This window comes from Saccharothrix espanaensis DSM 44229, assembly GCF_000328705.1.
GTDB lineage: Bacteria > Actinomycetota > Actinomycetes > Mycobacteriales > Pseudonocardiaceae > Actinosynnema > Actinosynnema espanaense.
The window spans coordinates 788521-844646 of the sequence record NC_019673.1; the positions used below are offsets into that span (position 1 = coordinate 788521).

At 72.5% G+C, this 56126-nt stretch carries 54 protein-coding genes and 1 pseudogene (1 of these 55 running past the window's edge); 26 read left to right on the top strand and 29 right to left on the bottom strand.

All coding sequences use genetic code 11. From position 1 onward, the window contains the following. Nucleotides 1–38 precede the first annotated feature (38 nt). Nucleotides 39–275: a hypothetical protein gene (locus tag BN6_RS03840; RefSeq protein WP_015098222.1), complete on the bottom strand. Its 237-nt coding sequence runs from the start codon at nt 273–275 to the stop codon at nt 39–41. Between the two features lie 145 nt (nt 276–420). Continuing rightward, nucleotides 421–1602: a 4-hydroxyphenylpyruvate dioxygenase gene (gene hppD / locus BN6_RS03845; RefSeq protein WP_015098223.1), complete on the bottom strand. Its 1182-nt coding sequence runs from the start codon at nt 1600–1602 to the stop codon at nt 421–423. A 74-nt stretch (nt 1603–1676) separates the two neighbouring features. Between hppD and BN6_RS03850 the strand changes: the two genes are divergently transcribed. Beyond that, nucleotides 1677–2171, top strand: a complete 495-nt coding sequence (locus tag BN6_RS03850) for an Lrp/AsnC family transcriptional regulator (protein ID WP_015098224.1) — start codon at nt 1677–1679, stop codon at nt 2169–2171. Nucleotides 2172–2248: 77 nt separating this feature from the next. On the opposite strand, the gene greA is transcribed toward BN6_RS03850, so the two are convergent. Then, the gene (gene greA / locus BN6_RS03855; RefSeq protein WP_085983579.1) at nt 2249–2746 is read right to left on the bottom strand and encodes a transcription elongation factor GreA; all 498 of its coding nucleotides are present in this window, start codon (nt 2744–2746) and stop codon (nt 2249–2251) included. 183 nt (nt 2747–2929) lie between these two features. After that, a complete protein-coding gene (locus BN6_RS03860; protein ID WP_015098226.1) occupies nt 2930–3340 on the bottom strand; it encodes a DUF4307 domain-containing protein in 411 nt (136 codons plus the stop codon). 110 nt (nt 3341–3450) lie between these two features. Here BN6_RS03860 and mca point away from each other — a divergent pair, with 110 nt between their 5' ends. Together mca and BN6_RS03870 are read left to right on the top strand one after the other, a co-directional pair. Further along, a complete protein-coding gene (mca, locus tag BN6_RS03865; protein WP_015098227.1) occupies nt 3451–4332 on the top strand; it encodes a mycothiol conjugate amidase Mca in 882 nt (293 codons plus the stop codon). Between the two features lie 29 nt (nt 4333–4361). Beyond that, nucleotides 4362–4625 (top strand): hypothetical protein, encoded by a 264-nt coding sequence (locus BN6_RS03870; protein ID WP_041315996.1) that lies wholly within the window; start codon nt 4362–4364, stop codon nt 4623–4625. Nucleotides 4626–4627: 2 nt separating this feature from the next. Here the strand turns inward: BN6_RS03870 and BN6_RS03875 are convergent. Further along, nucleotides 4628–5350: pseudogene (locus BN6_RS03875) on the bottom strand (metallophosphoesterase); the annotation flags it as partial. Between the two features lie 101 nt (nt 5351–5451). Here BN6_RS03875 and BN6_RS03880 point away from each other — a divergent pair. The 3 genes from BN6_RS03880 to BN6_RS03890 all read left to right on the top strand — a co-directional run bounded on the left by BN6_RS03880 (nt 5452) and on the right by BN6_RS03890 (nt 9286). Beyond that, entirely contained in the window at nt 5452–7419 is a 1968-nt protein-coding gene (locus BN6_RS03880; protein WP_015098230.1) for a thioredoxin domain-containing protein, read from the top strand. 226 nt (nt 7420–7645) lie between these two features. Further along, nucleotides 7646–8203 (top strand): hypothetical protein, encoded by a 558-nt coding sequence (locus BN6_RS03885; RefSeq protein WP_015098231.1) that lies wholly within the window; start codon nt 7646–7648, stop codon nt 8201–8203. A gap of 78 nt (nt 8204–8281) precedes the next feature. Beyond that, a complete protein-coding gene (locus BN6_RS03890; RefSeq protein WP_015098232.1) occupies nt 8282–9286 on the top strand; it encodes a M1 family aminopeptidase in 1005 nt (334 codons plus the stop codon). Nucleotides 9287–9466: 180 nt separating this feature from the next. Here BN6_RS03890 and trhA read toward each other — a convergent pair whose 3' ends face one another. Then, nucleotides 9467–10093 (bottom strand): PAQR family membrane homeostasis protein TrhA, encoded by a 627-nt coding sequence (trhA, locus tag BN6_RS03895; protein WP_051075431.1) that lies wholly within the window; start codon nt 10091–10093, stop codon nt 9467–9469. 133 nt (nt 10094–10226) lie between these two features. Between trhA and BN6_RS03900 the strand changes: the two genes are divergently transcribed. Next, nucleotides 10227–11006 carry an isoprenyl transferase gene (locus tag BN6_RS03900; protein ID WP_015098234.1) on the top strand — a complete coding sequence of 260 codons (780 nt, stop codon included), beginning with the start codon at nt 10227–10229 and terminating at the stop codon, nt 11004–11006. Between the two features lie 213 nt (nt 11007–11219). Here BN6_RS03900 and BN6_RS03905 read toward each other — a convergent pair whose 3' ends face one another. Together BN6_RS03905 and BN6_RS03910 are read right to left on the bottom strand one after the other, a co-directional pair. Then, nucleotides 11220–11546: a hypothetical protein gene (locus BN6_RS03905; RefSeq protein ID WP_015098235.1), complete on the bottom strand. Its 327-nt coding sequence runs from the start codon at nt 11544–11546 to the stop codon at nt 11220–11222. Between the two features lie 191 nt (nt 11547–11737). Continuing rightward, complete coding sequence (locus BN6_RS03910; protein WP_015098236.1) at nt 11738–12034, bottom strand: hypothetical protein; 297 nt, start codon at nt 12032–12034, stop codon at nt 11738–11740. Between the two features lie 242 nt (nt 12035–12276). On the opposite strand from BN6_RS03910, the gene BN6_RS03915 reads away from it, so the two are divergent. The 4 genes from BN6_RS03915 (at nt 12277) to BN6_RS03930 (ending at nt 17795) form a co-directional block, all read left to right on the top strand. Further along, nucleotides 12277–13515, top strand: a complete 1239-nt coding sequence (locus tag BN6_RS03915; RefSeq protein WP_015098237.1) for a DUF885 domain-containing protein — start codon at nt 12277–12279, stop codon at nt 13513–13515. A gap of 452 nt (nt 13516–13967) precedes the next feature. Continuing rightward, nucleotides 13968–15257, top strand: coding sequence for a PhoH family protein (locus tag BN6_RS03920; RefSeq protein WP_041311847.1), 1290 nt, complete (start codon nt 13968–13970; stop codon nt 15255–15257). 130 nt (nt 15258–15387) lie between these two features. After that, nucleotides 15388–16044: a TRADD-N-associated membrane domain-containing protein gene (locus BN6_RS46465; RefSeq protein WP_015098239.1), complete on the top strand. Its 657-nt coding sequence runs from the start codon at nt 15388–15390 to the stop codon at nt 16042–16044. Further along, a complete protein-coding gene (locus tag BN6_RS03930) occupies nt 16041–17795 on the top strand; it encodes a substrate-binding domain-containing protein (RefSeq protein ID WP_015098240.1) in 1755 nt (584 codons plus the stop codon). Before BN6_RS46465 ends, BN6_RS03930 begins: the two co-directional genes overlap by 4 nt. 19 nt (nt 17796–17814) lie before the next feature. On the opposite strand, the gene BN6_RS48380 is transcribed toward BN6_RS03930, so the two are convergent. The 5 genes from BN6_RS48380 to pdxR all read right to left on the bottom strand — a co-directional run bounded on the left by BN6_RS48380 (nt 17815) and on the right by pdxR (nt 23829). Then, complete coding sequence (locus BN6_RS48380; protein ID WP_015098241.1) at nt 17815–18150, bottom strand: hypothetical protein; 336 nt, start codon at nt 18148–18150, stop codon at nt 17815–17817. After that, a complete protein-coding gene (locus tag BN6_RS50105) occupies nt 18144–19025 on the bottom strand; it encodes an ATP-binding cassette domain-containing protein (protein ID WP_408005277.1) in 882 nt (293 codons plus the stop codon). The genes BN6_RS48380 and BN6_RS50105 overlap by 7 nt, the downstream gene beginning before the upstream one ends. Nucleotides 19026–19044: 19 nt before the next feature. Further along, a complete protein-coding gene (locus BN6_RS03945) occupies nt 19045–20484 on the bottom strand; it encodes a GuaB1 family IMP dehydrogenase-related protein (protein ID WP_015098243.1) in 1440 nt (479 codons plus the stop codon). 349 nt (nt 20485–20833) lie between these two features. After that, nucleotides 20834–22366: an ATP-dependent DNA ligase gene (locus BN6_RS03950; protein ID WP_041316002.1), complete on the bottom strand. Its 1533-nt coding sequence runs from the start codon at nt 22364–22366 to the stop codon at nt 20834–20836. 92 nt (nt 22367–22458) lie between these two features. After that, the gene (gene pdxR, locus BN6_RS03955; protein ID WP_015098245.1) at nt 22459–23829 is read right to left on the bottom strand and encodes a MocR-like pyridoxine biosynthesis transcription factor PdxR; all 1371 of its coding nucleotides are present in this window, start codon (nt 23827–23829) and stop codon (nt 22459–22461) included. Between the two features lie 47 nt (nt 23830–23876). Between pdxR and BN6_RS03960 the strand changes: the two genes are divergently transcribed. Next, complete coding sequence (locus BN6_RS03960; RefSeq protein WP_015098246.1) at nt 23877–24776, top strand: DMT family transporter; 900 nt, start codon at nt 23877–23879, stop codon at nt 24774–24776. Here the strand turns inward: BN6_RS03960 and BN6_RS03965 are convergent. Beyond that, nucleotides 24715–26109: a class II fumarate hydratase gene (locus BN6_RS03965; RefSeq protein ID WP_015098247.1), complete on the bottom strand. Its 1395-nt coding sequence runs from the start codon at nt 26107–26109 to the stop codon at nt 24715–24717. The two genes, BN6_RS03960 and BN6_RS03965, sit on opposite strands and share 62 nt — an antisense overlap. Nucleotides 26110–26188: 79 nt before the next feature. Between BN6_RS03965 and BN6_RS03970 the strand changes: the two genes are divergently transcribed. Beyond that, a complete protein-coding gene (locus BN6_RS03970; RefSeq protein WP_015098248.1) occupies nt 26189–27160 on the top strand; it encodes an NAD(P)/FAD-dependent oxidoreductase in 972 nt (323 codons plus the stop codon). Nucleotides 27161–27173: 13 nt separating this feature from the next. On the opposite strand, the gene BN6_RS03975 is transcribed toward BN6_RS03970, so the two are convergent. The 8 genes from BN6_RS03975 to BN6_RS04010 form a co-directional block, all read right to left on the bottom strand. Then, complete coding sequence (locus BN6_RS03975) at nt 27174–27599, bottom strand: L,D-transpeptidase (RefSeq protein ID WP_015098249.1); 426 nt, start codon at nt 27597–27599, stop codon at nt 27174–27176. Nucleotides 27600–27655: 56 nt separating this feature from the next. Beyond that, entirely contained in the window at nt 27656–28018 is a 363-nt protein-coding gene (locus tag BN6_RS48385; RefSeq protein WP_051075432.1) for a L,D-transpeptidase, read from the bottom strand. A 513-nt stretch (nt 28019–28531) separates the two neighbouring features. Continuing rightward, the gene (locus tag BN6_RS03985; protein WP_041311859.1) at nt 28532–29299 is read right to left on the bottom strand and encodes a S1 family peptidase; all 768 of its coding nucleotides are present in this window, start codon (nt 29297–29299) and stop codon (nt 28532–28534) included. A 119-nt stretch (nt 29300–29418) separates the two neighbouring features. After that, nucleotides 29419–30474 carry a class II fructose-bisphosphatase gene (gene glpX / locus BN6_RS03990; RefSeq protein ID WP_015098252.1) on the bottom strand — a complete coding sequence of 352 codons (1056 nt, stop codon included), beginning with the start codon at nt 30472–30474 and terminating at the stop codon, nt 29419–29421. Between the two features lie 48 nt (nt 30475–30522). Continuing rightward, nucleotides 30523–30732, bottom strand: coding sequence for an exodeoxyribonuclease VII small subunit (locus BN6_RS03995; protein ID WP_015098253.1), 210 nt, complete (start codon nt 30730–30732; stop codon nt 30523–30525). Then, nucleotides 30729–31136 carry a hypothetical protein gene (locus BN6_RS04000; protein WP_015098254.1) on the bottom strand — a complete coding sequence of 136 codons (408 nt, stop codon included), beginning with the start codon at nt 31134–31136 and terminating at the stop codon, nt 30729–30731. Before BN6_RS04000 ends, BN6_RS03995 begins: the two co-directional genes overlap by 4 nt. After that, on the bottom strand, nt 31117–32370 hold the full coding sequence (xseA, locus tag BN6_RS04005) for an exodeoxyribonuclease VII large subunit (protein WP_015098255.1): 1254 nt from the start codon (nt 32368–32370) through the stop codon (nt 31117–31119). Before xseA ends, BN6_RS04000 begins: the two co-directional genes overlap by 20 nt. A gap of 25 nt (nt 32371–32395) precedes the next feature. Next, nucleotides 32396–32905: a lipid droplet-associated protein gene (locus BN6_RS04010; RefSeq protein ID WP_015098256.1), complete on the bottom strand. Its 510-nt coding sequence runs from the start codon at nt 32903–32905 to the stop codon at nt 32396–32398. A 64-nt stretch (nt 32906–32969) separates the two neighbouring features. Between BN6_RS04010 and BN6_RS04015 the strand changes: the two genes are divergently transcribed. Beyond that, nucleotides 32970–33914, top strand: coding sequence for a 4-hydroxy-3-methylbut-2-enyl diphosphate reductase (locus BN6_RS04015; RefSeq protein ID WP_015098257.1), 945 nt, complete (start codon nt 32970–32972; stop codon nt 33912–33914). A gap of 288 nt (nt 33915–34202) precedes the next feature. Here BN6_RS04015 and BN6_RS04020 read toward each other — a convergent pair whose 3' ends face one another. Next, nucleotides 34203–34949, bottom strand: coding sequence for a DUF6542 domain-containing protein (locus tag BN6_RS04020; protein WP_015098258.1), 747 nt, complete (start codon nt 34947–34949; stop codon nt 34203–34205). A 41-nt stretch (nt 34950–34990) separates the two neighbouring features. Then, entirely contained in the window at nt 34991–35926 is a 936-nt protein-coding gene (locus BN6_RS04025) for a DNA recombination protein RmuC (protein ID WP_041311865.1), read from the bottom strand. 99 nt (nt 35927–36025) lie between these two features. On the opposite strand from BN6_RS04025, the gene BN6_RS04030 reads away from it, so the two are divergent. From BN6_RS04030 to BN6_RS04050, 5 genes are all read left to right on the top strand, one after another. Further along, nucleotides 36026–37165 carry an exonuclease SbcCD subunit D gene (locus BN6_RS04030; protein WP_015098260.1) on the top strand — a complete coding sequence of 380 codons (1140 nt, stop codon included), beginning with the start codon at nt 36026–36028 and terminating at the stop codon, nt 37163–37165. Beyond that, nucleotides 37162–40047 carry an AAA family ATPase gene (locus BN6_RS04035; RefSeq protein WP_015098261.1) on the top strand — a complete coding sequence of 962 codons (2886 nt, stop codon included), beginning with the start codon at nt 37162–37164 and terminating at the stop codon, nt 40045–40047. The genes BN6_RS04030 and BN6_RS04035 overlap by 4 nt, the downstream gene beginning before the upstream one ends. A 150-nt stretch (nt 40048–40197) precedes the next feature. Next, complete coding sequence (locus BN6_RS04040; RefSeq protein ID WP_015098262.1) at nt 40198–41712, top strand: alpha/beta fold hydrolase; 1515 nt, start codon at nt 40198–40200, stop codon at nt 41710–41712. A gap of 64 nt (nt 41713–41776) precedes the next feature. Beyond that, entirely contained in the window at nt 41777–42175 is a 399-nt protein-coding gene (locus BN6_RS04045) for a VOC family protein (RefSeq protein ID WP_041311867.1), read from the top strand. Between the two features lie 257 nt (nt 42176–42432). Further along, nucleotides 42433–43947, top strand: coding sequence for an alpha/beta hydrolase (locus BN6_RS04050; protein WP_015098264.1), 1515 nt, complete (start codon nt 42433–42435; stop codon nt 43945–43947). A gap of 37 nt (nt 43948–43984) precedes the next feature. On the opposite strand, the gene BN6_RS04055 is transcribed toward BN6_RS04050, so the two are convergent. From BN6_RS04055 to BN6_RS04065, 3 genes are all read right to left on the bottom strand, one after another. Continuing rightward, nucleotides 43985–45883: an ABC transporter ATP-binding protein gene (locus BN6_RS04055; protein ID WP_015098265.1), complete on the bottom strand. Its 1899-nt coding sequence runs from the start codon at nt 45881–45883 to the stop codon at nt 43985–43987. 163 nt (nt 45884–46046) lie between these two features. Further along, nucleotides 46047–46553, bottom strand: coding sequence for a methylated-DNA--[protein]-cysteine S-methyltransferase (locus BN6_RS04060; protein ID WP_041311870.1), 507 nt, complete (start codon nt 46551–46553; stop codon nt 46047–46049). Further along, a complete protein-coding gene (locus BN6_RS04065) occupies nt 46550–47818 on the bottom strand; it encodes a DNA-3-methyladenine glycosylase 2 family protein (RefSeq protein ID WP_051075929.1) in 1269 nt (422 codons plus the stop codon). Before BN6_RS04065 ends, BN6_RS04060 begins: the two co-directional genes overlap by 4 nt. A gap of 79 nt (nt 47819–47897) precedes the next feature. Here BN6_RS04065 and ychF point away from each other — a divergent pair, with 79 nt between their 5' ends. From ychF to BN6_RS04085, 4 genes are all read left to right on the top strand, one after another. Beyond that, nucleotides 47898–48977, top strand: coding sequence for a redox-regulated ATPase YchF (gene ychF / locus BN6_RS04070; RefSeq protein ID WP_041311872.1), 1080 nt, complete (start codon nt 47898–47900; stop codon nt 48975–48977). A 105-nt stretch (nt 48978–49082) separates the two neighbouring features. Then, nucleotides 49083–49364 carry a type II toxin-antitoxin system Phd/YefM family antitoxin gene (locus BN6_RS04075; protein WP_041311874.1) on the top strand — a complete coding sequence of 94 codons (282 nt, stop codon included), beginning with the start codon at nt 49083–49085 and terminating at the stop codon, nt 49362–49364. Continuing rightward, nucleotides 49361–49615 carry a Txe/YoeB family addiction module toxin gene (locus tag BN6_RS04080; RefSeq protein WP_015098270.1) on the top strand — a complete coding sequence of 85 codons (255 nt, stop codon included), beginning with the start codon at nt 49361–49363 and terminating at the stop codon, nt 49613–49615. The genes BN6_RS04075 and BN6_RS04080 overlap by 4 nt, the downstream gene beginning before the upstream one ends. A 323-nt stretch (nt 49616–49938) precedes the next feature. Continuing rightward, nucleotides 49939–51144 carry a mannosyltransferase gene (locus BN6_RS04085; RefSeq protein WP_015098272.1) on the top strand — a complete coding sequence of 402 codons (1206 nt, stop codon included), beginning with the start codon at nt 49939–49941 and terminating at the stop codon, nt 51142–51144. On the opposite strand, the gene BN6_RS04090 is transcribed toward BN6_RS04085, so the two are convergent. After that, entirely contained in the window at nt 51100–51393 is a 294-nt protein-coding gene (locus BN6_RS04090; RefSeq protein WP_015098273.1) for a 4a-hydroxytetrahydrobiopterin dehydratase, read from the bottom strand. The genes BN6_RS04085 and BN6_RS04090 overlap by 45 nt on opposite strands. Nucleotides 51394–51530: 137 nt before the next feature. Between BN6_RS04090 and BN6_RS04095 the strand changes: the two genes are divergently transcribed. The 3 genes from BN6_RS04095 (at nt 51531) to BN6_RS04105 (ending at nt 55411) form a co-directional block, all read left to right on the top strand. Further along, the gene (locus tag BN6_RS04095) at nt 51531–52565 is read left to right on the top strand and encodes a thiamine ABC transporter substrate-binding protein (protein ID WP_015098274.1); all 1035 of its coding nucleotides are present in this window, start codon (nt 51531–51533) and stop codon (nt 52563–52565) included. 278 nt (nt 52566–52843) lie between these two features. Beyond that, nucleotides 52844–54391 (top strand): ABC transporter permease, encoded by a 1548-nt coding sequence (locus tag BN6_RS04100; RefSeq protein WP_041311876.1) that lies wholly within the window; start codon nt 52844–52846, stop codon nt 54389–54391. After that, nucleotides 54392–55411, top strand: a complete 1020-nt coding sequence (locus BN6_RS04105; protein WP_015098276.1) for an ABC transporter ATP-binding protein — start codon at nt 54392–54394, stop codon at nt 55409–55411. A gap of 206 nt (nt 55412–55617) precedes the next feature. On the opposite strand, the gene BN6_RS04110 is transcribed toward BN6_RS04105, so the two are convergent. Beyond that, nucleotides 55618–56126 carry the 3' portion of a GNAT family N-acetyltransferase gene (locus tag BN6_RS04110; protein WP_015098277.1) on the bottom strand. The gene runs 31 nt beyond the window's last position, so 509 of the gene's 540 nt are visible here — the last part of the coding sequence; its start codon lies off the right edge, out of view — the gene reads right to left on this strand; its stop codon occupies nt 55618–55620.

The window sequence follows — 56126 nt, forward strand, 5'->3', positions numbered from 1 at the left end:
GTCCACTATCGCCGATGTCGGGCGGGCGTGCGGCCTGGTCAGGGCTGCACGGCGTAGCGGACGTTGTCCAGCTTCGGCACGGCGGGCAGGTCCTTGCCGTCGACGCAGCCGCCGACCAGCTCGAACGAGCCGTCGGTGTGCTGGACGAACCGGCCCGTGTCGGCGCAGTCGTCCGCGTGCGCCACGGTGAAGAAGGCCGCGCCGGTCAGCGCCACGGCCGTGGCCACCGCTGCGACGAGCGGGAACACCGTGGTGACCCGTCGTGCGAGCGCCATGCCACCTCCCCGGGTGAGTGCTGCGTGAAATGTCCCCCGGACCGAGCGTACCGGTAGCACCGGGTCCGGTGAGCGACATCGTCCGGGTTCGGAAAAAGGAGGAGGGCCGGCCCGGGGTACCGGACCGGCCCTCGTCGGCACCGCGTCAGAGGTTGCCCCGACGCTCCTGCTCGCGCTCGATCGCCTCGAACAGGGCCTTGAAGTTGCCCTTGCCGAAGCCCAGCGAGCCGTGGCGCTCGATGAGCTCGTAGAAGACCGTCGGCCGGTCGCCGATCGGCTTGGTGAAGATCTGCAGCAGGTACCCGTCCTCGTCGCGGTCGACCAGGATCTTGTGCTGCTTGAGCACCTCGATCGGCACCCGCACCTCGCCGATGCGGGCCCGGAGCTCGGGGTCGTCGTAGTACGAGTCCGGGGTCTCCAGGAACTCGACGCCGGCCGCGCGCATGGCGGTCAGCGTGGTGACGATGTCGTTGGTGGCGAGCGCGATGTGCTGCACGCCGGCACCCTCGTAGAACTCCAGGTACTCGTCGATCTGCGACTTGCGCTTGGCGACCGCGGGCTCGTTGAGCGGGAACTTCACCCGGTGGTTGCCGTTGGACACCACCTTGCTCATCAGCGCCGAGTAGTCGGTGGCGATGTCGTCGCCGATGAACTCCGCCATGTTCACGAAGCCCATGACGCGGTTGTACCACTCGACCCAGTAGTCCATCTTGCCGAGCTCGACGTTGCCCACGCAGTGGTCGACCGCCTGGAACAACCGCTTCGGCGCGCCCTCGGGGCGGACGACGGTGCTCTCCCGGGCCTCGTAGCCGGGGAGGTAGGGGCCCGTGTAGCGGGACCGGTCGACCAGGCTGTGGCGGGTCTCGCCGTAGGTGGCGATCGCGGCCCGGCGCACGACGCCGTGCTCGTCCTCGACGTCGTGCGGCTCTTCGAGCACGGTGGCGCCCTGGGCGCGGGCGTGCTCGACGCACTTGTCGACGTCGGCGACCTCCAGTGAGAGGTCCACCACGCCGTCGCCGTGCTTGCGGTGGTGGTCGAGCAGCGGGCTGTCGGGGGCGACGCCGCCGTTGATCACGAACCGCGCCGACCCGGACTTGAGCACGAAGGACTTGTGGCCCCGCTGCCCGGTCTCCGGCCCGGCGTACGCGACGAGCTGCATCCCGAAGGCGACCTGGTAGAACCACGCGGTCTGGGTCGCGTTGCCGACCACGAAGACCACGGCGTCCATGGAGCGGACGGGGAACGGGTCCCGCGTCCCGTCGTAGTCGACCAGACCCACGAGTTGGCGGAGCTGGTCGTAGCTCACGTCGTCAAGCTGCTGCGTCATGGCTCACAGCATGTGTCGAGTGGGCAGGATGAGCAACAGTCTGGTTTTCCACTGGTCAAGTTGTACAGTGTTTCATGGTCTTTGACGGACAAGCTGAACACTCTGACCAGGCCGTGGACGGGTTGGACGCCCGACTGCTCCTGCTGCTCACCGACGAACCCCGGCTCGGCGTGCTGGAGTGCTCGCGCCGGCTGGGCGTGGCGCGCGGGACGGTGCAGGCGCGGCTGGACCGGCTGGTGGCCCGGGGCGTGCTCACCGGGTTCCCGCCCGCGCTGGACCTGGCCGCGATGGGCTACGGGCTGACCGCGTTCGCCGTGCTGGAGATCGCGCAGGGGCGGCGGCAGGAGGTGTCCGACGGGCTCGCGGCGATCAACGAGGTGTGCGAGGTGCACGCGACCACCGGGCAGGGCGACCTGTTCGTCCGGGTGGTGGCGCGGTCCAACGCCGACCTCCAGCAGGTGATCGACTCGATCGTCGACGTGCCGGGCGTGCAGCGGCTCTCGACGTCCATCGCGCTGTCGACGCCGGTGCCGCCGCGGGTGCGCCCGCTGCTGGAGCGCATCCGGTGAGGGCCGGGACGTGAAGGTCGACACAGCGGAAGGGCGGCCACCTCGCGTCGGTGGCCGCCCCTCGCTGGGTCGGTGGGCTAGCCCGCGTAGGGCACGGCCTTGATGAGCGTCACCTTCTGGACGCTGCCGTTGGGCAGTTCGTACTCGCGGGTCTCGCCGTCCTTGGCGCCGTTGAGGGCCTTGCCCAGCGGGGAGGAGGGGGAGTAGACCTCCAGCGCGCCGTGCGCGCCCTCTTCCCGGGTCGCGAGCAGGAACTCCTCGGTCTCGTCGTCGCCTTCGTAACGGACGGTGAGCACCATGCCGGGGGCGGCCACACCGGCGACGGTGGGCGCCTCGCCGACCTTGGCGACCCGCAGCAGCTCCTGGAGCTGGCGGATCCGGGCTTCCTGCTTGCCCTGCTCCTCGCGGGCCGCGTGGTAGCCCCCGTTCTCGCGGAGGTCGCCCTCTTCGCGGCGCGCGTTGATCTCCGCAGCAATGACCGGGCGATTCTCGATCATCTCGTCCAGCTCTCCCTTGAGCCGGTCGTAGGCCTCCTGGGTCAGCCAGGTCACCTCAGTGTCGCTCACGGTCACCAACTCCTCGTCTTGCTCCAGGCCCACGCGGTGGGCTGGTAGTTCCCGGACGCACGCACCCGGAACGGAAAAACACGGCCCACGCCGGGGCCGTGCTGAAAGGCCAGAGTAACACGTCCACAACGTTCAGCTACGGCGTTTTGTTCCCGAACGGGACGGCAAACCCGCAGATCACCCGCTTGGCCGCTACCTCGTGGACAGGTAAGCCGGGACCTGGTAGGAGCAACCGAACACCTCTCCGGTGGTCGGTTCTTTCGACGTCCGGACAACCGTCGTCGCATAAGCGGTGGAAGGGCCGGGGGGAACGAGCACCTCGCGCCGGCCGGCCTCGTCGCCGTCGTCGGACCGGGCCCGCACGACGCACACGACGGGCTGCTCCGGCGTCTCGCGGACCACCTCGAAGGTGACCTCCACGGACCGCCCGTCCAGGATCTCGAACGCGGTCTGCTTGGCCTCGACCGGCTTGGTGCCCAGGTTCTTGAACCCGACCCACGCGACGACCGCCCCGACCAGCACGGCGACCACGGGCAGTGACCACCTGGCCCACTTCGGCAGGGTGCGACGCGGGGAGCCGTACCGACCCTCGGGCAGTGCCACTTGCCGACGCCTTCCTGCCCGTGGGGAACAATGTCCATCGAAAACCACGTTGAGTGTCGCAGGGGCCGTGGGGGCTCTGTCCGGCAGGGCCAAGGAGGAGCACCACCGTCATGGTTGAGACGCTGCGCCTGATGGCGGTTCACGCGCACCCCGACGACGAGTCGAGCAAGGGTGCCGCGACGATGGCGCGCTACGTGGCCGAGGGCCACGAGGTGATGGTCGTGACCTGCACCGGGGGTGAGGCGGGCAGCGTGCTCAACCCCGCCATGGACCGCCCCGAGGTGCTCGCCGACATGGCCGGGATCCGGCGCGGGGAGATGGCGCGGGCCGCCGAGATCCTCGGGGTCTCGCACCGGTGGCTGGGCTTCGTCGACTCGGGCCTGCCCGAGGGCGACCCGCTGCCGCCGCTGCCCGAGGGCTGCTTCGCGCTCGTGCCGCTGGAGGAGTCCGTGCCGCCGCTGGTCGAGGTGATCCGCGAGTTCCGCCCGCACGTGATCGTCACCTACGACGAGAACGGCGGCTACCCGCACCCGGACCACATCCGGTGCCACGAGGTGTCCGTGGCGGCGTTCGACGCGGCCGGCGACCCCGAGCGGTACCCGGAGGCCGGCGAGCCGTGGCAGCCGCTGAAGCTGTACTACTCGCACGGGTTCTCCCGCGCCAAGCTGCTGGCCTTCCACGAGGCGCTGACCGCCGCCGGCCAGGAGTCGCCGTACGCGGAGTGGCTCGCGGGCTGGGGCTCCGACAAGCCGGACGTGATCGAGCGCGTCACCACGAGGGTGGAGTGCGCCGACTACTTCCCGCAGCGTGACGAGGCCCTCAAGGCCCACGCCACGCAGATCGACCCGACCAGCCGCTGGTTCGCCGTGCCGCTGGAGGTCCAGCGCTCGGTGTGGCCGACGGAGGAGTACGAACTGGCGCGCTCGCTGGTCGACAGCACGTTGCCCGAGGACGACCTGTTCGCGGGCGTGAGGGAGAAGGTGACGGCGTGAACCCGGTCCCCTGGGACCAGACGACGGCGATGGTGCTGGTGCAGCCCTCGACCACCAAGGACAAGGACCCCGGCGGGCAGCAGGAGGACTTCGGCAAGTCCTCCCCGCTCGGGCTGATGATCCTGGTGCTGTTCTTCATCGCGGTGTTCTTCCTGGTCAAGTCCATGAACAAGCACTTGAAGAAGCTGCCGGCCTCGTTCGACCCGCCGGCCGAGCCCGCCGCGGTGACGGCCGAGAAGGGCCCCGGCGAACCGGGGGACGAGCCCGCCGACAAGCCGGCCGACCGGGGCTAGCGCTCGTACCAGGTGCGGCGGGCGGGCACCGAGACCAGCTCGCGCTCCGGGTAGCGCAGCGCGGTGAGCCGGCCGCCGAACGCGCAGCCGGTGTCCAGGCAGAGGGTCCCGTTCACCCAGCGGGGCTCCTCCACCGGCGTGTGTCCATAGAGGACGGTCGCCGCGCCGTGGTACTCCTCCGCCCACGGGTGGCGGACCGGGAAGCCGCGCTCGTCCACCTCGCCGGTGCTCACGCCCCACAGCGCCAGGCTGCGCGTCCGGGCCGATTCCACGCCGTGGAAGCGCTCGGGCAGGCCCGCGTGCGCGATGACCAGCCGGCCGCCGTCCAGGACGTAGTGCGGCACCAGGGCGTCGCAGAACTCCAGCACCTCCCGGCGGAACCCCGGGGTCTCGTCGGCCAGCTGCGCCAACGACCGCTCCAGGCCGTGGTTGGCCTTCACGTCCCGGCCCTTGAGCGCGCGGACCAGCTTGTCCTCGTGGTTGCCGCGCACCGAGTACGCGGTGCCGGCCCGCACCATGCCCATCACCAGTCGCAACACGCCCGGGGTGTCCGGACCCCGGTCGACCAGGTCGCCGAGGAACAGCGCGGTGCGGCCCTCCGGGTGGTGCGCGCCGTCCGGCCGCACCTCGTAGCCCAGTTCGCGCAGCAGGTCCGCCAGTTCGGTGTGGCAGCCGTGCACGTCGCCGATCGCGTCGAACGGCCCGGTCAGCCGGCGCAGGTCGTGCGGTTCCCGCGTCGGGGGGTCGTGGGGCAGGGTGTCGACGATCTCCATGCCTCCAGTCTGCTCGACCGGTCCGGGTTCCGGACGGGAATTACTGTGGTGCCATGACGAACCGGCTCGCGTCCGCGACCAGCCCGTACCTGCTCCAGCACGCCGACAACCCGGTGCACTGGCACCCGTGGGGGCCGGAGGCGTTCGCCGAGGCGCGGGAGCGGGGTGTGCCGGTGCTGCTGTCGGTCGGGTACGCGGCCTGCCACTGGTGCCACGTCATGGCGCACGAGTCGTTCGAGGACGCGGTGACCGCCGAGTACATGAACGAGCACTTCGTGAACGTCAAGGTGGACCGCGAGGAGCGGCCGGACGTCGACGCCGTGTACATGGCGGTCACCCAGGCGTTGAGCGGGCACGGCGGGTGGCCGATGACGTGCTTCCTCACCACGGCCGGCGAGCCGTTCTACGCGGGCACCTACTACCCGCCCACGCCCCGGCCCGGGATGCCGTCGTTCCGGCAGGTGCTGGAGGCGATCACGCACGCGTGGCGCGAGCAGGGCGACGAGGTGCGCGAGTCGGCCGCGAGCATCGTGTCCCAGTTGGCGTTCAAGCCGCTGCCGCAGTCCACTGTGGACGCGGACGTGCTGGACGGCGCGGTGGTCTCGCTGCTGGGCCACTTCGACCGCGCCAACGGCGGGTTCGGCGGCGCGCCGAAGTTCCCGCCGTCGATGGTGCTGGAGTTCCTGCTGCGCGACCACGAGCGCACCGGGTCGGTGGAGGCGCTGTCCATGGTGCGCGCCACCTGCGACGCGATGGCGAACGGCGGGCTCTACGACCAGCTCGCCGGCGGGTTCGCGCGGTACAGCGTCGACGCCGGGTGGGTGGTGCCGCACTTCGAGAAGATGTTGTACGACAACGCCTTGCTGCTGCGGGTGTACACCCACCTGAGCCGGCGCGACCCGGCCGAGCGGTACCGGGCGGTGGTGCGCGAGACCGCCGAGTTCCTGCTGCGCACGTTGGGCACGCCGCAGGGTGGGTTCGCCGCCTCGCTGGACGCCGACACCGACGGCGTCGAGGGCTCCACCTACGTGTGGACGCCGGCGCAGCTGGCCGACGTGCTGGGTCCGGTCGAGGGCGCGCGGGCCGCCGTGCTGTACGGCGTGACGGAGGAGGGGACGTTCGAGGACGGCGCGTCGACGTTGCGGCTGCTCGGCGACCCCGACCCGGAGATCGCCGGGAAGCTGCTCGCGGTCCGGGAGCAGCGCCCGCAGCCCGGCCGTGACGACAAGGTCGTGACCGCGTGGAACGGGCTCGCGATCGCCGCCCTGGCCGAGGCCGGCTCGGTGTTCGGCGAGCCGCGCTGGGTGGTGGCCGCCGAGCGCGCCGCCGACCTGCTGCTCGACGTGCACCTGGTCGGCGGCCGGCTGCTGCGGACCTCGCGCGACGGCGTGGCCGGCACCGCGGCCGGCGTGCTGGAGGACTACGGCTGCTTCGCCGACGGCCTGCTCGCCCTGCACCAGGCCACCGGGTCGCAGCGGTGGCTGACCGTCGCGTGCGAGTTGCTGGACACCGCGCTGGCCCGCTTCGCCGGTGCCGAGCCCGGCGTGTACTACGACACCGCGGACGACGCGGAAGCGCTGGTGCAGCGGCCGTCCGACCCGTCGGACAACGCGAGCCCCGCCGGCGCGTCGGCGCTGGCGTCCGCGCTGCTCACCGCGTCCGTGCTGGGCGCGCCCCGGCAGGCGGAGTACCGGGCCGCCGCCGAGGCCGCCGTGACCCGCGCCGGTCTGCTGGCCGCCCGCGAACCCCGGTTCGCCGGGAACTGGCTGGCCGTCGCCGAGGCGCTGGCGCTGGGCCCCGTCCAGGTGGCCGTGGTCGGCGAGTCCCCGGAGCTGACCTCGACGGCGTGGCGCGACGTGCACGGCGGCGGCGTCGTCGTGGCCGGCGAGCCCGGCTCGGCCCCGCTGCTGGCCGACCGGCCCCTGGTCGACGGCGCGGCGGCGGCGTACGTGTGCCGCGGCTACGTGTGCGACCGCCCGGTCACCACCGCCGACGAACTGGCCACCGCCCTGCACCGGTAGCGGCTCCTTGACCTGTTCGGGCAGAGGTGGCGGTGATCGGGCATGGTCGGTGGGGCGGTGTTCAGGGCAGGGGACGGGGTCGTCGGGATACGCCGCCGTGCGGAAGCACCTCACGGCTGTTCGCCTGCGAGGCAGGGGTTCTTCACCGGTAGCGAACGATGGCCCAGGCGGGTTGTTGCAGGCGTAGCGTCAGAATCACTGTAATCGTGTAATCGAGGTGGTTGTGATGCGACGAGGATGGGGAGGGCGCGGTGGTGGGCAGCCGGCCGACCAGCCGCCCGCCGACGACGCGGCGGCCTGGTTCGCCGGCCGGTTGCCGGACGGCTGGTTCACCGGGCACCCGGCGGTGACGGTCGACCGCGAGGAAGTCCTGGTGGTCGGCGAACTCCAGCCGCTGGAAGGCGGGTTCGCCGACGACGCGGCCCGCGCCGCCGCCGAGTCCGGACGGATCAGCCGGTTCCGCGAGGAGACCCGCGAAGCTCGGATCGAGATCGCCCGCCAGGCCGAGCACCGCTACCGGCGCAAGGTCGCGTGGGGCGCCCGGCTGGGCGGCACCGAGGAACTGTTCACCACGCTGTCCGTGCCGGTGATGACCCGGCTGCGGCAGCCCGAGCGCAAGGTGCTGGACACGCTGGTCGCCGCCGGCGTCGCCCGGTCCCGGTCGGAGGCGCTGGCGTGGGCCGTGCGGTTGGTCGGGGAGCACGCCGACACCTGGCTGACCGACCTGCGCGAGGCCATGACCAGGGTGGACGACCTCCGCAACCAGGGTCCCGGCCTGGCCTGACAACCCGCCGGACACCGGCGGACATCGCGCCCGGCCCGATCCCCCGGTTCCGCTGGTAACTTCGGGAACCGGGGGATCATGACCATCTCGTACGACATCACGTGGGACCTCGACCCGGCCGCCGAGACCTTCCGCGGCCGAACCGGGGTGCGCTTCCGCGGCCGGGTCGCCCACGCCGAGCTGGCCGCGGCACACGTGCGCCACGCGCGGCTCAACGGGCGTGAGGTGCCGTGGGACGGCAGCCGGATCCCGCTCGACGCGGACGGCGTGCTGGAGGTGGACGCGGACTTCGCGTACGCCGACGACCGGGGCTTCCGCCAGGTGCGGGTCGACGGGGCGACCTACCTGTACACGGTGCAGTACCCGGACCGCGCGCAGTGGAGCTTCTGCGCGCTGGACCAGCGGGCCCGCAGCGAGTTCGCGCTGACCGTCAACGCCCCCGGCCTGGTGCTGACCAGCAGCACCGAGACCCCGATCGCCCCCTACGCCCTGACCGCCGCCGTCGGCCCGTGGGTGGAGATCGCCGAGCAGCTGTACGTGACCGGCTCGCGGGCGGGGGAGCGGGTGCGCGGCGCGGCGGTGTCCCGCCGGATCCGCGAGTCGATCGAGTTCTTCGAGACCCTGCTCGACGTGCCGTTCCCGTACCGCAAGTGCGACGCGGTGTTCGTCCCCGACATCCCGCACCTGGCGTTCTCGTCACCGGGGCTGATCATGTTCGACGACGCGGTGTTCGACGCGCTGGCCACCCGCGAGCCGCTCTACGCGACGACGGTCCTGAGCCACGAGGTGGCGCACGCCTGGTCGGGCAACCTCGTGGACGCCGAGCCGTGGCTGGTGGAAGCCCTGGCCACCTACCTGAGCCGGCTGGCCGCCGAACACCTGCTCCCCGGCACGGACCCGTGGCAGATCCCCGACAACGCCCCGTGGCCGGACCGCCCGTACGCCCCGCACCTGGCCCGCGTGCGGGCGATGGAAGACGCGTTGGGCCGCCCGGCGCTGCTCAGGGCGTTGACGACCTACTTCAAGCGGTACGCGCACACCAACGCGGGGTGGGCCGAGTTCAAGGCGTGCTTGCGCGAGTGAGGCCGGCTCGGCCCTGGCCGCGCCGAGACCGGGCCTCGACGGCGCGTTCGCTCCGACCGGGTTCGACCACCGGGCTGCGGGAAGGCCGCTGACCGACCCTTCACGCCGGAAGAGCGGCCTGACGGCCCGGAGACGGCCTGATCAGGGGAATTGGGGGTCTTGAGAAGGGAAAAGCGCAGGTCAGGAGTAGATCGCGAACCAGATGGCGATGTAGTGGCAGATCGCCGCGATGACCGTCGCCGCGTGGAAGAACTCGTGGTAGCCGAAGACCTGGGGCCAGGGGTTGGGCCAACGGGACGCGTAGAAGATCGCGCCGGCCGTGTAGAGCAGGCCGCCGACGATGACCAGGACCAGGGCTCCGACGCCCGCGTACTCCAGCATGTCGGGCAGGACGAAGACGGCCACCCAGCCCAGGGCGATGTAGATCGGCACGCCGAGCCACCTCGGGGCGTGCGGCCAGGCCAGTTTCAGGGTGACGCCGCCCAGCGCGCCGCCCCAGACGACGGCCAGCACGACGTTGCCGGTGGTCTCGGGCATCGCCAGCAGGGCGAACGGGGTGTACGTGCCCGCGATGAACACGAAGATCATCGAGTGGTCGAGGCGTTTCATCCACGTCCGCGCGCGGACGCTGACCCAGTTCACCCGGTGGTAGAGGGCGCTCACGCCGAACAGGCCGACGACCGTCGCCCCGTAGACCGACGTCGCCAGCGCAGCCTTCGGCGACACCGTGGCCGCGGCCAGGGCGATGAGGATCGCGCCGGTCGCCACCGACACGATGAAGGACCAGAAGTGCAGCCAACCCCGCATACGCGGGCGGAGGGCGGGTGCCGGCGGCTCGGGAGAGGTCGACGTGGTCACCACCCCGAGGTTACGGGAGCCCGGGGAACCGGGTCAGCACGCGAGGGCGTGACCGCGCCCACCCGGCGTACGCTCTTTCAGCGTGGGTCTTCGCGAACGGGTCAAGAGCGTCCTCCTCAAGGGTTACGAGTTCCGCCTCAACCGATGGCTCGACGGCAAGCAGCGACCACGCCACGTCGGCGTGGTGCTCGACGGCAACCGCCGGTGGGCCAAGGAGGCCGGGTTCACCGACGTCGCGCACGGCCACCGGGCCGGGGCCCGCAAGATCCTGGAGCTGCTCACCTGGTGCCGCGAGGCCGAGGTGGAGGTGGTCACGCTGTGGATGCTGTCCACCGACAACCTCAACCGGCCCGCCGAGGAGCTGGACCCGCTGCTCGACATCATCGCCGACATCGTGGACGAGATCGCCGAGCCGGGTAACCCGTGGCGGGTCCGGCACGTCGGGGCGATGGACCTGCTGCCGACCGAGACGGCGGCCCGGCTGTCCGCGGCGTCCCTGCGGACGCGGGGGCGGACCGGCCTGGAGGTGAACGTCGCGGTCGGGTACGGCGGACGGCAGGAGATCGCGGACGCGGTGCGCAAGCTGCTGCTGAAGCACGCGGAGTCCGGCGGGACGATCGAGGAGCTCGCCGAGGTGCTCGACGTGGACCACATCGCGGAGCACCTCTACACGTCCGGGCAGCCCGACCCCGACCTGCTCATCCGCACGTCCGGTGAGCAGCGGTTGTCCGGGTTCATGCTGTGGCAGTCGGCGCACTCGGAGTTCTGGTTCTGCGAGGCGTACTGGCCGGAGTTCCGGCGGACGGACTTCCTGCGGGCGTTGCGCGACTACGCGATCCGTCACCGCAGGTTCGGTTCCTGACGAACCGGACGTGCCCGGGGTGCGTGCGGTGCGGGGAGCACCTGAGGTACCCCAGGCGGCCGGGATCGGTGGCCGGCACCTGAGGCGTGAGTGCGAGATCGGCGGCCGCGAGGGGTGCCGAGGCCGGGAACGCCGAGGCCGGGAACGCCGAGGGGCGCCCCGCTGAGGCGCCCCTGGCGTGTCCGGGTGGTCCCGGAAGTACTTCGGTGGGTGTCAGCCCACGTCGTTGCCGCCGACGTTGCCGTCGTCGCCGTCGACCGTGACGGCGCTCGCGCAGTTCTGGGTGACCGACGGGGAGGCGACCGGGACAACGGCGGCGAGCACCGCGACGTTGTTGTTGCACACGCCCACGGGGACGTTCACGTTGTTGTTGTTCAGCACCGACAGCAGACCGTCGCTGTTCCACTGGTGGGTGTCGCCGGCGTGGCCGTGGTCGTCGTGGCCCCAGTCGTGGTCCGCGGGCTCACCGGCGAACGCGGGCGAACCGATCATCATCAGACCGGCCGCGATGGCGGCGACAGCGCCTGCCTTCTTCAGCACGTTCAGTCTCCTTCGGGTTGTTGTCCGACCGGGCGGAGAAGTATCCGACTTCCGGTGCAGGGTCGTGCATTCCGACACTGTTGTGTGACTATCGGCGAGTCGTGCACCGCCGACTGCGTACCCCCGACAGGGGCGTCACCCGGAGTTGTTACCGGGTACGCCCCTGCCGGTATTCGTCCTGCGGCCGGAAATCAGCCGTTGTCGTTGCCGCCGACGTTGTTGTCGTGACCGTCGAGGATCGCGGCCTGCGCGCAGGAGCCGGTGATCTGCGGGGAGCCGACCGGCGCCACGAGCCCGAGGATGCCGATGTTGTTGCCGCACACCCCGACCGGGACGTTCACGTTGTTGCCGTTCAGGGCGCTGATCAGTGGCCCGCTGTTCCACTGGTGCACGTCGTAGTCGGCGTCGTGGCCGGCCGCGAACGCCGGGGAGCCGAGCATCATGAGGCCCGCCGCGATGGCGGCGACAGCGCCTGCCTTCTTCAGCACTTGAATCTCCTTCGTATCGGGATTTCCCCTGTACCTTTTCCGGAGTCTTCGGGGATCTCCGGACGCTGGGGTCCTCGGCGGGAAAGTTACCGAAGGGCAACGCCGATTGGGCGGTCACAACACCATTGTGTGACCCCGTGATTGGTCACTGTCCCCTGTTCGGATGTTTTTCAGTGCACCGATTCGCTGCCGCGTCCGTCGGCGTGGTACCGGACCCGCCGGGCTCGTAAGCTCCCCTGCTCATGGACGGCAACGCGCTGGTGCGGGAGTACCTGGTCCTCGGCCTGCGGCTGGACCGGCTGCACCCCGGCCTGGTCGACTCGTACACCGGCGACCGGGCCCTGCGCCGCGCCGTGGACAACGAGACCCGCCCGCACCCCGCCGCCCTCGCCGAGCGGGCCGGCCTGCTGCGCCGGGAACTGCCCGGCACCGACCTCGAACCCGACCGCAAGCGCTTCCTGGCCGCCCACCTGACCGCTCTGGAGTGCACCGCGCGCAAGCTCGCCGGCGTGCGCATCGGGTTCGTGGACGAGGTGCGCGCCTACTTCCAGGTCGACGCGGTGCCGGGGAACCCGGACGAGTACCGGCGGGCGCACGCCCGGTTGGCGGAGGTGCTGCCCGGCCACCAGTCGCTGCGGGAGCGGCTGGCCGACTACCGCGTCGGGGAGACCGTGCCGCCGCGCAAGCTGGACGCCGCCGTGCACGCGCTGTCCAGCGCACTGCGCGACCAGGTGCGGCAGCAGTACGCGCTGCCCGAGCACGAGGTCGTCGAGTACGAGGTGGTCACCGACAAGCCGTGGAGCGGGTTCAACTACTACCTGGGCGACTTCCGGTCGCGGGTGGCGATCAACGCCGACCTGGGCCACCGGATGTCCAACCTGCCGCACCTGGTCGCGCACGAGGCGTACCCCGGCCACCACACCGAGCACTGCCGCAAGGAGGTCGGGCTGGTCGGCAAGCGCGGTCAGCTGGAGCAGTCGCTGTTCGTCATCAACACCCCGCAGTGCCTGATGGCCGAGGGCATGGCGGAGCTGGGCCTGCACGCCGCCGTCGGGCCCGGCTGGGGCCGGTGGACCGAGCGGGTCCTGCGCGACCTGGGCCTGCGGATGGACGGTGACCAGGCCGAACGGGTCGAGCAGGCGGTGGCCGGGCTGATCGGCGTGCGGCAGGACGCCGCGCTGATGCTGCACGACCGCCGGGCGTCGCAGGACGACGTCGTGGCCTACCTGCGCCGCTGGCTGCTGATCCCCGAGGGCCGGGCCCGGCAGATGCTGCGCTTCCTGGGCGACCCGCTGTGGCGGGCCTACACCACGACGTACGTCGAGGGCGCGCGGCTGGTCCGCGCGTGGCTCGACCTGCGCCCACCGACTGGGACGTTGGCTGAGCGTTACCTGAGACTTCTGGACGAACCGCTGGTTCCCGAAGCCTTGCGGGAGGAGCTGCGGGAAGGGGTCCCCCGGCTGCCGCGTGACCCCGGGTAGCCGCCGACCGCCGTCCGGCGGAGGGCCGCTGAGCTGCGTGGACGACGTCGTGCCACGGGGTGGTGACGGCCGGTTGACCCAATCGCGGGCCGATCCGGTGATCTTGCCGCCGATTTGCGGATTCGTGACGAATTGGCGAATCACCTGTGTGGCTGCCTGCAAACCGGGTGCTTGCGGAGGTAACTTCCGGTTGGCGGACCGCGTCCACTGCGGACCGCGCAGGGAGGCCCCGAACGTGGCGATGAGCACGAGGGGGCCGGCACCCGGCCCTCGTGGTCGGCGCGCCTGAGGCGTGCCGGTCGATCGGGGTGGTGCCTGGCCCAGCGAGGAGCGAGCGCGGGTGCCGCGCTCGTGAAGGAGTTGCCGTGAACGCACGACGACCCGCGAGCCGTTCCTCAGGCTCACCGCGCAGCACTTCCCGGCGCCGCGGCGCGCCGACCACCCTCACCTACGTGGTGGACACGTCAGTGTTGCTCTCCGACCCCCTGGCCATGACGCGGTTCGCCGAGCACGAGGTCGTGCTGCCGCTCGTGGTGATCAGCGAGCTGGAGGGCAAGCGGCACCACCCCGAGCTGGGCTGGTTCGCCAGGGAGGCGCTGCGCCTGCTCGACGACCTGCGGCTCAACCACGGCCGGCTGGACCACCCGGTGGCGATCGGCGACCTCGGTGGCACCTTGCGCGTCGAGCTCAACCACTCCGACCCGGAGGTGCTGCCCGCGGGTTTCCGCACGGACTCCAACGACGCCCGGATACTGGCCTGCGCGCTCAACCTGGCCGCCGACGGCAACACGGTCACCCTGGTCACCAAGGACATGCCGCTGCGGGTCAAGGCCGGCGCGGTGGGCCTCGCGGCCGAGGAGTACCGCGCGCACGACGTGACGCTGTCCGGGCACACCGGCATGTCCGACGTCGAAGTGGACCAGGCCCTGGTGGACGCCCTCTACCGGGACAGCGTCGTCGACCCGGCCGAGTTCGACCTCGCGCACGTGGCCGAGCAGCCCTGCCACAGCGGGTTGCGGCTGCTCGCGGGCACGTCGAGCGCGCTGGGCCGGGTCACCGCGGACAAGCGCATCCGGCTGGTGCGCGGCGACCGCGAGGCGTTCGGGGTGCACGGCCGCTCCGCCGAGCAGCGGGTCGCGCTGGACCTGCTGCTGGACACCGAGGTCGGCATCGTCTCGCTGGGCGGACGGGCCGGCACCGGGAAGTCGGCGCTCGCGCTGTGCGCGGGCCTGGAGGCGGTCATGGAGCGCCGCCAGCACCGCAAGGTCGTCGTGTTCCGCCCGCTGTACGCGGTGGGCGGCCAGGAGCTGGGCTACCTGCCCGGGTCCGAGTCCGAGAAGATGCAGCCGTGGGCGCAGGCCGTGTTCGACACGCTCGGCGCGCTGGTCAGCCAGGACGTGGTCGAGGAGGTCATGGACCGGGGGATGCTGGAGGTCCTGCCGCTGACCCACATCCGCGGCCGGTCGCTGCACGACTCGTTCGTGATCGTGGACGAGGCGCAGTCGCTGGAGCGCAACGTGCTGCTCACCGTGCTGTCCCGGCTGGGGGCGAACTCGCGGGTGGTGCTCACCCACGACGTGGCGCAGCGGGACAACCTGCGGGTCGGGCGGCACGACGGCGTGGCCGCGGTGATCGAGAAGCTCAAGGGCCACCCGCTGTTCGCGCACGTCACGCTGACCCGGTCGGAGCGGTCGCCGATCGCGGCCCTGGTGACCGAGATGCTGGAGGACTACGCGTCCTGACCTGATCTGACGAAAAGGGGGCTTTCCCAGGCGGAAAGCCCCCTTTTCCATGTTGTTCATGGAATTTCATTTGTGACGAATATGGCGGACCGGGCGGGTCCCCGCCGGTACGCTGGCGCTCGTGTCGACCATGCCGGCGGCTCTGGACGCCGCGCCGGACGTGCTGGGTTACGGCTTCCTCGGCGTCGGGATCCTCGTCGCCGTGACGGCCGCCGTGCTGGCCGTGCGCACCCAGACCAGCGGGTCGCGGGACCGCCAGCGGCGCGCGGTCGAGGACGTGCGGGCCACCCGGCAGTCGCTGGACGCCGCCCCGGACAGCCCCGCCCCGCCGCAGCTGGCCAAGTGGGAGCAGCACGCCACCGAGACCGCGCGCGCCCAGCTCGACCTCTACCTGCGCAACTCCGAAGCCGCGCTGCGGCAGAGCGGCACCAGCTTCCGGGTCGGCATGGCCGCCGCCGCGGTGGGCTTCCTGGTCGTCGTCGGGTCCCTGCTGTGGCTGCTCGCGGTGGACCGGGACGTGGCGCTGGCGGGCGTGGTCAGCGGCGTGGTGTGCGAGGCGATGGCCGCGCTGTTCTTCGCCGAGACCAAGGCGACCCGAGCGCGCACCGCGGCCATGCTCGACCGCGCGCAGGGCGAGGCCGACCGGGTCGTGCGGGCCCGCGCCGCGCTCGCCGTCGCCGCCGACATCACCGACGTGACCACCCGCGAGAAGTTCCTCGCCGACATCGGGCGCTGGCTGCTGGGCAGCGAGCCGACCGCCGAACCCGCGGCAACGGAGGCGCAGTGAAGAGGCTGCCGATCGCGCTCGGCGCGCTCGCGGTGGTGCTGATCCTGGTGGGCTTCTTCGCGCTGAGCGGGTCCGGCGGCGAACCCGACGACGGCTGCCTGGAGCTGACCCTGTACTCGTCCGACGAGAAGGCGCCGGTGCTGGGCGAGATCGCCCGGCGGTACCGGGAGTCCGGCCGCGAGACCGACGGCCGGTGCGTCGCCGTCGCGGTGTCGGTCTCCTCCTCGCAGGGCACGGTGGACGTGCTCGCGGACGCGCCGGGCAGCGACCCGGACGCCCGGCCGGACATCTGGAGCCCGTCGTCCCGGTACTGGTTCGACAGCCTGCGGCGGGAGATCGCGGCCCGGCCGGGCCGGGTGCGCTCGGTGCCGGAGAACCCGGTCTCGCTGGCCACCTCGCCGATCGTCATCGCGATGCCCGAGCCGATGGCCCGCGAACTCGGCTGGCCCGAGGGCGCGATCGGCTGGGAGACCATGCTCGCGCTGGCGCAGAGCCCGGACGGCTGGGGCTCGCGCGGCAAGCCGTGGGGCGCGTTCAAGACCGGCAAGACCAACCCGGTGCACTCCACCACCGGCCTGCTGGCCACCCTCGCCACCGCGACCGCGCTGTCCAGGTCGAGCGAGGCGCTCACCGTGCCCGCGCTGGAGGAACCCGCTGTCGCGGGCGGCCTGCGGGCGTTGGAGAACACCGCGGTGCACTACGGCAAGCAGGTGGCCCCGTTCGTGCGCAACCTCTACACCGCCGACCAGGAAGGGCGCGCGCTCGACTACGTCAGCGCCGTGCCGCTGGAGGAGAAGGTCGTCCTGGACTACAACCAGGGCATCCTGGTCGGGAACCCGCCGGTCACCGGTGCTCCGCCCAAGGTGAAGCTGGCCGCGGTGTTCCCCACCGACGGCACGACCGTGACCGACCACCCGGCGATGGTGGTCGACGCCCAGTGGGTGACCGACGACCGCAAGCGGGCGGCCGAGGACTTCCTGAAGTTCGCCCAGGAGCACCGGAGCCTGTTCACCGACGCCGGGTTCCGCGACGGCGAGGGCGCCCCCGGACCCCGGCACGTCGAGGGCAACGGCACCGTCGGCAGCCCGGCGTTCCGGCTGGTCCGCACGCCCGCGTTCGAGGTCGTGACCGGCGTGCGGGAACTGTGGCAGCGCAACCGCAAGCGAGCCAACGTGCTGCTGCTCGTGGACGTGTCGCGGTCGATGGAGAAGGTGGTCGGCGCGGCCGGGAAGTCCCGGTTGGACCTGGCCAAGGACGCGGCGCGGCTGGTGCCCGCCCAGCTCACCGAGGACGACACGCTGGCGCTGTGGGAGTTCAGCAGCCCGCTGGGCACCGAGACCCGGCCGTGGCGGGAACGGGTCGCGGCCGGGCCGGTGGGCGTGGTGCGCGACGCGTTCGGGCGCGCGGTGGACGGGCTCCAGCCCACCGGGGCGACCGCGCTGTACGAGTCGACCTGGGCCGCCGCCGACAGCGTGCGCGAGCGGTTCGACCCGACCCGGATCAACGCCGTCGTGCTGCTGTCCGACGGCCGCAACGAGCCCGCCCAGCAGGAGGTGCTGACCGCGCTGGAGAACGCGTTCCGGGCGGTCGACAAGGACCGCGTCGTGCGGGTGTTCTCCATCGCGTACGGCGACGAGGCCGACCGCGAAGCCCTCGACCGGATCTCCACCGCCGCGCGCGGCGGCTACTACGACTCCACCGACGCCGCCCGCATCGAGTCCGTCATGGCCGACGTCCTGTCCAACTTCTGACTGCGGCCGCGCCGGGACGTCAGTCGAGGACGCGGCGCAGGAAGCCGCGCATCCCGAGCGTGCCGAAGCCGAGGACCGACGCCACCAGCACCACCAGGCACACCCACAGCGGCAGGTGCGGGACGCCCGGCGCGAGCACCGCCCGGGTGCCCTCGCTGACGTAGGTGAGCGGGTTGAGCGGGTTGAGCGGGTGGAGCGGGTGGAGCGGGTGGAGCGGGTTGAGCGCCTGGAACCAGCGCAGGCCGTCCAGCTCCGGCCACGGGAACTGCGCCGAGCCCGTGAACAGCAACGGGGTGAGGATCACCGCGAACATCACGTTGAGGTGCCGGGGCGAGACCGCCGTGCCGATCACCATGCCGACCGCCGCGCCCGCCGGCGAGCAGGACGATCACCAGCAGCGCCACCGGGACCCCCGACAGCGCCCACGAGACGTCGAGCACAGCGAACCCGATCGGGATCATCAGCACCGCCGCGAGCAGCCCGCGCAACGCCCCGAACGCCATCTTCTCCACCGCCACCAGCGGGAACGGCTGGACGACCACCTGCGTGAGGAACGCGGGCAGTTCCCGGCCGGTGAAGACGTCCTCCAGGCTCGGCCTGCCGACGGCCAGGTCGACCACCGCGCCGTCGAGCCGCTCGACGGTCCGCAGGACGTCCGGCAGGGCGACCGCCGGGGCGGTGTCGGTGTAGAGCCGGAACAGCCGGGCCCGCTCGACAGCCCATCCGGTTCAGCACCCCGTCCGCGAGCCGGGTGCGCTCGGCGCGGCCCAGACCGTGGTGGGCGGCGTGGAACAGCAGGTTCTGCCGGACGTTGAGCGCGCGGTCGAGGGTGTTGCGCTGCGGCACGACGGCGAGCACCTGGCGCGCCTTGCGCGGGTCGGCCACCACGTCGACGCCCTCCACCAGGGCCCGGCCGGACGTCGGCCGCACCCTGGTGGTCAGCACGCCCACGGTGGTCGTCTTGCCGGCCCCGCTCGGGCCGAGCAGACTGAACACCTCGCCCCTGCGCACCGCGAAGCCGAGGCCGTCCACCGCCGGTTTCCGGCCGCCTTCGTAGACCTTCACCACGTCCGCCACCGCTACGGCTTCGTCCACGGCCACCAGCCCAGGCAGGCGGCGCAACCCGGTTCGCGAGGGTTTCCCGCCGCGTCGGGACGCGCGCTCCACCGCGACGGACCCTCGGTCCGCCACCGCGCACGGGAACGCGGCGCGACCCGACGTGGGCTTCACCGCCGGCGGGGTCGCGTGGTCACCAGCCGGAGGGCAGCGGCCGTCCTTCCGCGAACCCGGCGGCGGACTGGATGCCCAGCGTCGCCCGCTCGTGGAACTCCTCCAACGTGCCCGCGCCCGCGTAGGTGCACGCCGACCGCACGCCCGCCGTGATGGAGTCCAGCAGGTCCTCCACACCGGGGCGCGTCGGGTCCAGCCGCATCCGGGAGGACGAGATGCCCTCCTCGAACAGGCCCTTCTTGGCGCGCTCGAACGCGTTGTCGCCCTGCGTCCGCGCGCTGACCGCCCGCTTCGACGCCATGCCGAACGACTCCTTGTAGAGCCGGCCCGACTCGTCGCGCTGGAGGTCGCCGGGCGACTCGTAGGTGCCCGCGAACCAGGACCCGACCATGGCCGCGCTGGCACCGGCCGCGAGCGCCAGGGCGACGTCGCGCGGGTGCCGGACGCCGCCGTCGGCCCAGACGTGCTTGCCCAGCGCCCGAGCCTGCGCCGCGCACTCGGCGACCGCCGAGAACTGCGGCCGGCCCACCCCGGTCATCATCCGGGTGGTGCACATCGCGCCCGGCCCGACACCGACCTTGACCACGTCCGCGCCCGCCTCGACCAGGTCGCGAACGCCCTGCGCGGTGACGACGTTGCCCGCCACCACGGGGACCGCGGGCTCGGCGGCCCGGACCGCCCGCAGCGCGGCCAGCATCTTCTCCTGGTGCCCGTGCGCGGTGTCCACGACCAGCGCGTCCACGCCCGCCTTCACCAGCTCGGCGGCCTTGGCGCGCACGTCGCCGTTGACCCCGATCGCCGCCGCGACGCGCAGCCGGCCCTCGTCGTCCACCGCCGGGGTGTAGACGTCGGCCCGCAACGCGCCCAGCGCCGTCATGACGCCCCGCAGGCGGCCGTCGGCGTCCACGCCCAGCACGACCCGCTGCGTGCCGCCGTGCAGCCGCGCGAACACCTCGCGCGGCGGGGTGTCCAGCGGCAGCGTGACGATCCGGTCGTCGGCGACGTCGTGCAGCCGGGTGAACCGGTCGACTCCGGTGAGCGCGGCCTCGTCCACGACGCCCGCGGGCCGGCCGTCCTCGCCGACCACGACGACCGCGCCGTGCGCCCGCTTGTGCAGCAGGTTGAGGGCGTCGGCCACCGAGTCGCCGGGGTGCAGGGTGAGCGGGGTGTCCCAGACCGGGTGGCGTTGTTTCACCCAGGACACGATCTCGGCCACCGCGTCCGGCGCGACGTCCTGCGGCAGCACCACCAGCCCGCCGCGGCGGGCCACGGTCTCGGCCATCCGCCGCCCGGCGACCGCGGTCATGTTCGCGACCACGACCGGGATGGTGGCTCCGGTGCCGTCGGACGTGGAGAGGTCGACGCCGAACCGGGAGTCCACGGCCGATCGGCCGGGCACCAGGAAGACGTCGTCGTAGGTCAAGTCGTAGCCGGCCCCATGGCCTTCGATGAATCGCACGAGACTTTGACACTACCCGCCGCCGACCGGTTTCGCCCTTGGTCGCGGACACCTGTTCGGGGTGCGGAAAGCGGTGTTCGGTTGGGTGGTCCTCCAAGTGGTGTCGTCTGGTTCGCCCGCTGCCCTGCCGCTTTCGGCCGTGTTGCCGGGCCGCGTCCCGTCGTGCAGCGCCGCGTGTCGCCTGGGTCGGCCGTGGCGCGTGCGGGCGCGGTCGGTGCGTCCGGGCCGCCCGTCTGGCCGCTGTGCCGGGCGTGGTGTGCAGTGGCGTGGCCTGGTGCCTCGGGTGTTCGTTGGTGGTTCTCGGCGCGGAGGTGGTGCTCTGGTCGTTCTGGGCGCGCCGGGTGGCGGGTCACGGGGGCGTCGGGGTGCCTCCCTTCGGCAGGAGGGCGCGGACGGCGTCGATGGTGTCGGCTTCGGCCGGGTCCTTGTCCGGGCGGTAGCGCAGGACGCGGGCGAAGCGCAGGGCCACGCCGCCCGGGTACCTCGGGCTGACCTGGACGCCGTCCAGCTCGATCTCGATCACCAGTTCCGGGCGGACCGTCACCACCCAGTCACCGCGGTCGGTGGCGATCGACAGGAGTTCGCGGGTCTGCCACGCCAGCAGTTCGTCGGTCAGGCCCTTGAACGTCTTGCCGACCATGACCGGCGGGCCGCCCTCCGGGTCGCGGGCGCCCAGGTGCAGGTTGGACAGCAGGCCCTTGCGCCGGCCGCTGCCCCACTCGACGCCGAGCACCACCAGGTCGAGGGTGTGCACGGGCTTGACCTTCTGCCACGCCCGACCGCGCCGGCCCGCCGCGTACACCGACTCCAGCGACTTGACCATGACGCCCTCGTGGCCCGCCGCCAGCGCCGCGTCCAGGACGGCCGCGGCCCGCTCCTCGTCCGGTTCGACCACGCCCGGGATGACGTGGTCGCCCGCCGCCTTGCGCAGCGCGGCCAGGCGCTCGCGCAGCGGCTCGTCCAGCAGGTCGACGCCGTCCAGGTGCAGGCAGTCGAAGAAGAACGGGCTCAGCAGCAGCGACCGGGTGTCGCCCTCGGCACCCAGCAGGGCGCCGAACCGGCTCATCGTCTCCTGGAACGGCCTGGGCTTGCCGTCGTCGGTCAGCGCCAGCGTCTCGCCGTCGAGCACCACCGACTCGCACGGCAGCCCGCACACCAGTTCCACCAGCTCCGGCACGGTGCCGGTGATCTCCCGCAGGTTCCGGGTGAAGATGTGCACCTGTTCGCCGGACCGGTGCACCTGGATGCGGGCACCGTCGAGCTTGTGCTCCACCACGCACGCGCCCAGCTCGGCCAGCGCCTCGGGCAGCGACTCGGCGGGCGAGGCCAGCATCGGCCGCACCGGGCGGCCCACCTCCAGCCGGAACGCGGCCAGCGCCGACTCGCCCTCGCGCGCCGCCACCGCTGTCGCCGGGAGGCTCCCGGAGAGCATGTACGCCCGCCGGACCACCTCGACGGGCACCTCGGCGGCCCGCGCGATGGCGTCCACCATCACCCCTTCGAGAGCGCCCTGGCGCAGCTCGCCGGTGAGCAGCCGGCGCAGGAAGTCCTGCTCGGCGGCGGTCGCCCGGCCGAACAGGTCGGTCAACGCCGCGGCCCGGCGCTGCACCGCGCCCTTGCCGGCGATCGAGGCGTACCCGCCCAGCGCCTCGTCCACCTCGACCACCGTCAGCCCCGGCTGCTCGGCGGGCGGCGGCGCGATGTCGAACACGGTGCGGTAGCCCGCCCCGATGCGGCCCTGGCTGGGGACGCCGATCAGGAACGAGACGACCGCGGGCGTGCTCATCCGGCGCACCAGCTCGGCCAGGGCGGCGACCTTGGCCAGGCGGGAACGCGTCGCCGCCAGGGCGGCGGACGTCTCGACTACCTCGCTGAACAACACGTGACCATGGTGCACCGGGGCACCGACAATGTCGTGCGTGGAGCCGGTGAACACTTCTGGGTGAACTACCGGGGCGAGACTGTTTCCGCAGCTCAGAGGGCTTCGAGTAGTTCGTGGACGGCGTGCCGGAGGCGGTCCGGGGTGAGCGCGGCGTAGCCCAGGACCAGGCCGGGGAACGTCGGCAGCCGGCAGTAGTTCGCCAGCGCCGGGGCGTTCACGCCGCGCCGGGCCAGCCGTTCCTGCACCGCGAGGTCGTCCACGCCGGCCGGCAGCCGGACCACCACGTGCAGGCCGGCGGCGACGCCGATCGGCGTCCAGTCCGGCAGCACCCGGGACAGCTCGTCCAGCAACGCGTCCCGGCGGGCCCGGTAGAGCTGCCTGGTGCGGCGCAGGTGCCGGTCGTAGCCGCCGGTCTTGAGCAGCTGCGCGAACGCCGCCTGGTGCAGCGTGCCGGTGCCCAGGTCGTCCAGCCGCTTGCGCTCCACGATCGTGTCGCGCAGGTCGGGCGGCAGCACGAGCCACCCGAGCCGCAACGCGGGCGCGAGGACCTTGCTGGCACTGCCCTGGTAGATCACGCGGGACGGGTCGAGTGCCTGCATCGCGCCCATCGCCGGACGGTCGTAGCGGTGTTCGGCGTCGTAGTCGTCCTCGATGACCACACCGTCGTGAGCGCGCGCCCAGTCCAGCAGCGCGTGCCGCCGTTCCGGGTGCAGCACCACGCCCAGGGGGAACTGGTGCGCCGCGGTGACGAGCACCGCACGGCAGTCCGTAGTGGACAGCACGTCGACCTTGATCCCCTTGTCGTCCACGGGGATCGGCCGGACCTCCAGACCGTGCGACGTGAGCATGTCGGCCGCGCCGAAGTGGCTCGGCTCCTCGACGGCGACGCTGGTGTGGCCGGCGGCCTTGAGCACCCGGCCCATCAGCGAGATGCCCTCGGCGGCCCCGTTGACCACCACCACCTCGGACGGCCGCGTGGCCACCGCGCGCACCCGGCCCAGGTAGTCGGCCAGCTCCGCGCGCAGCAACGGGAACCCGGCCGGATCGGGGTAGCCGAGCTCGTCGGTGGACAACGCCAGCAGCGCGACCTTCTGCGCCTGCAACCACTCGTCGCGCGGGAACGCGTTGAGCGCGGGCAGTCCGGGGCGCAGGTCGAACCGCCACCGCTGCGCGGGGTCCGGTGCCCGTTCGAACGTGTCGGGCCACGAGCACGCAGCGGTCACCGTGGTGCCGGAACCGCGTTTGGCGACCAGGTACCCCTCACCGATGAGCTGCGTGTACGCGGACGTCACGGTCCCGCGTGCGACGCCGAGCTGGTCGGCCAGGTCACGGCTGGACGGCAGCCGGGTGCCCGGTCGCAGCCGCCCGTCACGGACCGCGCGGCGCAGTTCGGACTCCACGGCACGGCGGCCGGTGAGCCCGGGGAGCAGCAGCTCGCGATAAGTGGTCCAGTTGGCGGTCATCGAAGTGGAGCTTAAACCTGGACCACTCGTCGGTGAGGGTGAACGGCATGAGAATCGCCATCGCGGCCGGCGCGCTGACCTCGGTGATCGTGGGCGCGTCCGTGCCCGTCACCGGTCTGCTCCAGGACTACCCGCTGCTCACCGGACAGGCCATGCGGTACGCGTTGGGTGGGGTCGTGCTGCTCGTGTGGACGTTGTCGCGCGGCGGACGGCTCGTGGTGCCGTCAGGACGTGACTGGGTGGCGTTGGGCGCGCTGGTGGTCACCGGGATGCTCGGGTTCAACGCGTGCGTCCTCTACGCGCAGCGGTACGCGGAACCCGGCTTCGTGGCCGCTGTGCTGGGGGCGAGCCCGCTGGTGTTGGCGCTGGTCGCGCCGATGATGGCGGGCCGACGTCCCGCGCCCACCGCCGTCGTGGGGGCGACCGTGGTGGTGGCCGGCGTGGTCCTGCTCTCCGGGGGCGGCGCGTGGCACGGGCCGGGGCTGGCGCTGGCCGTGCTCACGATGCTGGGCGAAGCGTCGTTCACGCTGTTCGCGGTCGGTGTCGTGCGCCGGCTGGGCGGGGTCGCGGTGGCCACCTGGTGCTGCTTGCTCGCGGCTGTCGCCGGGGGCGTGCTGGGCACGTTCTTCGGCGGCTGGCAGGTGCCCACGCCGACGGAAGGCGTGTCGCTGGTCGTGCTGGGCATCGTGCTGACCGCCGTGGCGTTCGGGCTCTGGTACTTCGCCGTGGACCGGCTGGGCGCGGACCGCGCCGGGGTGCTGATCGGCCTGATGCCGATCGCCGGGCTGGTCGCGTCGGTGGCCATGGGGGTGCAGGAGCCGACCGCCGTCGCCGTGCTGGGCGCGACGGCGGTCGCCCTGGGGTGCGTGATCGGGCTGCGCCGGGTCAGCGACCGCCCCGCGCCATCCGCAGCACGTCCAGAGCCTCGTCCAGCTGTGCCTCGGTGAGCTTGGCCGGCACGTGGCCGCGTTCCAGCACCACCTCGCGGATGGTCTTGCGCTCCTTGAGGGACTGCTTCGCGATCGACGCCGCCTCCTCGTAGCCGAGGTGGCGGTTGAGCGGGGTCACGATCGACGGCGACGACTCGGCGTACTCGCGCAGCCGGTCCACCTGCGGCTCCGTCCCGGCCAGCACCTTGTCGGCCAGCAGCCGGGACACCGCGGCCAGCAGGCGGGCCGACTCCAGCACGTTGCGGGCGATCACCGGGAGCATCACGTTGAGCTGGAAGTTGCCCTGCGTGCCCGCGAACGCCACCGCGGCGTCGTTGCCGATGACCTGCGCCACCACCATCATCGTGGCCTCGGAGATCACCGGGTTGACCTTGCCCGGCATGATCGACGAGCCCGGCTGGAGGTCCGGCAGCGCCAGCTCGCCCAGCCCCGTGCGCGGGCCCGAGCCCAGCCAGCGCAGGTCGTTCGCGATCTTGAACAGGCCCACCGCGGTGGCCCTGAGCTGGCCGGAGATCTCCACCACGCCGTCCTGGGTGGCCTGCGCCTCGAAGTGGTCGCGGGCCTCGGTCAGCGGCAGGCCGGTCACCGCCGCCAGCTCCGCCGACACGGCCGCGCCGAAGCCCTCGGGCGCGTTCAGGCCGCTGCCCACGGCGGTGCCGCCGATCGGCAGCTCGGCCAGCCGGGGCAGGCTGGAGGTGAGCCGCTCGGCCCCGTACCGCACCTGCGCCGCCCACGCGCCCGCCTCCTGGCCGAGCGTGATCGGGACCGCGTCCATCAGGTGCGTGCGACCGGACTTGACCAGGTCGGACCACTCGGCGGCACGGGCCTCCAAGACGCCCGCCAGGTGCTCCAGAGCCGGGATCACGTCCGTGGCCACGGCTTCGGTGGCGGCCACCCGCAGGGTCGTCGGGAAGGTGTCGTTGGACGACTGCGACGCGTTGACGTGGTCGTTCGGGTGCACGTCACGCCCGAGCGCGCTGGTCGCCAAGGTCGCGATGACCTCGTTGGCGTTCATGTTCGAGGACGTGCCGGACCCGGTCTGGAACACGTCCACCGGGAAGTGCGCGTCGTGCTCGCCCGCGGCGACCTCGTCGGCGGCGGTCGCGATCGCGCCGGCCACGTCCGCGTCCAGCACGCCCAGGCGCTGGTTCACCCGCGCCGCGGCGGCCTTGAGCAGGCCGAGGGCCCTGATCTGGGACCTCTCCAGACCACGCCCGGACACCGGGAAGTTCTCCACCGCGCGCTGCGTCTGCGCGCGCCACAGCGCGTCGACGGGCACCCGCACCTCGCCCATGGTGTCGTGCTCGACGCGGTACTCCTGTTCAGCCATACCACGAGTTTGTACCCGGTTCTTGCGCTCGGCCCGAAAAAGCTGGGAAGAGTGGGCTGGGACACCTATGGTCGAAGTCATGGACCTAGAGGTCGACCTGCTCATCGTCGGAGCCGGACCCACGGGGCTGTTCGCGGCTTATTACGCCGGATTCCGAGACCTGTCCGTCGCGCTGGTCGACTCGCTGCCCGAGGCCGGCGGCCAGATCACCGCCATGTACCCGGAAAAGATGATCTTCGACGTGGCCGGGTTCCCCGCCGTGCGCGGACGTGAGCTGGTCACCGCCCTGGTCGAGCAGGCCGACCAGTGGAGTCCCGCCTACCTGCTCGGCCGGCAGGCGCGGACGCTGTCCACTGTGGACGAGCGGCTCACGGTCGGGCTCGCCGACGGCGGTGTGGTGCACACCCGGTCGGTGCTCATCACGGCCGGGATCGGCGAGTTCACACCCCGGCCGCTGCCCGCCGGCGACGGCTGGCTGGACCGCGGTGTCGTGCACTTCGTCCCGGCTTTGAACGTCCACACCGGACAGCACGTGGTCGTGGTCGGCGGCGGTGACTCGGCGTTCGACTGGGCGCTCGCGCTGCACCCGATCGCCGCCAGCGTCACGATCGTGCACCGCCGGGCGACCTTCCGCGCGCACCCGCCGACCGTGCGGCAGGTGCGCGAACTGGGCGTGGAGATCATCACCGACGCCGAGGTGCTCGCCCTGCGCGGCGACGACCGGGTGGCCGAGGTCGAACTGGGCCTCAAGGGCGGCGACCGCAAGGTGCTGCCCGCGCAGGCCGTCGTGGCCGCGCTCGGGTTCACCGCCGACCTCGGGCCGATCGAGGCGTGGGGCGTGGAACTGGACCACCGGGCGATCGTGGTGGACTCCACCATGCGGACCGCCCGCGACCGGGTCTACGCCGCCGGCGACGTCGCGCAGTACCCCGGGAAGGTCAAGCTCATCGCGACCGGCTTCGGGGAGGCCGCCACGGCGGTCAACAACATCGCCGTGGCGCTCAACCCCGAAGCCCACCTGTTCCCGGGGCACTCCAGCAACGCGAGCTGACCGGCCGCGCCGGCTACCAGACCACCTGGACCTGCTCGCCCACGAACAGGTTGTCGAAGAACGTCACCGCCGCCTCGTGCGACAGGTGCACGCAGCCGTGCGACAGGTCCGACAAGCTCCCCTCGTGGAACGCGATGCCGTTGTCGGTGAAGTACACCGAGTACGGCATCGGCGCGTTGAACGGCACGCTCCAGTCGTCCTTCACCTTGCGCAACACCGAGAACGTGCCGGTGGGCGTCTCGTAACCCGGTCGGCCGTGCGTGACCGGGACCGGACCGTAGCTGGCCGTGCCGTTGTAGATCAGCCAAGCCTCGTTGGTGGACAGCTTCAGGCACGCCCCGTTGTGGATCGAGCAGGGCGTGCCTGGTGCTGCTTGAGCGGGTGCCGCGAAGCCGAAGACCAGGGCCAGCGCGGCGATGACAGTGCCGAGCTTCCTCATCCGAATCACCCCTCGGGGGTCGAGTACCCCTTCGACGGCGTGATCCAACCTCCGGTCTACGCGACCACCTGGACCTGTTCACCCACCTGGAGGTTCTCGAAGTAGGTGATGGCCGCCTCCATCGACAGGTGGATGCACCCGTGCGAGGGGTCCGTCAGGCTGCCTTCGTGGAACGCGATGCCGTAGTCGGTGAAGTAGGTCGAGTACGGCATCGGCGCGTTGTAGGGCCGGCTCCACTCGTCCTTCACCTTGTAGAGCACCGGGAAGTAGCCCGTGGGCGTCTCGTAACCGGGCCGGCCGGACGTGATGGGCACCGGGCCGTACTCGACCTTGCCGCCGCTGATCAGCCACGACTCGTCGGTCGACAACCGGATGCACGCGCCTTCGGTGATGTCGCACGGCGTCCCCTCCACGGTCACCGGCGGAGGCGGCGGCGCGGGCTGGGGCGTGGGCGACGAAGGTGCCGGCGGGACGGGCGTGGAGGAAGCGGGCGCGGACGGGTAGGGCGCGGACGAATAGGGCGCGGACGAATAGGGCGCCGACGGGTAGGTCACGGACGACGGTGTGCCCGGGACCGAGGAACCGGGGGCCGACGGGTAGCTGGACGCGGGGACGTCGGACGACGGGGGTGGTGCCGACGACGGACCCGGCGAAGCCGGCTGGGTCGTGCCACAGGCCGTGAGTCCCAGGAAAGCGATTGCCACCAACGCTGCCTTACGCATTACGCGCACCCCCAAGGTTGTTGCTGTTCTGCCCTGGAGACGCCGGCGGCTGGATCCCGGTTGCCGTGCACTGGTAACGGTTTGGCCGCCGGGGTGGTCCGGAAACGCCGAGAGGGCCGCCCCGCGTGAACGGGACGGCCCTCTCGTCAGGACACCGGTTGGTCTAGCTCACGAGCGTGCGCGCACGGAACCCGTGCACCCGGGGCGTGCTTACACAGCGCCCGCGTACTGGCTGATCCACGAGCGGAAGGCCGGGACGTCCATGTAGATCGACGGACCGGTCGCGCAGGTGGAGCTGCTGTTGCCGGCGCGGCTGGTGGCGCCGATCAGCTGCCACGCACCGCCGACCTGCTTGATCTGCGGGCCACCGGAGTCGCCGTAGCAGGCACCCGCGCGGCCGCCGGGGTTGCTGGTGCAGATCTCGTAGGAGCCGCTGATGCCCTGGCAGCTGCCGTCCGCCACGATCGACGTGTTCAGCTCCTGGAGGGTGACCGGAGCGCCACCGCAACCGCGCGGGGCGCAGGTCTGGCCCCAGCCGATGATGCGGGTGGCGGTGCCGGTCGCACCGGAGGCCGACGCCACCACGATCGGGGCCTGGGTCACGTTGGTGGCCAGGCGCACCAGCGCGATGTCGTAGCTCGGGTGCGTCACGACCTGCGCACCGGTGGCGACCGAGCCACCGCTGGAGCGGTTGGTCGTGCCGATCCGGGCGCGGATCGAGGAGGCCGAACGGCCCTGCACGCAGTGCTTGGCCGTCACGACCCAGTTCGCCTTGATCAGCGAGCCGCCGCAGAAGTGGCTGCCCGAGGTGCTCTGCAGGGAGACCATGAACGAGTAGACCTGGGTCGCGTTGCCGCCACCGACGATGTACGGCGTCACGCCGCCGTCCGTCGTCGGGGCCGCCGCCGCGCTACCGACGGTGGCGAGCGCGGCACCGGCCGCGACCGCGAAGGCGGTGAGCAGGGTACGAACCTTCATCATTTCCTCTCCGTGCCCGGAGCAGGGAGGCCAGGGCACGAATCGGAAACTAGGGACGTATGGCGCTCGGTGACTACAGCCGTTCGGCCGGTAACGACCCCTTGACTGTTAACAGATGGTTACGGGAGTGGGGGCAGCACGGGCTCGTCGGTGGGGTGCGGGTCGAAGTCGACCGAGGAGTACTCGCGCAGTTTGGTCAGCCGGTGGAAGCCGTCGATCATCCGGACCGTGCCCGACTTGGACCGCATGACGATGGACTGGGTGGTGCACCCGCCCGCCCGGTAGTGCACCCCGCGCACCAGGTCACCGTCGGTGACGCCGGTCGCGCAGAAGAACACGTTGTCTCCCCTGACCAGGTCATTTGTGAGGAGCACTCGCTCCAGATCGTGACCGGCGTCGATCGCCTTCTGGCGCTCGTCGTCGTCCTTGGGCCACAGCCGGCCCTGGATCGCGCCGCCCATGCACTTGAGCGCCGCCGCCGCGATGATGCCCTCGGGCGTGCCGCCGATCCCGACGAGCAGGTCGATGCCGGTGTTCGGGCGGGCCGCCGAGATCGCGCCGGCCACGTCGCCGTCGGAGATGAAGTGGATACGAGCGCCCGATTTCCGGACATCCGCCACCAGGGACTCGTGCCGCGGCCGGTCGAGGATGCACACCGTCACGTCGGAGACGTCGCTGTGCTTGGCCTTGGCCACCCGGCGGATGTTCTCGCCGATCGGCACCGTGATGTCGATGACGTCGGCCGCCTCCGGTCCCACGGCCAGCTTCTCCATGTAGAAGACCGCCGACGGGTCGAACATCGCGCCCCGCTCGGCCACCGCGAGCACTGCCAGCGCGTTGGGCATGCCCTTGGCCATCAGCGTCGTGCCGTCGATCGGGTCCACCGCGACGTCGCAGTCCGGACCGTCGCCGTTGCCGACCTCCTCGCCGTTGTACAGCATGGGCGCCTCGTCCTTCTCGCCCTCGCCGATCACGACCACACCGCGCATCGACACCGTGCCGATCAGCTTGCGCATCGCGTCGACGGCCGCGCCGTCGCCGCCGTTCTTGTCGCCGCGCCCCACCCACCGGCCCGCGGCCATCGACGCGGCCTCGGTGACCCGGACGAGTTCGAGCGCGAGGTTCCGGTCGGGGGCTTCGCGACGACGCTCGGACGGGCTGCTGCTGGACACCATGACGTTCCTCCTGCGATTACCGGCCGGTAGACCAATCCTCGCACGGTGTCAGGCGTCGGCCACGTCCTCCTCGGTCACAGCGAGTGCTTGATCGATCCGTTCCCGGGCCCCCGCGAGCTGCCGCTCACAGGTCTTCGCGAGCGCTTCGCCGCGTTCCCACAACGCCAGCGACTCCTCCAGCGACAGGCCGCCCGCCTCCAGCCTGCGGACCACCTCCACCAGTTCGTCCCTGGCCTCCTCGTAGCCCGGCTCGCTCACCTGGACAGCTTCCCCAATCGGTTCTGGACGTGCACCACGACGGTCGCCACGGCCTGGTCGTAGCCGACGAACGCCTCCGCGAACTCGGCACCGTCACCTTCCCGCACCGCGTCGTCGATGCGGCGCTCGGCCGCCACGACGCGCCGCCGGTGCACCGAGCCGTGCGACAGCCACCAGCGCACCCCGGCGTAGGCGGAGGTCGCCTCGGACAGGGCGTGCAGCCGGTCGAGCAGCACCTGGCCGCCGGACGTGCAGCCCGCCACCAGGGACAGCCAGCAGTCCGCCGCGGCGCGGTCCGCGGCCTCCGCCCGGTCACGCACCGTGCGCGCGCCGTCGTCGTCCGCGTTGCCGGCGGCGACCATCGTCAAGGGCAGGAACGTGGGTTCACGTGCCGGATTCGGCACCACCGCCTCCTTCCTCGGCTTCCCGGACGACCGCGTGCACCGCGCCGTCCGCGACCCGCACCCGCAGGTGGGAGCCGGCCGGCGCGTCGGAGACCGACCGGAGCACCCCGTCCACCCCGTCGGGGGTGACGAGCTGCACCACGGCGTACCCACGGGCCAGCGTGGCGGCCGGTCCGAGGGTCGTCAAGCGGGCGGTGGTCGCGATCAACCCGGACCGCTCTGAATCGAGTCTGTTCCGGATCGCCCGCCGACCCCGCTCGCGCCACTGGTCCACGTCCTGCGCCCGCCGCTCCAGCGGGCCGTGCGGGTCGGAAAGCGCAGGTCGGGTGCGCAACGCGGTGAGCAGCTTGCGCTCCCGGTCCACCCAGCCGTGCAGCGCGCGCCGGCTGCGGTCGCGCAACTGCCGGACCTTCTGCGTTTCCTCCGCCACATCGGGCACGACCCGCTTGCCCGCGTCGGTCGGCGTCGAGCAGCGCAGGTCGGCCACGTGGTCCACCAGCGGGCTGTCCGGCTCGTGCCCGATCGCCGAGAGCACCGGCGTGCGGGCCTGCGACACCGCCCGGCACAGCGCCTCGTCGGAGAACGGCAGCAGGTCCTCCACGCTGCCGCCGCCGCGGGCCAGCACGATCACGTCCACCTCGGGGTCGCGGTCCAGTGTCGACAGTGCGGTGAGGATCTGCGGCACCGCCGGCGGCCCTTGCACCGCAACGGTGATCACCCGGAACCGCGCGCCCGGCCAGCGGTTGCGGGCGTTGGTCAGCACGTCCCGCTCGGCCGCCGACGCGCGCCCGGTGATCAGCCCGATCTTGTTCGGCAGGAACGGCGGCCGGCGCTTGCGCCGCGGGTCGAACAGGCCCTCGGCGGCCAGCAGCTTCTTCAGCCGCTCGATGCGGGCCAGCAGCTCGCCGATGCCGACCGCGCGGATCTCGTCCACGCGCAGGCTCAACGTGCCCCGGTTCGGGAAGAAGTTGGGCTTGCCGTGCACCACGACCCGGCTGCCCTCGGTGAGCTGGAGGTCGCGGACCAGGTTCACCGGAGCGGTCAGCGTCATGGACATGTCCACCGACGGGTCGCGCAGGGTCAGGAACGCGGTGGCCGTGCCGGGGCGCGCGCTGAGCTGCGTGACCTGGCCCTCCACCCACACGTCGCCCAGGCGGTTGATCCAGTCGAAGATCTTGCGCGCGACCGTGCGGACCGGCCAGGGGTTCTCGGGGCTGGACTTCTCGTCAGTCACGGGGTGTCGGTGCTCGCTTCTTCGATCACGGGTGGACGTCGAGGTTCGCGATGCGCCGGGCCAGCATGCCGGTGAACTCGGGCCGGGCCGCGTGGGTGCGCTCGTGCGCGAGCAGCTGCTCCAGGTCCTCGGCGGACAGCGTGCGCAGGCGGGCCCGCAACTGCGGCAGGGTCAGCTCGTCGTAGTCCGGCAGCACGGCGGGCGGCGCGGTCTGCTCGTCGGCGGCCAGCGCGTGCTCCTCCGCCTCCCACGGGTCCTCGTCGCCCTCACCAGGGGTTTCCTCGTCGGGGTCGCCGTCCTCGTCGAACGTGGCCCACTCGGGTTCCTCCTCGGCCGGCCGCAGCCCGGACAGCGCGTCGTCGCCCTTGATTGCGAGTTCCGTCACCTGCTGCTGGATGCGCATCGACAGTTGCAGCGCCTCGCTGACCACGGTCACCGGCAGCCCCGCGAGCTGCTGCGGTAGCTTCCTGGCCTGCTCGACGGCGGTGACCGCCAGTCCCGCGGCGAGGCGGACGGGCAGCGGAAGTGGCTTCATGCCCTCTAGCCTGCCGCAGTCGGGCGGCGGATGCCTACCTCCGGCGCGCCCGTACCCTGGTGACATGGACAAGCGAGTGCTCCTGGCCAAGCCGCGCGGCTACTGCGCCGGTGTGGACCGTGCGGTCGTCACCGTCGAGAAGGCGCTCGAGCAGTACGGCGCCCCGGTGTACGTGCGCAAGGAGATCGTCCACAACAAGCACGTGGTGGAGACCTTGTCCCGGCGTGGCGCGATCTTCGTCAACGAGACCGACGAGGTGCCCGAGGGCGCGCTCGTGGTGTTCTCCGCGCACGGCGTGTCGCCGATGGTGCACCAGGAGGCGGCAGACCGTCAGCTGCGCACCATCGACGCGACGTGCCCGCTGGTGACCAAGGTCCACAACGAGGCCAAGCGCTTCGCGCGCGAGGACTACGACATCCTGCTGATCGGCCACGAAGGACACGAAGAGGTCGAGGGCACCGCCGGCGAGGCCCCCGAGCACATCCAGCTCGTGGACACCGCGCAGGACGTGGACAAGGTCGTCGTGCGCGATCCGTCCAAGGTGGTCTGGCTCTCCCAGACGACGCTGTCGGTGGACGAGACCATGATCCGGGTCCGGCAGCTCCAGGAGCGGTTCCCGGACTTGCAGGAGCCGCCGTCCGACGACATCTGCTACGCCACGTCCAACCGGCAGACCGCGGTGAAGACGATGGCCCCGGAGTGCGACCTGGTGCTCGTGGTCGGCTCGAAGAACTCGTCGAACTCGGTGCGCCTGGTCGAGGTCGCGTTGCAGGCGGGCGCGCGGGCGTCCTACCTGGTCGACTACGCGAACGAGGTCGACCCGGCGTGGCTGGAGGGCGTGACGACGGTCGGCGTGACCTCGGGCGCGTCGGTGCCGGACATCCTGGTGATGGAGCTGCTGGAGTTCCTGGCCGGGCACGGCTACGGCGACGTCGAGGAGATCACCACGGCGAACGAGAAGATCGCCTTCGCCCTGCCCCGCGAACTCCGCAAGGACATGGTGCGCTGACGCGCCGAACGTGAAAGGCCCCCGTCGAGGCGGGGGCCTTTCGCACTGTCCCGGCTGTCCCGCTGCCGCCTGGGGTGACGTGGTCCGTGCCGCAGCAGGGCCTGGTTCACTCGCAGGGGGTCGGTAGGCGGTGCTGCGGGAGACGGCTCGCCGCGAGGGTGGTCTCCGGCGCGTGGCTGTGGTTGGTGTCGCAGGAGGGCTGACACGCTCGCAGGCGGCGCTGCACGGCTCGCCGTGAGGGTGGTCTTCGGCGCGTGGTCGGGTGCGGTCGCAACGGTGTGGCTCGAGTCAGCTCTCGTCGCGGGGGCGGGGCCGGCGCTGCGGGGGGCGGCCGGGCTCGCCGGCTTCGCGGGGGCGGCGCGGGCGGTCGCCGGACTGCGGGCGGGGGCGCTTGGGGCGGTCCTCGCCGGCCGGTGCGGGCTTGCGGCGCGGGCGGGCGTCCTCGTCGCGCGGGGCGGGCTCGCGGTCGCGGGCGGCGCTCTCACGGGGTCGCTTGGGGCGCTCCTCGGCGGGCGCAGGCTTGCGCTTGGCCGCTCGGCCCTCGACCTTCGCCTCGCGGATCTCGTCCTTGGTGGGCCGGTTCGGGTCCTTCTGGGTGGTCACCCGCACGATCCCGAGGATCACCGTGCACGCCGTGGTGATCGCCATCGCCGGGAAACCGTCGATCAGCGGTTTGCCCAGGTTCAGGCCGATGGCCGCCAGCCCGCCGGACGGGAAGCCCTGGGTGAGCACCACCACCAGCGGCACCACGAGGGCCAGGACCAGCGGCGGCTGCACGACCGGCCCGAACATCGACCGGCGCTCCACGAACACCACCGCGCCCACCGCGCCCAGGAAGAACGTGATGGCGAACACCCAGCCCACGGTCTTCTCGGTCGAGCTCACGTCGATGTACGTACCCACGATGGCCAGCACGAACGTGCCGAGCACGGCCGCCCACCAGGGCAGGCCGCGGAAGGTGCCGAAGAGGGCGCGGTCGTTCCAGCGGACGGGGTCGAGTTCCTCGTCCTCCGGCTCGCGCGTTGCAGCGGTCACGCCCACTCCTCGTTCGGCTTCGACTCCGGCCACACACTCTATTACGCCTCGCGGGCGTCCAAGGGTGCACTGACGCCCTCATCGGTTCGCCGGACGAACGCGATGGGCGTCGGGCTGGACGACGCAGCCGTCAACGGCTCCACCGCCGCGCGGAAGCCCTCCAACGCGTCCAGCTCACGTCGACGCGCCGACAGGAACCGCTGGAGGTGCGTGCTGGACAGGTTCACGGCGTCGATGGCGCTGTCCGCCGCACGGTGCGCACGGGACGCCTGTGCGCGCACCTGCTCCACGTCGTCGGCCAGCGCGCGGTCGGTCACCGCGAACATCGCGGCCGACGCGATCACCGCGAACCCGGTCGGCCCGCACAGGAACACCCGGCGGTCGAGCAGCCACCGCAGCAGCTCGGGGTCGGTGTCCAGCGCGGCGACGACCGCGCCGTCGTTGGGCACGAACATGATCGTCCCGTAGATCGCGTCCGCCCAGCGCTGGTAGCCCTTGCCCGCGAGTTCGGCGGCCCTTGACCGGATGTTGCGCACGTGCACGCGCAGCGCGTCGGCCCGCTCGGTGGGGTCGTCGGTCTCCACGGCCTCCGCCCAGGTCGCCATGCTCATCTTCGCGTCCACGGGCACCTGGCGGCCGCCGCCGACGTCGAGCACCAGGTCGGGCCGCACCGAGCCGCCGCCGGCGACGTCGACCTGGAGCCGGAAGTGCACGCCTTCGCGCAGCCCGAGCGCCCGCGCGGTCTCCACCAGCACCTGTTCGCCCAGCTCACCGCGCCCGCTGACCGACGAGAACGCCACCTCGTAGCGTTGCAGCGCGACCCGGGTCGCGTCGCCGCGCTCCCGTTCCCGCTGCACGGCCGCGAGCGCGGCGTCGACCCGCCGGACCCCGTCCTGGTAGAGCCGCCACAGGAACACCAGGGCACCGGCGAGCAGGAGCGCGACGACCACCGCCGCCGTGCTGAGGACCTCCGTCATGTCCCGATCATCGCGCACGTCGACCCGATCACACGTTCGAGCGACACGCCGAGTCGGATGGCGGGGTTTGGTCGGTGATCGCCCCTAGCGTGGTCGGTCATGAGGTTGCTGCACACGTCCGACTGGCACGTGGGACGCACGTTCCACGGCCGTGACCTGCTCGTGGAGCAGGAAGCGGTGCTGGGCGGGCTGGCCGACCTCGTGTCCGACGAGAAGGTCGACGTGGTGGCGGTCTCCGGCGACCTGTTCGACCGGGCGGTGCCCAACCCGGAGGCGGTCGCGGTGTGCGCGCGGGTGCTGGAGCGCGTCCGCTCGGCCGGCGCGCGGGTGGTGATCACGCCCGGCAACCACGACTCGGCGGCCCGGCTGGGCCTGTTCGGCGGGTTCGCCGCAGCCGGCGGGCTGCACCTGAGGACCAAGGTCGCCGAGCTGCACCAGCCGGTGCTGCTGGCCGACGCGCACGGGCCGGTCGCGGTGTACGGCATCCCGTTCCTGGAGCCGGACACGGCGCGGCACGCGCTGGGCGTCGAGGCGCGCGGGCACGCGGCCGTGCTGACCGAGGCGATGCGGCGGGTGCGGGCCGACCTGGCGGCGCGCGGCGGGCGTTCGGTGGTGCTGGCGCACGCGTTCGTGACCGGCGGCGAGCCGTGCGAGTCGGAGCGGACCATCGCGGTGGGCGGCGTGCAGGACGTGCCGGGCGCGGTGTTCGACGGCATCGACTACGTGGCCCTGGGGCACCTGCACGGGCAGCAGACGCTGGCCGAGCACCTGCGCTACTCGGGCAGCCCGGTGGCGTACTCGTTCTCCGAGGCGCGGCACGTGAAGTCGGTGTGGCTGGCGGAGTTGGACGCCTCCGGGCTGTCCGGGGTGGAGCGCCGGCTGCTGCCGGTGCCGCGCGAGCTGTCCGCGCTGTCCGGCGAGCTGGAGGACCTGGTGCTGGACCCGGCGCACACGCCGGTGGAGGAGCACTTCCTGTCCGTCGTGCTGACCGACCGGGTGCGGCCGCTGGACGCGTTGCGGCGCTTGCAGGTCCGGTTCCCGCACGCGGTGCGCGTGGAGTGGCGTCCGGAGGGCGGGCGCGACACCGAGCTGCGGTTCGCCGAACGGGTGCGCGGGCGCAGCGACGAGGAGATCGCCTGCTGCTTCCTGGAGGACGTGCGCGGCGAGCCGCCCGCCGGACGTGAGCTGGAGTTGTTGCGGGAAGCGATCTCGGCCGCCGCGCGCGAGGGGGATTCGTGAAGCTGCACCGGCTGTCGGTGAGCGCGTTCGGCCCGTACCCGGGACGTGAGGAGGTCGATTTCGACCTGCTCGGCGCGGACGGGCTGTTCCTGCTGCACGGCGACACCGGCGCGGGCAAGACGACGCTGCTCGACGCGGTGGCGTTCGCGCTGTTCGGCAAGGTGCCGGGCGCGCGCGGCCAGGTGAAGCGGCTGCGCTGCGACTACGCCGACCGGGACACGCCGACCGAGGTGGAGCTGGAGCTGACCGTGCGCGGCCGGCGGTTCCGGGTGGTGCGCAGCCCGGAGTACGACCGGCCGAAGAAGCGCGGCGACGGCGTGACCCGGCAGCAGGCGAAGGTGTCGCTGACCTGGTTGGCGGGCTGGCACGGCGAGGGGCACACCCGCATCGACGACGTGGCCCGCGAGGTCGAGTCGCTGCTCGGGATGACCGCCGAGCAGTTCTTCCAGGTGGTGCTGCTGCCGCAGGGCGAGTTCGCGAACTTCCTGCGGGCGGAGACCGCCGAGCGGGAGAAGCTGCTGGAGAAGCTGTTCGGCACCGAGCGGTTCCTGGACGTGGAGAAGTGGTTCCGGGAGCGGCGCAAGGCCAAGGGGCGCGAGCTGGACGAGCTCGGCCGGGCCAACCGCGACCTGGTGCAGCGGGTGGCCGAGGTCGCGGGCGAGGACCCGCCGGCCGACGGCGGCGACCCGGAGTGGCTCAGCTCGCTGCTCAAGCGGCTGGACGAGGTGAACCTGGAGGCGCAGGCGCGGGCCGCGCTGGCCGCCGGGTCGCTGGGGCGGGCCGAGACGGCGTGGCGGCAGACCCAGGAGCTGGCCGACCGGGTGCGGCGGGTGCGTCGCGCGCGAGCCGACCTGGCGCGCTGCGCCGAGGCCGAGCCGCGCCGGGCGGCCTGGGAGCGGGAGCGCGACGCGGCGCGCCGGGCGGCGGTCGTGGTGCCCGCGCAGGAGCGCGTGCGGCGGCTGGAGCAGGCCGCGGACCGGGTGCTGGCGCAGGCGCGGGCGGCGGCGGACGCCGTGGAGGCGTTCGGCCACCCGGTGTCGGGCACGGACCTGCGCGCGGACGGCGAGCGGTTGCGCGAGGAGGCGGGCGGGCTGACCGCGCTGGCCGACGAGGCCCGCCGGCAGCAGGAGGACCGGCGCCGGCTGGACGAGCTGGCCCGGCGCGAGGAGCAGGCCGCCGGGCGGCTGACCACGCTGGTCACCGCGTTGGCCGAGGTGCCGGACCGGCTGGCCGCCGCACGGGCCGCCGCCGAGGAGTCCGCGCTGGCCGTCGCCCGGCTGGAGTCGGTGGCCGCACGGGCCGCCGCCGCCCGTGACCTGCCGGGTGCCGAGCGGCTGCTGCGCACGGCCGACGACGCCCGGCGGGTGGCCGTCGACGCCCACCAGAAGGCCAAGGACGTCCTGTTGCAGGTGCGGCAGCAGCGGCTGGACGGCATGGCCGTGGAACTCGCGGCGGAGCTGCGCGCGGGCCGGTCGTGCCCGGTGTGCGGCTCGGCCGAGCACCCCCGCCCGGCGGAGCCGATGCTCGACGCGGTGACCGCCGCGGACGAGGAGCGCGCCACCGCCGTCGAACAGACCGCGCTGGACCGCCGCACCGCCGCCGAAAAGGCGTTCCAGGACGCGGCGAGCCGCGTGACGACCCTGCGCGAGGTGGTCGGCGAGCACGACCCGGCGGCCCTGATCGCCGAACACCGGTCGCTGGACACTGTTGCCTCCCAACGGGATGCGCGTTCCGGCGCGCTGGCCGCGCTGGAGCGCAAGGTGGAGGCGGCGACCCGGGACCGCGCGGCGCTCGAACGCGAGACCGCCGAGCTCGCCGCGAGCCGGCGGGAGCTGGCCGAGGCCGTCCGGGAGCGCGCCGACCGCCTGGAGGAGGCGCGCGGCGAGTTCGCCGACGTGACCGCCCGGCGGGCCCACCTGCTCGACCTGTCCGACGCGCTGGCCGCGCTCGCCGAGCGCCGCGCCGCCGTCGCCGAGCACCGGGAACGGCTCGCCGAGCAGCAGGTGGAGGTGTCCGGGCTGGCCGCCGGGGCGGGCTTCGCCGACGTGGCCGAGGCGCTGGCCGCCGCCCGGCCGGAGTCCGCCGTGGCCGAGCTGGACGTCCGGATCCGCCAGGTCGAGGACGTGCGGGTGGCCGCCGAGGCGGTGCTGGCCGAGCTGCCCGACGTGGACCCGGCGGCCGAGATCGACCTGCCGGCCGCCGAGACCCGCTACCGCGCCGCCCGTGACCAGGCTGAACAGGCCGCGAACGGGCGGGCCGACGCCGGTCGGCGGCTGGCCCGGACCAGCGAGCTGGCCGAGCGGCTCTCCGCCGCGTGGGTGCGGTTGGAGCCGGTCGCGACGGCGTACGCGGAGCTGGACGCGCTGACCGACGTGATCAACGGCCAGGGCCAGAACGCCAACCGGATGACGTTGCGCACCTACGTCCTGGCCGCCCGGCTGGAGGAGGTCGCGGTCGCCGCCAGCGCCCGGTTGGAGCGGATGAGCCAGGGGCGCTACCGGTTCGTGCACTCGGTCGAGGCCGGCCCGCGCGGCACCCGCGGCGGCCTCGGCCTGGACGTGCTGGACGACTACTCGGGACAGCAGCGCCCGGCCAAGACGCTCTCCGGCGGCGAGTCGTTCCTGGCCTCGCTGGCGCTCGCGCTCGGCCTGTCCGACGTGGTGTCGGCCGGTGCGGTGCTGGACACGCTGTTCATCGACGAGGGGTTCGGCACCCTCGACGCGGGCGCGCTCGAACTCGTCATGTCCACTTTGGACGAACTGCGCGCGGGCGGGCGCGTGGTCGGCCTGGTGTCGCACGTGGAAGAGCTGCGCCAGCGCATCCCGACCCGGTTGCGGGTGCGCAAGGCGCGCGGCGGCTCGTCGCTGGAAGTCGTGGCCTGATCCCGGGGTAGTGCCTGCACCACCGTCGTGGATGGGCTCCGCACCAACGGGTTCCGGGCGTGGGCGGGCTGCTCCGCAGGCCCCGCCGCTCGTAGCGTTGGTCCCAGGGGGTCCTCCGGTGACCACCGACGGGCATGAAGAGGGGTTCTCATGGCAAGGCTGCACACCACGCTCGCCGCGCTGGCGGTCGCGACCGGGTTGCTGGCCGGCGTCGGTTCGGCCGTGGCGGCACCGGCCGGGGAGTCCGCGCGTGGCGGGCTGTCCCGGTTCTACGACCAGCGCCTCGACTGGAAGTCGTGCGACGACGGACTGCTCGACGCGTCGGGTGCGCAGTGCGCGGACGTGACCGTGCCGCTGGACTACCAGCAGCCGCGCGGGCGCACGATCACGGTGGCGATCTCGCGGTTGAAGGCGACCGACCCGGCTCAGCGGCGGGGGATCATGCTGTCCAACCCTGGCGGGCCCGGCGGTCCGGGGCTGGCGATGATGGCGCGGATCAAGGGCACGATGAGCCCGGCCGTGCAGGCGCGGTACGACCTGGTCGGGATGGATCCGCGCGGCGTCGGCCGGAGCACGCCGATCGACTGCGGGTGGCCGGAGGCGTTCATGCAGCGGTCGGCCGGGTACGACCGGGCCGCGTTCGACCGGAGCGTCGCCTTCGCGGCCGACCGGGCGCGGCGGTGCGCCGAGAAGGAAGGCGGCCGGCTGCCGCACATCACCACCCGCAACACCGCACGTGACATGGACGTCGTGCGCGGTGCCATGGGGGAGAAGCGGATCAGCTACCTCGGGTGGTCCTACGGCACGTACCTCGGCGCCGTGTACACGCAGATGTTCCCGCAGCGCACCGACCGGTTCGTGCTGGACAGCGCCATCGACCCGGCCGAGTACGGCACGGAGGTCACGCGGGCCATGGGCGCGCCGAGCGAGGCCGTGCTCGACGACTGGGCGGCGTGGACCGCGCGGCGTGACGCCGAGTACCACCTGGGCACCACCGGGAAGCAGGTGCGCGGCGCGGTGGAGGGCTTGGTCCGGCAGGCGGCCAAGGCGCCGATCAAGGTCGGCGACTACGCCGTGGACGCGCACGTGCTGCCGTTCCTGCTGGCCGGCCCCCTGCCCTCGCCGGGCCAGTACGCCGGGTACACCCAGTACGTGCGGCAACTGCTCGACGCGGCCGCCGGCGCGCCGGTCGTCCCGGGCGGTGAGCTCGAAGCGAGCCTGACGGCCGTGTTCCGGCCCGGCGCGGCGACCGACGACGACGCGCAGGCCGCCGTGTTCTGCGGTGACGTGTCCTACCCGCGCGACCCCGAGTGGTACTGGAAGAAGGTCCAGCGGTCCCGCGCCGCGCAGCCCGTGTTCGGGGCGTTCGTGAACAACATCACCGCGTGCGCGTTCTGGGCGAAGCCCCGGGAGGAGCGGACGGTCGTCCGCAACGACCGGCCGGCGCTGATCGTGCAGGCCACCGGCGACTTCCGCACGGCGTACGGGCAGGGCGTCGGCCTGCACAAGGCCATGACCGGCTCGCGGCTGGTCACCCTCAAGGACGTCGCCGTGCACGGCGTCTTCGGCCGGTACCCCGACAAGTGCGCCGAGGACGCCGTGAACACCTACCTCGCGGACGGTCGGCTGCCCGCTCAGAACATCACCTGTCACGCCGGCAAGTGACCGGAACTCCCTGCGGCGCACCGGGATCGTTCCGGTGCGCCGCGCCTGTGTCCTAGAGTGCTCCATGGCTTACCGATCCGCGTTCCCGATGTTGGTCTGCGACGACCTGGCGCGCTCGCTCGCGTTCTACCGCGACGCCCTCGGATTCGTTGTCACGTACCGGTTCCCGGCCGAAGGCGACGCGGCGTACGTGGCCGTCGAGCTCCCCGACGGGTCGAAGCTGGGGCTCGGCCAGGTCGCCCCGGACGGCAAGGGCGTGCACGGCCGGCCACAGCGTCCGGTGTCCGGGCACGGGTTCGAGCTGTGCGTCTACCACGACGACGTGGACGCGGCCGTCGCCGAACTCGCGGGCCTCGGCCACCCGGTCCTGCTCCCGCCGGCCGACACCCCGTGGGGCGAGCGGATGGCGTTCGTCGCCGACCCGGACGGCAACCCGGTGATGGTCACCGCCCAGCCCGGCTGACCTGCGGTTCGGGGGCCACCCGGTCGGGGGCAAGGCCCCGTCGGCACGGGCGTGCGAGGGGATGTCCGGCAGCTCCGGCCCGCTCGCCACCGGGAACACCCGCACGCCGTACCAGGCCCGCTGACTCGGCGGGAGGTAGACCGCACCACGGGGGACGGTAGGGCTGTCCCCCGTGGTGTCCGGGCGCGTGAGGGATGTCCGGCGCGGTGGCGTGTTCGTAGGTTCGGTTCACACACCGAGACTGCGGGGGAAACGCGATGACGCGATGGAGGACCACGCTGGTGACGATGGCCGTCACGGCAGGAATGGCGGGAGGTGTCGGCTCGGCCGCGGCGGCTCCCGTCGAGGCGGAATCCGCGCAGCGGGGCGGGTTGTCCCGCTTCCACGACCAGCGCTTGGACTGGGCGAAGTGCGACACCGAGGCGCTGGACGCGGCGGGCGCGCAGTGCGCGGACGTGACCGTGCCGCTGGACTACGAGCGGCCGCGCGGGCGCACGATCACCGTGGCGATCTCGCGGTTGAAGGCGGCCGATCCGGCCAAGCGGCGCGGGATCATGCTGTCCAACCCCGGCGGGCCGGGCAACCCGGGGCTGGACCAGCTGCTCCTGGTCCGGCCGGCGATGAGCGCCGAGGTGACGGCGCAGTACGACCTGATCGGCATGGACCCGCGCGGGATCGGGCGCAGCTCGCCGGTCGACTGCGGCTGGTCGACCGGGTTCGCGCTGCGGGCGGCGGGACCGGACCGGAAGTCGTTCGACCAGAACCACGCGGCGCAGGCCGGGCTCGCCGAGCAGTGCGCGGCGAAGGAGGGCGACCGCATCCGGCACTTCACCACCCGCAACACGGCGCGTGACCTGGACCTGGTGCGGGAGGTGTTGGGGGAGCGGAAGATCAGCTACTTCAGCTGGTCGTACGGCACGTACCTGGGCGCGGTCTACACCCAGATGTTCCCGCAGCGCACCGACCGGTTCGTGCTCGACAGCGCGATCGACCCGGCCCGCTACGGGCCGAGCCTGCTCGCGGACACCGGCAAGGTCAACGAGGCGGCGCTGGACCGGTGGGCCGAGTGGACCGCGCGGCGCGACGGCGAACACCACCTGGGCACCACCGCCAAGCAGGTCCGGGCGGCGGTCGAGGGGCTGATCGCCGGCTCCGCGAAGCAGCCCATCCGGATCGGCGGGCACACCGTCGACGCGAAGCTCCTGCCGGTGCTGTACTTCATCTTGCTCGACCGGCCCGACCGCTACGGCCCGACCGCCGCGGCGACCCGGAACCTCCTGGAGGCCGCCGCGGGCAGGCAAGTCGCCATCGACCCGCTCGTGGAAGGCTCGCTGCTCGCGCTGACGTCGGGCCAGGCCGCCCCGGATGCCGACGGGCAGACCGCCGTGACGTGCGGTGACGTGGCCTACCCGGGCAACCCGGACAAGTACTGGAACGACATCCAGCGCAACCGCGCCAAGGAACCCGTGTACGCGGCGATGGTCCGCAACGTCTCGCCGTGCGCGTTCTGGCCCAAGCCGAAGGAGAAGCCGACCGTCGTCACCAACAACCGGCCGGCGCTGATCGTGCAGGCGACCGGCGACACCCGCACCCCGTACGAGCACGGAGTCAATCTGCGCAAGGCGCTCACCGGCTCCCGCCTGGTCACCTTGAAGGATGTGCCGGCGCACGCCATCTTCGGCCTCTACCCCAACAAGTGCGTCGAGGACCAGGTGAACACCTACCTCGCGACCGGCACGCTGCCGGCACGTGACGTCACCTGCCAGGGCTAGGACAGCTCCGACCGGCGCACTCCCCGGGGTGCGCCGGTCACGGTTGGGCGGGCTGGGCCAGCAGGTCGCCCCGGTACGCCGACGCCTGGAGCTCGAACAGCTCGAAGTAGTGGCCGCGCAACGCCATCAGCTCCTCGTGCGTGCCCTGCTCGACGATCCGGCCCTTGTCCAGCAGGACGATCCGGTCGGCGTTGCGGATGTTCGCCAGCCGGTGCGTGACCAGGATCGTGGTGCGCCGCGCGGTCGCCTGCCGCAGGCCCTCGAACACCCGCGCCTCGGCCTTGGCGTCCAGCGACGCCGTGGGCTCGTCGGCGATGAGCACCGCCGCGTCCCGGTACATGCCGCGCGCGATGCCCATCCGCTGCCACTGCCCGCCGGACAGGTCCTGCCCGTCGTTGAACCGGCGTGACAGCACGGTGTCCGCGCCGGCGGGCAGCGAGTCGAGCACCTCGTCCGCGCCGGACTTGGTCACCGCGTCCCGCCACGCCTGCTCGTCCTCGCGGTCCAGCCGGCCCACGGTCACGTTGCGGCGCGCGGTCATCGGCCACTGCGCCGGGTCCTGCGCGATGACCGCGATGGCCGAGTGCACGGACGTCTGGTCGGCTTCGGCGATGTCCACGCCGTCCCAGCGCACGGTGCCCCCGCTTGCCGGGTACAGACCGGTGAGCACCTTGCCCAGGGTGGTCTTGCCGGAGCCGTTCTCGCCGACCAGCGCGATCACCTCGCCGCGCCGCACGGTCAGGCTCACCCGGTCCAGCGCCGGGGTTTCCTTGCCGGGGTAGGTGAAGGTGACGTCGGTGAGCGTGATCAGCTCCGGGTCCGGCGGCGGCAGCACGTCCGACGAGGTCTGCGCCCGCTCCGCGCCCTCGGCCAGCAGCTTGCGGTAGAAGTCGATGTAGAACGAGTCCTCGTAGAGCGAGTTCACCGCGCGGGTGGTGGTCGACAGCGACGAGAACCCGGTCCGCATCGCGAGCAGCGCGGTGCCCGCCAGCGCCAGTTCCATGCCGCCGGTGTGCAGCAGGAAGACCAGCACGCCGTACGCGATCCCGGTGCCCAGCCCGGCCAGCGCGCGGCCCGCCAGCCGCACCAGGTTCGTCCGGTGTGCCACCCGGATCTCGTCGTCCACGAGCGAGTCCGCGATCCGGCGGTGCTCGGCCAGCAGCTGTTCCTGCAACGTCAGCGCGTGCCGTTCCAGCGCGAACTCGCGGTGCGTGGCCACCTCCTCCACGACGCTCTTGCGGATGTTGCGCGTCACCGAGTCGAGGAAGTGCTCGTAGCGCAGCTTCGACACCCGGGCCGACGCCCAGGCGTTCGCCGCCGCCGCGAGCAGCAGCGCGGGCGCGAGCCACGGGTTGAGCAGCCCGACCGTGATGACCGCCGCGACCATCGTGATGCACGAGGACGTCAGGTCGGCCAGGTACCGCAGGCTGTTCTCCAGGCTGCGCACCCCGTGCCGGCCGCCCTGCCGGGCCAGTTCGCGGAAGTCGGCGTCCTCGAACGCGAGCAGCTCGGCCCGCACCAGCACGGCCGTCACCTCGTCGTTGGCGGCCCGCGTGACCCGTGGGCGCAGCGAACTCTCCACGGCTGCCACGGCGGTGTCGAGCAGCGCACGCGCGACGTAAGACCCCACCACGACCGCCAACGCGGGCAGCGACGCCGCGACCCGTTCCGGCGTCGGGCCGTCGCGCAGCAGTGCGGAGAACACGTCCGCCGTGGCGAGCAGGCCGAACGCCGTGACGCACCCGGACAGCACGTGCACGACCCCCGCCAGCAGCGTCAACCGAGGCGAGGTCCGCCACGCCAGCCGCAGGACCACCCGGACGGCGGCGGGCAGGCTGCGCAACGCCTTGCCCAGGCTCACCGAAGCGGCCCGCCGCCCCATCCTGGCCCACTTGGGGGTGGCGATGTTCTCCACCCCGATCAACACCGGACTCATGCTTCCCAGGGAACCCGCAAACCCGGCCCGCGCCAACCCGATAACCGGGTCATCGCAGGTCGGGCTTCGGCGCGGCGCTCACTGTCGTACCCCTGTGGCAGGCTGCGAGGGAATCACCACGCCGCCCGCCGCCCGTGCCGCCCGCCGGGTGCGCCGCCGACCGCTAGGCCGCGCGCTGCTCGTGGTCGAGCAGCCAGCGCTTGACGTCCGCGCCCCAGCGGAAGTTGCCGATCGCGCCGCCGGTCCGGATCACCCGGTGGCAGGGCACGAACAGGGTGGCCGCGTTGCGGGCGCAGGCCGTGGCCGCCGCGCGGACGGCCGCCGGCCGGCCCGCCAGCAGCGCGTAGTCCGCGTAGCTGACCGGCTTGCCCGCCGGCACGCCGCGCAGCGCCTCCCAGGCCCGCTCCAGGAACTCGCCCGAACGCTGGCGCACCGGGACGTCGGCGATCACGTCCAGCGCGCCCGCGTGGTACTCGCGGACCGCCCTGGTCACCTGCCCCAGGTCACGGCGCTCGGTCAGCGCGGCCGGCCGCAGCGACGGCGACACCTGCGGCAGCAGGTCGTCCGGGGACGCGGTCCAGCCGCTGGCCAGGACGGCCCCGTCGGCCGCGACCACGGCGGTGAACGGGCCGATCGGGGTCTGCACGGTGGACGTGTGTGCGGTGCTCAAGCTGTCCTCCTCAAGTGCATGGCGGCGTACGAGCGCCAAGGGCGCCACGCCGCGTTGTCGGTGTTCAGGGGCACGTCCGGCGCGCCGAGCACGCGCATCACGACGTACCGGGCGATGTCCGGGCCGACGCCGGGGAACGCGGCGAGCTCGGCGAGCAGCTCCTCGGCGTCCCGGCCGACGTCGACCACCAGGCTCCCGTCCGCCAGCGCCGCGGCCACCGGCGAGTCGATCGCCGAGGGCGCCGGGAAAAGGTGGGTGACCTCGCCGTCCGGCACGTCCAGCGGCTCGCCGGGCGACTCGTGGCCCAGCGCGCGCAGCAGGGTCTCCGCCCCGTCCACGCTGCCCGGCACCCGCACGCCCGGCCGGGACAGCACCAGCGGGCGCAGCACCGGGTCGCCGCCGAGGAACTCGTCCACGGCCTGCGGGTCGGCGTCGAGGTCGAGCAGCCGGCGCACCCGGCTCACCGCGCTGCCCAGGTCGCGCAGGTCGGTCAGCCGCAGCGAGCACGAGACGTACCCGTCGGCGGGCCGCAGGATCACCGTGGCCTGGCCGTGCGGCAGGCGCAGCGACCGGGCGTAGGTGGTGTCGGTCACGTGCTCCACGCCCGGGATGGCCGACGCCCGGAAGAACGCCAGCAGGCCCGGCGCGTCGAACGGCGGCCGGTAGGGCAGGCGCAGCGTGATCCGGCCCGCCGCGCCCACCACCGACCGCGCCGAGCGCAGGTCCGACGGCGTCGAGGCGAACACCGTGCGGATGGTGTCGTTGAACTGGCGGACGCTGGCGAACCCGGCTGCGAACGCGATGTCGGTGAACGACAGGTCTGTCGTCTCGATCAGCAGCCGGGCCGAGTGCGCCCGGTGCGCGCGGGCCAGCGCCAGCGGTCCGGCGCCCAGCTCGGCGGTCAGCACCCTGGTCAGGTGGCGTTCGGAGTAGCCGAGCCGCTGCGCCAGGCCCGGTACGCCGTCGCGTTCCACGACGCCGTCGGAGATCAGCCGCATCGCGCGGGCGGCGAGGTCGGCGCGCAGGTTCCACTCCGGCGAGCCGGGCACGGCGTCGGGCAGGCAGCGCCGGCACGCCCGGTAGCCGGCCGACTGCGCGGCGGCGGCGGTCGGGTAGAACTCGGCGTTGCGCTGCTTGGGGGTGACCGCCGGGCAGGACGGCCGGCAGTAGATCCGGGTGGTCCGCACCGCGAGGATGAAGCACCCGTCGAAGCGGGCGTCACGGGCGGCGACGGCCCGGTAGGCACGTTCGGCGTCGACCAACATGGCGTTCACTCTGCCACCGCCGGCACCAGCGGTCTCGCGGGAATCGGACACGGCGTCCGGGCGCGTAGACTCACCCACCGTGAGTTTGACCCTCGGCATCGTCGGCCTGCCCAACGTCGGCAAGTCCACCCTGTTCAACGCCCTCACGCGCAACGACGTGCTGGCCGCGAACTACCCGTTTGCGACCATCGAGCCGAACGTCGGCGTGGTGCCGCTGCCGGACTCCCGCCTGGCCAAGTTGGCGGAGATCTTCGGCTCCGAGCGCGAGGTGCCCGCCGTGGTGTCGTTCGTCGACATCGCGGGCATCGTGAAGGGGGCGTCCGAAGGCGCCGGGCTGGGCAACAAGTTCCTCGCCAACATCCGCGAGGCCAACGCCATCTGCCAGGTCATCCGGGTCTTCGACGACTCGGACGTGGTGCACGTGGACGGCCGCGTCGACCCGGCGGCCGACATCGAGACGATCAACACCGAGTTGATCCTCGCCGACCTCCAGACGCTGGAGAAGGTCGTGCCCCGGCTGGAGAAGGAGGCCCGGACCCAGAAGGACCGCAGGCCCGCGCTGGACGCCGCGGTCAAGGCCCGCGAGATCCTCGACTCCGGCCGCACCCTGTTCCACGCCCAGTCCGAGGTGGACGGTGAGCTGCTGCGCGAGCTGAGCCTGCTGACCACCAAGCCGTTCCTCTACGTGTTCAACGCCGACGAGAGCATCCTGACCGACGACGCGAAGGTCAAGGAGCTGCGCGAACTGGTCGCGCCGGCGGACGCGGTGTTCCTCGACGCCAAGGTCGAGGCGGAGCTGCTGGAGCTGGACGAGGAGTCGGCGCGCGAGCTGCTGGAGTCCATCGGCCAGCACGAACCGGGCCTGTACGGCCTGGCCCGCGCCGGCTTCCACACCCTGGGCCTGCAGACCTACCTCACGGCGGGCCCGAAGGAGTCCCGCGCGTGGACCATCCCGAAGGGCGCGACCGCCCCGCAGGCGGCCGGCGTGATCCACACCGACTTCGAGCGCGGCTTCATCAAGGCCGAGGTCGTGTCCTTCGCCGACCTCGTGGAAGCGGGCTCGATGGCTGCCGCGAAGGCCGCCGGCAAGGTCCGCATGGAGGGCAAGGACTACGTGATGGTGGACGGCGACGTGGTCGAGTTCCGCTTCAACGTCTGACTAGGCGTACGACCGCGCCGCGGTGCCCGGCCGGGCGGGAGCGGTGTCCACGCCCTTCGGTGAGTGGTACGGTATGTGGTACCACTCGCTGAAGGGGGTAGAGCCGTGTCCGTCACCGCGAGTAAAGCGCGCAAGGACCTGTTCCCACTGATCAAGAAGGTCAACGAGGATCACGACGCGATCGAGATCGTCTCGAAGCACGGGAACGCGGTGCTCGTCTCGGCCGAGGACTACGCGTCCTTGCGCGAGGGGTCGTACCTCCTCCGCTCGCCGGCGAACGCCCGCCGTCTGCTCAAGTCCTACGAGAACGCGCTCGGTCGCGCCGACGTGTCCGAGCGCGAGCTGATCAACCCCGATCAGGCGGATGCGGAGCGCGGCGGCGCGTGAGGCTCGTTTTCGAGAACCAGGGCTGGGAGGACTACACGTCCTGGTTGAAGAACGACCGGAAGATGCTCGTCCGGATCAACAAGCTCATCGAGGACGTCCTGCGGGATCCGTTCACGGGGATCGGCAAGCCGGAGCCGTTGAAGTTCCACCTGCCCGGGGCTTGGTCGCGGCGCATCGACGACGAGCACCGCCTCGTCTACCTCGTCACCGACGAGGAGATCATCGTGCTGGCCGCTCGCTACCACTACTGATCCGCTGTGCGACCGACGGCCAGTGCCGTCCTGTCCCGATGACGACCCGTGGTGACGAACGGGCCCCCCGACGGTGTGTCGGGAGGCCCCTGGTTGCCATGTCAGTTGATCACGGCGTCAACGCACGTGGTTGCGGCTGTGCCGGGCGAGCGCGAACACGCCCCCGGCGGTGGCCAGCATCCCGAGTGCTGCGACGGTGAACACGACGATGTCGGCGGTCATGCGAATCCCCTTGCGTTGATCTCCCACTCGTCTTGACGTCCGGGTACCCCGTTTCGTGGCCCGGCAGTCGTGCAATTCACACGATCGTGGAGGTAGTGGCTGTGAACCTGCGGGCTGTGGAGGCTCGGGTCCTCGCCGTCGCGCCGTGGCTGTTCGGGCTCTCGCTGGCCGGCCACCTGGTGATGGTGGCGTTCCAGACCCAGATGACCATGATCGACCTGATGGTCTACCGCAACGGCTCGCCGGAGCTGTTCACCGGTGAGCTGTACCAGTGGCGGCTCAGCGAGTTCTCCGACAAGTTCGCCCTGCCGTTCACCTACCCGCCGTTCGCCGCGTTCGCGTTCCTGCCGCTGTCGTGGATCTCGTGGGAGGCATCGCGCTGGGTCTGGCAGCTCCTGTGCCTGTTCTGCCTGTGGTTCCTGGTGCGCAAGTCGCTGACCCTGGTCGGCAGCAACGACCCGCGCCGCGCGATGCTGTGGACCGGGCTGTTCGTCTGGGTCGAGCCCGTCCGCACCACGCTCAACTACGGCCAGATCAACCTCGTCCTGGCCGCCCTGCTGGTCGGCACGGTGGTCAGCGCCCGGCCGTGGGTGGGCGGCGCGGGCGTCGGCATCGCGGCCGGGATCAAGCTCACCCCGGCCATCACCGGCCTCTACTTCCTGGTCACCCGCAACTTCAAGGCCGCCGCCTGGTCCATCGCCGCGTTCGGCGGCACGGTCGGCCTGGGCTACCTGCTCTCCGCCCGCCAGTCGAACCAGTTCTGGTTCGAGCTGCTGGGCGACGCCACCCGGGTCGGGCCGGTCGGCTCGGCGATCAACCAGTCGCTGCGCGGCGCGCTGTCCCGGACCGTCGGCTACGACGTGCAGACCGGCCCGATCTTCCTGGTCGGCGCGCTGGTGGCGGTCGGGCTCGCGGCGTGGGCGCTGCACTCGGCGGTGCGCGCCAAGGACACGCTGGCGATGCTGGTCGCCGTGCAGTTCCTCGGGCTGCTGGTGTCGCCGATCTCGTGGAGCCACCACTGGGTGTGGGCGATCCCGGCCCTGCTGTGGCTGGTCCACGGCAAGGCGCGCGGCCCGCTGGTGACCGCGACGGCGTGGGCGTGGCTGCTCGCGATCGGCAGCTACCTGATCTCGATCCTGCTCATCCTGCAGGAGTCGATCTGGATCATCCCGCGCCCGTGGTACCTCTCGCTGCTGGGCTGGGTCTACCCGGCGGTCGGCCTGCTCACGCTGGTCACGATCGCCGTGGCGCTGCGGCGGAGGTCACCCGAGCGCGTCGAGCACGCCGTCGATCTCGCCCGCCAGTGACACGTCCAGCGCGGTGATCCCGCCGCTGGAGTGCGTGCTGCACCGGAAGACCAGCGTGCGCCAGCGGATGTCGATGTCCGGGTGGTGGTCGTCGTTCTCGGCGATCTCGGCCACCCGGTTCACCACCTGGATCGCCCGCGCGAAGCTCGGCAGCTCCGCCGTGCGCACGAGCGCGGCGTCCTGGGCGGTCCAGTCGGGCAGTGCGGACAGGGCAGCGGTCACCTGGTCGTCGGTCAGCAGCTCGGCCATGTCCTCGATCGTCCCACCACGTCGCGTAGGGTGCGAGGTCACCACGGGAGTCCGGTGCTGCGCCGGGCTGAGAGGAGGGCTCGCAAGCCCTCGACCGTCCACACCTGATCCGGGTCATGCCGGTGTAGGGAGAGATGATGCTTCGACGCGTGCTGACCGCCGCCATCGCCGGGGTCGCGCTGACCTCGTGCTCCGTCACCGCCAACGACCCGCCGCCTGCGGGCGAGCGGGTGGTGACCCTCGTCACCCACGATTCGTTCGGGGTCTCGCCGGAGGTCCTCGACGCCTTCAAGGCCGAGACCGGGATCACGGTCAAGCCGCTGGCGTCGGGCGACGCCGGCGAGCTGACCAACAAGCTGGTGCTGACCAAGGCCAACCCGCTGGGTGACGTGGCGTTCGGCGTCGACTCGACGTTCGCGTCCCGGGCGCTCAAGGAGGGCGTGTTCGCCGAGTACGCCTCGCCCGAGGCGGGCAAGGGCGCGCAGCGCTACCAGCTCGACCCGCCGAACCGGCTGCACGCGGTCGACGTCGGCGACGTGTGCGTGAACATCGACGTCGTCGCGTTCAAGGACTCGGGCGCGCCGGCGTCGTACGCCGACCTGGCCGACCCGAAGTACAAGGACAAGCTGGTCGTCGAGGACCCGGCGACCTCGTCGCCGGGCCTGGCGTTCCTGCTCGGCACGATCGCCGAGTTCGGCGAGTCCGGCTGGCAGGACTACTGGTCCAAGCTCAAGGGCAACGGCGTGAAGGTCGTCAGCGGCTGGGAGGAGGCCTACACCCAGGACTTCTCCGGCTCCAGCGGCAAGGGCCCGCGCCCGGTCGTGGTGTCCTACGCGTCCTCGCCGTCCGCCGAGATCGGCGACGACGGCACCCCGCGCACCAAGGCGCTGCTCGACACCTGCTACCGGCAGGTGGAGTACGCGGGCGTGCTGGACGGCGCGAAGAACACCGACGACGCGCGCAAGGTCGTCGACTTCCTGCTGTCGGACAAGTTCCAGGCGGACGTGCCCGGGAAGATGTACGTCTACCCGTCCCGCGAGGGCGTGGCGCTGCCCGAGGCGTGGACCAAGGCCGCACCCCTGCCGGCGAAGGCGCGCACCCTGCCCGCGAGCCAGGTCGACGCGAACCGCGAGCAGTGGGTCCAGCAGTGGCGCACCCTGGTCCAGGGCTGAGCTCTCCCGACGGCTCCGCGGCACCTCGCACGTCCGGGACCCAGCGGCCTGAAGATCAGCGGCCCGACGGCCCGCAGCCCGAAGATCAGCGGCCAAGTGGTCGGTGGTCCGCAGGTCGTGGGTCCGCGGGGCGCGGGCCAGGAGGTCGTGGGCCCGGAAGACGTGGGCCTGGCAGGCGTGGGCCCGCGGGTCGGTGGTCCTTCGGGGTTCGGCGGTCCGGGGCGCGGGCGTCCGGGGCGCGGTGGACGGGTGCGCGGCTGGGGTGGACGGCGGCGGCCTTGCTGCCGCTGGCGTTCCTCGGGGTGTTCTTCGCCTGGCCGGTGGCCGCGATCATCGGTCTCGGGCTCGGTGACGGCGGGGTGTGGCCCGCGCTGGTCGACCCGCGCACGTGGGGGCTGATCGGGTTCACCCTCGGGCAGGCCGCGGCCGCCACGGCGCTGGCGCTGCTCACGGGGCTGCCGGTGGCGTTCCTGCTGGCTCGTTGCCGGGTGCGTGGTTCGGGGGTGGTGCGGGCGGCGGTGATGGTGCCGTTCGTGCTGCCGACCGTCGTGGTCGGGTTGGCGTTCCGGGCGCTGTGGCCCGATGGCGGCGTGCTGCCGATCGTGCTGGCCAACGCGTTCTTCAACGTCGCCGTGGTCGCGCGGACCGTCGGCGGGCTGTGGGCGAAGGTCGACCGGCGGGCCGAGGACGCGGCGCGGGCGCTGGGCGCGTCCCGGCTGCGCGCCTTCACCTCCGTGGTGCTGCCCGCGCTGGCCCCCGCGATCGGGTCGGCGGCGTCGGTGGTGTTCCTGTTCTGCGCCACCAGCTTCGGCGTGGTGCTGGTGCTGGGCGGCGCGCGCTACCGGACGTTGGAGACCGAGATCTACCTGCGCACGGTCGAGCTGTTCGACCTGTCGGGCGCGGCGGCGCTGTCGTTGTTGCAGTTCGCGGCGGTGCTGGCGGTGCTGCTGCTGGGCGGTGCGGCCCGTCGGCGGCGGGAGAAGTCGCTGGCGCTGCGGGTCGAGAGCACCCGGCGGCCGGTCGGCGGTGAGTGGGGCGTCGTCGCGGCGGCGTGGCTCGTGGTGTGCGCGCTGCTGTTGCCCGTCGTGGGCCTGCTGGTCCGCTCGCTGTCAACCGGGGACGGGTGGAGCCTGGCCGGGTACCGGGCGCTGGCCGGGACGGGGGAGCGCGGGACGCTCGCGGTGTCCGGGTGGCAGGCGGCGGTGAACTCGGTGCGGGTCGCCACCGACGCGACCCTGGTGGCGCTGCTGGTCGGTGTCGTGTCGGCGGTGGTGCTGGTCGGCTTGCGCCGGCACCGGTCGTGGTTCGCCGAGGCGCTGGACACCGCGTTGATGCTGCCGCTGGGGGTGTCCGCGGTGACGGTCGGGTTCGGCTACCTGATCACCATGGACGCGCTGCCCGGTGACTTCCGGACCTCGCCGCTGCTCGTGCCGCTGGCGCAGGCGCTGGTGGTGACGCCGCTGATCGTGCGGATCGTGCTGCCGGTGCTGCGGGCGGTGGACGAACGGCTGCGGCAGGCGGCGTCGTCGCTGGGCGCGAGCCCGTGGAAGGTGTGGCGCGAGGTCGACCTGCCGCTGGCGTCGCGGTCGCTGGTCGCCGCGGCCGGGTTCGGGTTCGTGGTGGCGCTCGGGGAGTTCGGGGCGACCAGCTTCCTGGCCCGGCCGGACGCGCCGACGCTGCCGGTGGTGATCGCCCGGCTGATGGCGCGGCCGGGGGAGTTGAACAGCCAGATGGCGTACGCGGCGTGCGCGCTGCTGATGGTGGTGACCACGGCGGCGGTGCTGCTGATCGAGCGGCTGCGGGTGCCGGCCGGCGGGGAGTTCTAGATGTCGTTGGGGCTGAACGGGATCAGCGTCCGGTACGGGGACGTGGCCGCGGTGTCGGAGGTCGACCTCGCGGTGGGCGACGGCGAGGTGGTGGCGCTGCTCGGGCCGTCCGGGTGCGGCAAGTCCACGCTGCTGCGGGCGGTCGCGGGCCTGGAGGTGCCCTCCGCCGGGACCGTGACGTGGGACGGCGCGGACCTCGCCGGAACGCCCGTGCACCGGCGCGGTTTCGGGCTGGTGTTCCAGGACGGGCAGCTGTTCCCGCACCGGGACGTGGCCGGGAACGTCGCCTTCGGGCTGCGGATGCGCCGGGTCGAGCGCGAGGCACGCCGCAAGCGGGTCGCCGAGCTGCTGGAACTGGTCGGGCTGGGCGGGTACCAGCGGCGGAAGGTGACCGAGCTGTCCGGCGGCGAGCAGCAGCGGGTGGCGCTGGCGCGGGCGCTGGCACCCCGGCCCCGGCTCCTGCTGCTCGACGAGCCGCTGTCGGCGCTGGACCGGGCGTTGCGCGAGTCGCTGGCGGTCGACCTGGCCAGGGTGCTGCGGGAGGCGGGCGCGACCGCGCTGGTGGTCACGCACGACCACGACGAGGCGTTCACCCTGGCCGACCGGGTGGCCGTGATGAGGGCCGGCCGGATCCGCCAGGTGGGACCGCCCGCGCAGGTGTGGCGCTCGCCGGCGGACGTCGAGGTCGCCCGGTTCCTGGGGTGCGGGAAGGTGCTGGCCGCCGGCGAGGCGGACCGCCTGGTCGGCGTGCCGGCCCGGGTGGGCCTGCGCGCGACGGCGCTGCACGTGAGTTCGGACGGCCCGCTGGAAGCCGAAGTCGTGGAACGAGCCCACCGCCGCGACCACGTCCGCCTGCTCGTCCGCCTCACCACCGAGCCCGCCGGAACGGGCGGTGAATCCGGTGCCGGGGGCTTGCTCGGCGAGGAGTTCGAAGCGGTGGCGGCCATCGCGGACCCGCCGGAAGTCGGGGCGCGCGTGCGGTTGTCGATCGACCCGGACGGCGTGGCCGTCATCGGCTAGCCGGCACGACTCGGTTGGCAGCGGCGGTGCGCTTCGGCGGCCGGCCGTTGGCGCGGGGGAGTTGGCGCGCGGCGGCCGTTGGTGCGCGGGAGTTGTCCGGCGGTCGGCGTCGTCCGGCTGGGTCGGGGTCTGGCTGGGTCCGGCTGGGTCGGGCGTGGTCCGATCGGGTCGGGCGTGGTCTGGAGGTGCCGGGCGTGGTCGGTTGCTCAGGTGGAGTCGGGTCGGGCGGCGGACCACTCGGCGTGGGTCAGGCTGTACTCGACCTCGCCCTGGTCGGAACCGGGGATGGGTTCCGGCCAGTCCTCGAAGAACGTGCGGCGGAAGCGGAGGCCGGTCTTCTCCATCACGCGGCGGGAGTTGTGGTTCACCGACATCGTGGTGGCGACCACGCGGAGCACGCCCAAGTCGCGGAAACCCTTGTCCACCAAGGCCCGGGACACCTCGGTCGCGTAGCCGACGCCCCAGTGGCGGCTGTGCAGCCGGTAGCCGAGTTCGCGCACGCCCGGCTCGACCTCGCGGAACTCGAACGCGCCCACCAGCTCCCCGGTCGCCTTCACCACGCCCGCCCACCAGCCCGACGCCCGCAGGTAGCGCGGCAGCAGGTCGTGCTCGACGGCGGCGCGGTCCAGCGGCCGGCCGCCCTCCAGGTAGCGCATGACGGCCGGATCGGCGTGCAGGTCGACCAGGGCGTCCACATCGGACGGTGCGAAGTCGC

Excerpts from the sequence above, each read along its gene's own strand:
- BN6_RS03885 (WP_015098231.1), top strand. The coding sequence starts at position 7,646 with ATGCGACGAGGATGGGGAGGGCGCGGTGGTGGGCAGCCGGCCGACCAG.
- BN6_RS03890 (WP_015098232.1), top strand. The coding sequence starts at position 8,282 with ATGACCATCTCGTACGACATCACGTGGGACCTCGACCCGGCCGCCGAG.
- BN6_RS03870 (WP_041315996.1), top strand. The coding sequence starts at position 4,362 with ATGGTGCTGGTGCAGCCCTCGACCACCAAGGACAAGGACCCCGGCGGG.
- BN6_RS48380 (WP_015098241.1), bottom strand. The coding sequence starts at position 18,150 with ATGGTGATCGGCACGGCGGTCTCGCCCCGGCACCTCAACGTGATGTTC.
- BN6_RS04050 (WP_015098264.1), top strand. The coding sequence starts at position 42,433 with ATGACGCGATGGAGGACCACGCTGGTGACGATGGCCGTCACGGCAGGA.
- hppD (WP_015098223.1), bottom strand. The coding sequence starts at position 1,602 with ATGACGCAGCAGCTTGACGACGTGAGCTACGACCAGCTCCGCCAACTC.
- BN6_RS03970 (WP_015098248.1), top strand. The coding sequence starts at position 26,189 with ATGGACCTAGAGGTCGACCTGCTCATCGTCGGAGCCGGACCCACGGGG.
- BN6_RS04015 (WP_015098257.1), top strand. The coding sequence starts at position 32,970 with ATGGACAAGCGAGTGCTCCTGGCCAAGCCGCGCGGCTACTGCGCCGGT.
- BN6_RS03965 (WP_015098247.1), bottom strand. The coding sequence starts at position 26,109 with ATGGCTGAACAGGAGTACCGCGTCGAGCACGACACCATGGGCGAGGTG.
- BN6_RS04105 (WP_015098276.1), top strand. The coding sequence starts at position 54,392 with ATGTCGTTGGGGCTGAACGGGATCAGCGTCCGGTACGGGGACGTGGCC.
- BN6_RS03880 (WP_015098230.1), top strand. The coding sequence starts at position 5,452 with ATGACGAACCGGCTCGCGTCCGCGACCAGCCCGTACCTGCTCCAGCAC.
- mca (WP_015098227.1), top strand. The coding sequence starts at position 3,451 with ATGGTTGAGACGCTGCGCCTGATGGCGGTTCACGCGCACCCCGACGAC.
- BN6_RS03985 (WP_041311859.1), bottom strand. The coding sequence starts at position 29,299 with ATGAAGGTTCGTACCCTGCTCACCGCCTTCGCGGTCGCGGCCGGTGCC.
- BN6_RS04090 (WP_015098273.1), bottom strand. The coding sequence starts at position 51,393 with ATGGCCGAGCTGCTGACCGACGACCAGGTGACCGCTGCCCTGTCCGCA.
- BN6_RS04025 (WP_041311865.1), bottom strand. The coding sequence starts at position 35,926 with ATGACGGAGGTCCTCAGCACGGCGGCGGTGGTCGTCGCGCTCCTGCTC.
- BN6_RS03915 (WP_015098237.1), top strand. The coding sequence starts at position 12,277 with ATGGACGGCAACGCGCTGGTGCGGGAGTACCTGGTCCTCGGCCTGCGG.
- glpX (WP_015098252.1), bottom strand. The coding sequence starts at position 30,474 with ATGGTGTCCAGCAGCAGCCCGTCCGAGCGTCGTCGCGAAGCCCCCGAC.
- trhA (WP_051075431.1), bottom strand. The coding sequence starts at position 10,093 with ATGCGGGGTTGGCTGCACTTCTGGTCCTTCATCGTGTCGGTGGCGACC.
- BN6_RS04030 (WP_015098260.1), top strand. The coding sequence starts at position 36,026 with ATGAGGTTGCTGCACACGTCCGACTGGCACGTGGGACGCACGTTCCAC.
- BN6_RS04095 (WP_015098274.1), top strand. The coding sequence starts at position 51,531 with ATGCTTCGACGCGTGCTGACCGCCGCCATCGCCGGGGTCGCGCTGACC.
- BN6_RS04040 (WP_015098262.1), top strand. The coding sequence starts at position 40,198 with ATGGCAAGGCTGCACACCACGCTCGCCGCGCTGGCGGTCGCGACCGGG.
- pdxR (WP_015098245.1), bottom strand. The coding sequence starts at position 23,829 with ATGACCGCCAACTGGACCACTTATCGCGAGCTGCTGCTCCCCGGGCTC.
- BN6_RS03840 (WP_015098222.1), bottom strand. The coding sequence starts at position 275 with ATGGCGCTCGCACGACGGGTCACCACGGTGTTCCCGCTCGTCGCAGCG.
- BN6_RS04055 (WP_015098265.1), bottom strand. The coding sequence starts at position 45,883 with ATGAGTCCGGTGTTGATCGGGGTGGAGAACATCGCCACCCCCAAGTGG.
- BN6_RS04065 (WP_051075929.1), bottom strand. The coding sequence starts at position 47,818 with ATGTTGGTCGACGCCGAACGTGCCTACCGGGCCGTCGCCGCCCGTGAC.
- BN6_RS46465 (WP_015098239.1), top strand. The coding sequence starts at position 15,388 with ATGCCGGCGGCTCTGGACGCCGCGCCGGACGTGCTGGGTTACGGCTTC.
- BN6_RS03975 (WP_015098249.1), bottom strand. The coding sequence starts at position 27,599 with ATGAGGAAGCTCGGCACTGTCATCGCCGCGCTGGCCCTGGTCTTCGGC.
- BN6_RS04010 (WP_015098256.1), bottom strand. The coding sequence starts at position 32,905 with ATGAAGCCACTTCCGCTGCCCGTCCGCCTCGCCGCGGGACTGGCGGTC.
- BN6_RS03960 (WP_015098246.1), top strand. The coding sequence starts at position 23,877 with ATGAGAATCGCCATCGCGGCCGGCGCGCTGACCTCGGTGATCGTGGGC.
- BN6_RS04045 (WP_041311867.1), top strand. The coding sequence starts at position 41,777 with ATGGCTTACCGATCCGCGTTCCCGATGTTGGTCTGCGACGACCTGGCG.
- BN6_RS03850 (WP_015098224.1), top strand. The coding sequence starts at position 1,677 with ATGGTCTTTGACGGACAAGCTGAACACTCTGACCAGGCCGTGGACGGG.